The organism is Mucilaginibacter sp. P5_A6 (genome assembly GCF_056400585.1).
Window position 1 is genome coordinate 115,344 of sequence record NZ_JBFUKZ010000006.1, and the last position, 57,671, is coordinate 173,014.

General features: G+C 41.5%; 55 protein-coding genes (2 of these 55 cut by a window edge). 12 read left to right on the top strand and 43 right to left on the bottom strand.

Annotated elements, in window-relative coordinates:
• Nucleotides 1-331: the end of a tetratricopeptide repeat protein gene (locus AC1DO4_RS08270; protein ID WP_477414715.1), read on the top strand. 1,475 nt of this gene lie to the left of the window's left edge; only the last 331 of its 1,806 coding nucleotides appear in the window; the start codon falls outside the window, past its left edge; it ends in the stop codon at nt 329-331.
• A 163-nt stretch (nt 332-494) separates the two neighbouring features.
• Nucleotides 495-797 carry a DUF4286 family protein gene (locus tag AC1DO4_RS08275; RefSeq protein ID WP_477414717.1) on the top strand — a complete coding sequence of 101 codons (303 nt, stop codon included), beginning with the start codon at nt 495-497 and terminating at the stop codon, nt 795-797.
• Nucleotides 798-866: 69 nt separating this feature from the next.
• Here AC1DO4_RS08275 and AC1DO4_RS08280 read toward each other — a convergent pair whose 3' ends face one another.
• The 20 genes from AC1DO4_RS08280 to AC1DO4_RS08375 all read right to left on the bottom strand — a co-directional run bounded on the left by AC1DO4_RS08280 (nt 867) and on the right by AC1DO4_RS08375 (nt 20,924).
• Nucleotides 867-1,673: an OmpA/MotB family protein gene (locus AC1DO4_RS08280; protein ID WP_477414719.1), complete on the bottom strand. Its 807-nt coding sequence runs from the start codon at nt 1,671-1,673 to the stop codon at nt 867-869.
• Between the two features lie 22 nt (nt 1,674-1,695).
• Nucleotides 1,696-2,358 carry a DUF2461 domain-containing protein gene (locus AC1DO4_RS08285; RefSeq protein ID WP_477414721.1) on the bottom strand — a complete coding sequence of 221 codons (663 nt, stop codon included), beginning with the start codon at nt 2,356-2,358 and terminating at the stop codon, nt 1,696-1,698.
• Nucleotides 2,336-2,611 carry a hypothetical protein gene (locus AC1DO4_RS08290; RefSeq protein ID WP_477405471.1) on the bottom strand — a complete coding sequence of 92 codons (276 nt, stop codon included), beginning with the start codon at nt 2,609-2,611 and terminating at the stop codon, nt 2,336-2,338. The genes AC1DO4_RS08285 and AC1DO4_RS08290 overlap by 23 nt, the downstream gene beginning before the upstream one ends.
• A gap of 159 nt (nt 2,612-2,770) precedes the next feature.
• Entirely contained in the window at nt 2,771-3,049 is a 279-nt protein-coding gene (locus tag AC1DO4_RS08295; RefSeq protein WP_477414723.1) for a hypothetical protein, read from the bottom strand.
• A 221-nt stretch (nt 3,050-3,270) separates the two neighbouring features.
• Nucleotides 3,271-3,846 (bottom strand): DUF420 domain-containing protein, encoded by a 576-nt coding sequence (locus AC1DO4_RS08300; protein WP_477414725.1) that lies wholly within the window; start codon nt 3,844-3,846, stop codon nt 3,271-3,273.
• Nucleotides 3,847-3,851: 5 nt separating this feature from the next.
• Nucleotides 3,852-4,550: an SCO family protein gene (locus tag AC1DO4_RS08305; protein WP_477414727.1), complete on the bottom strand. Its 699-nt coding sequence runs from the start codon at nt 4,548-4,550 to the stop codon at nt 3,852-3,854.
• On the bottom strand, nt 4,550-4,894 hold the full coding sequence (locus tag AC1DO4_RS08310; RefSeq protein ID WP_477405463.1) for a cytochrome C oxidase subunit IV family protein: 345 nt from the start codon (nt 4,892-4,894) through the stop codon (nt 4,550-4,552). Before AC1DO4_RS08310 ends, AC1DO4_RS08305 begins: the two co-directional genes overlap by 1 nt.
• 11 nt (nt 4,895-4,905) lie before the next feature.
• A complete protein-coding gene (locus AC1DO4_RS08315) occupies nt 4,906-5,628 on the bottom strand; it encodes a cytochrome c oxidase subunit 3 (protein ID WP_477414729.1) in 723 nt (240 codons plus the stop codon).
• Between the two features lie 21 nt (nt 5,629-5,649).
• Nucleotides 5,650-6,234: a cytochrome c oxidase subunit 3 gene (locus AC1DO4_RS08320; RefSeq protein WP_477414731.1), complete on the bottom strand. Its 585-nt coding sequence runs from the start codon at nt 6,232-6,234 to the stop codon at nt 5,650-5,652.
• 5 nt (nt 6,235-6,239) lie between these two features.
• The gene (cyoE, locus tag AC1DO4_RS08325; protein ID WP_477414733.1) at nt 6,240-7,103 is read right to left on the bottom strand and encodes a heme o synthase; all 864 of its coding nucleotides are present in this window, start codon (nt 7,101-7,103) and stop codon (nt 6,240-6,242) included.
• Complete coding sequence (locus tag AC1DO4_RS08330; protein ID WP_477414735.1) at nt 7,100-8,161, bottom strand: COX15/CtaA family protein; 1,062 nt, start codon at nt 8,159-8,161, stop codon at nt 7,100-7,102. Before AC1DO4_RS08330 ends, cyoE begins: the two co-directional genes overlap by 4 nt.
• 138 nt (nt 8,162-8,299) lie before the next feature.
• A complete protein-coding gene (locus AC1DO4_RS08335) occupies nt 8,300-10,189 on the bottom strand; it encodes a cytochrome c oxidase subunit I (RefSeq protein WP_477414737.1) in 1,890 nt (629 codons plus the stop codon).
• Nucleotides 10,190-10,208: 19 nt separating this feature from the next.
• Complete coding sequence (locus AC1DO4_RS08340; protein ID WP_477414739.1) at nt 10,209-11,402, bottom strand: cytochrome c oxidase subunit II; 1,194 nt, start codon at nt 11,400-11,402, stop codon at nt 10,209-10,211.
• Nucleotides 11,403-11,449: 47 nt separating this feature from the next.
• Nucleotides 11,450-12,715, bottom strand: coding sequence for a quinol:cytochrome C oxidoreductase (locus tag AC1DO4_RS08345; protein WP_477414741.1), 1,266 nt, complete (start codon nt 12,713-12,715; stop codon nt 11,450-11,452).
• 12 nt (nt 12,716-12,727) lie between these two features.
• Entirely contained in the window at nt 12,728-13,312 is a 585-nt protein-coding gene (locus AC1DO4_RS08350) for a c-type cytochrome (protein ID WP_477402667.1), read from the bottom strand.
• Nucleotides 13,296-13,832 carry a DUF3341 domain-containing protein gene (locus tag AC1DO4_RS08355; RefSeq protein ID WP_477402666.1) on the bottom strand — a complete coding sequence of 179 codons (537 nt, stop codon included), beginning with the start codon at nt 13,830-13,832 and terminating at the stop codon, nt 13,296-13,298. Before AC1DO4_RS08355 ends, AC1DO4_RS08350 begins: the two co-directional genes overlap by 17 nt.
• A gap of 2 nt (nt 13,833-13,834) precedes the next feature.
• Nucleotides 13,835-15,307 carry an NrfD/PsrC family molybdoenzyme membrane anchor subunit gene (gene nrfD, locus AC1DO4_RS08360; protein ID WP_477414743.1) on the bottom strand — a complete coding sequence of 491 codons (1,473 nt, stop codon included), beginning with the start codon at nt 15,305-15,307 and terminating at the stop codon, nt 13,835-13,837.
• A gap of 27 nt (nt 15,308-15,334) precedes the next feature.
• Complete coding sequence (locus tag AC1DO4_RS08365) at nt 15,335-18,391, bottom strand: TAT-variant-translocated molybdopterin oxidoreductase (protein WP_477414745.1); 3,057 nt, start codon at nt 18,389-18,391, stop codon at nt 15,335-15,337.
• A gap of 37 nt (nt 18,392-18,428) precedes the next feature.
• Complete coding sequence (locus AC1DO4_RS08370; protein ID WP_477414747.1) at nt 18,429-19,691, bottom strand: c-type cytochrome; 1,263 nt, start codon at nt 19,689-19,691, stop codon at nt 18,429-18,431.
• Nucleotides 19,692-19,943: 252 nt separating this feature from the next.
• Nucleotides 19,944-20,924: a deoxyhypusine synthase family protein gene (locus AC1DO4_RS08375; protein WP_477414749.1), complete on the bottom strand. Its 981-nt coding sequence runs from the start codon at nt 20,922-20,924 to the stop codon at nt 19,944-19,946.
• Nucleotides 20,925-21,047: 123 nt separating this feature from the next.
• On the opposite strand from AC1DO4_RS08375, the gene AC1DO4_RS08380 reads away from it, so the two are divergent.
• Entirely contained in the window at nt 21,048-22,184 is a 1,137-nt protein-coding gene (locus tag AC1DO4_RS08380; protein WP_477414751.1) for a BamA/TamA family outer membrane protein, read from the top strand.
• Nucleotides 22,185-22,289: 105 nt separating this feature from the next.
• On the opposite strand, the gene AC1DO4_RS08385 is transcribed toward AC1DO4_RS08380, so the two are convergent.
• Nucleotides 22,290-22,904 carry a hypothetical protein gene (locus tag AC1DO4_RS08385; protein WP_477414753.1) on the bottom strand — a complete coding sequence of 205 codons (615 nt, stop codon included), beginning with the start codon at nt 22,902-22,904 and terminating at the stop codon, nt 22,290-22,292.
• A 43-nt stretch (nt 22,905-22,947) separates the two neighbouring features.
• On the opposite strand from AC1DO4_RS08385, the gene AC1DO4_RS08390 reads away from it, so the two are divergent.
• Nucleotides 22,948-23,805 (top strand): transglutaminase family protein, encoded by an 858-nt coding sequence (locus AC1DO4_RS08390; RefSeq protein ID WP_477414755.1) that lies wholly within the window; start codon nt 22,948-22,950, stop codon nt 23,803-23,805.
• A 378-nt stretch (nt 23,806-24,183) separates the two neighbouring features.
• Here the strand turns inward: AC1DO4_RS08390 and AC1DO4_RS08395 are convergent, their stop codons facing one another.
• The 5 genes from AC1DO4_RS08395 to AC1DO4_RS08415 form a co-directional block, all read right to left on the bottom strand.
• Entirely contained in the window at nt 24,184-25,095 is a 912-nt protein-coding gene (locus AC1DO4_RS08395) for an alpha/beta hydrolase (protein WP_477414757.1), read from the bottom strand.
• Between the two features lie 31 nt (nt 25,096-25,126).
• The gene (locus AC1DO4_RS08400; RefSeq protein WP_477414759.1) at nt 25,127-25,885 is read right to left on the bottom strand and encodes a LytR/AlgR family response regulator transcription factor; all 759 of its coding nucleotides are present in this window, start codon (nt 25,883-25,885) and stop codon (nt 25,127-25,129) included.
• Nucleotides 25,886-25,895: 10 nt separating this feature from the next.
• Complete coding sequence (locus tag AC1DO4_RS08405; RefSeq protein ID WP_477414761.1) at nt 25,896-27,584, bottom strand: sensor histidine kinase; 1,689 nt, start codon at nt 27,582-27,584, stop codon at nt 25,896-25,898.
• 179 nt (nt 27,585-27,763) lie between these two features.
• Nucleotides 27,764-28,856 (bottom strand): peptide chain release factor 2 gene (prfB, locus tag AC1DO4_RS08410; RefSeq protein WP_477408383.1). Its coding sequence is split into 2 segments (ribosomal slippage): nt 27,764-28,795 and nt 28,797-28,856, totalling 1,092 coding nucleotides; the frame shifts between segments, so codons are not numbered across the junction.
• A 99-nt stretch (nt 28,857-28,955) separates the two neighbouring features.
• On the bottom strand, nt 28,956-29,393 hold the full coding sequence (locus tag AC1DO4_RS08415; protein WP_477408385.1) for a hypothetical protein: 438 nt from the start codon (nt 29,391-29,393) through the stop codon (nt 28,956-28,958).
• Nucleotides 29,394-29,646: 253 nt separating this feature from the next.
• On the opposite strand from AC1DO4_RS08415, the gene pgi reads away from it, so the two are divergent.
• Nucleotides 29,647-31,293, top strand: a complete 1,647-nt coding sequence (pgi, locus tag AC1DO4_RS08420) for a glucose-6-phosphate isomerase (RefSeq protein ID WP_477414763.1) — start codon at nt 29,647-29,649, stop codon at nt 31,291-31,293.
• Nucleotides 31,294-31,421: 128 nt separating this feature from the next.
• On the opposite strand, the gene AC1DO4_RS08425 is transcribed toward pgi, so the two are convergent.
• A complete protein-coding gene (locus AC1DO4_RS08425) occupies nt 31,422-31,817 on the bottom strand; it encodes a DUF805 domain-containing protein (RefSeq protein WP_477414765.1) in 396 nt (131 codons plus the stop codon).
• 678 nt (nt 31,818-32,495) lie between these two features.
• Between AC1DO4_RS08425 and tnpA the strand changes: the two genes are divergently transcribed.
• Nucleotides 32,496-33,068, top strand: a complete 573-nt coding sequence (gene tnpA, locus AC1DO4_RS08430) for an IS200/IS605 family transposase (RefSeq protein WP_477414767.1) — start codon at nt 32,496-32,498, stop codon at nt 33,066-33,068.
• 284 nt (nt 33,069-33,352) lie between these two features.
• Here tnpA and AC1DO4_RS08435 read toward each other — a convergent pair whose 3' ends face one another.
• Genes AC1DO4_RS08435 through AC1DO4_RS08450 form a run of 4 tightly spaced genes read right to left on the bottom strand, consistent with a single transcriptional unit; the run spans nt 33,353 to nt 37,672 of the window.
• Complete coding sequence (locus AC1DO4_RS08435) at nt 33,353-34,444, bottom strand: glutaminyl-peptide cyclotransferase (protein ID WP_477414769.1); 1,092 nt, start codon at nt 34,442-34,444, stop codon at nt 33,353-33,355.
• Between the two features lie 4 nt (nt 34,445-34,448).
• Nucleotides 34,449-34,817 (bottom strand): YraN family protein, encoded by a 369-nt coding sequence (locus AC1DO4_RS08440; RefSeq protein WP_477414771.1) that lies wholly within the window; start codon nt 34,815-34,817, stop codon nt 34,449-34,451.
• Nucleotides 34,818-36,752, bottom strand: coding sequence for a DNA primase (gene dnaG, locus AC1DO4_RS08445; protein WP_477404102.1), 1,935 nt, complete (start codon nt 36,750-36,752; stop codon nt 34,818-34,820).
• A gap of 50 nt (nt 36,753-36,802) precedes the next feature.
• Nucleotides 36,803-37,672, bottom strand: coding sequence for a DMT family transporter (locus tag AC1DO4_RS08450; protein ID WP_477414773.1), 870 nt, complete (start codon nt 37,670-37,672; stop codon nt 36,803-36,805).
• 137 nt (nt 37,673-37,809) lie between these two features.
• Here AC1DO4_RS08450 and AC1DO4_RS08455 point away from each other — a divergent pair, with 137 nt between their 5' ends.
• The 5 genes from AC1DO4_RS08455 (at nt 37,810) to AC1DO4_RS08475 (ending at nt 41,964) form a co-directional block, all read left to right on the top strand.
• A complete protein-coding gene (locus AC1DO4_RS08455; protein WP_477414775.1) occupies nt 37,810-38,289 on the top strand; it encodes a DUF6252 domain-containing protein in 480 nt (159 codons plus the stop codon).
• Nucleotides 38,290-38,400: 111 nt separating this feature from the next.
• The gene (locus AC1DO4_RS08460) at nt 38,401-38,892 is read left to right on the top strand and encodes a hypothetical protein (protein WP_477414777.1); all 492 of its coding nucleotides are present in this window, start codon (nt 38,401-38,403) and stop codon (nt 38,890-38,892) included.
• Nucleotides 38,893-38,925: 33 nt separating this feature from the next.
• On the top strand, nt 38,926-40,374 hold the full coding sequence (gene asnS, locus AC1DO4_RS08465; protein WP_477414779.1) for an asparagine--tRNA ligase: 1,449 nt from the start codon (nt 38,926-38,928) through the stop codon (nt 40,372-40,374).
• A 489-nt stretch (nt 40,375-40,863) separates the two neighbouring features.
• The gene (locus tag AC1DO4_RS08470; protein ID WP_477414781.1) at nt 40,864-41,322 is read left to right on the top strand and encodes an SRPBCC family protein; all 459 of its coding nucleotides are present in this window, start codon (nt 40,864-40,866) and stop codon (nt 41,320-41,322) included.
• Between the two features lie 102 nt (nt 41,323-41,424).
• Entirely contained in the window at nt 41,425-41,964 is a 540-nt protein-coding gene (locus AC1DO4_RS08475) for an RBBP9/YdeN family alpha/beta hydrolase (protein WP_477414783.1), read from the top strand.
• A gap of 60 nt (nt 41,965-42,024) precedes the next feature.
• Here the strand turns inward: AC1DO4_RS08475 and lepB (AC1DO4_RS08480) are convergent, their stop codons facing one another.
• The 7 genes from lepB (AC1DO4_RS08480) to AC1DO4_RS08510 form a co-directional block, all read right to left on the bottom strand.
• On the bottom strand, nt 42,025-43,497 hold the full coding sequence (gene lepB / locus AC1DO4_RS08480; protein ID WP_477414979.1) for a signal peptidase I: 1,473 nt from the start codon (nt 43,495-43,497) through the stop codon (nt 42,025-42,027).
• Nucleotides 43,498-43,515: 18 nt separating this feature from the next.
• Nucleotides 43,516-44,655: a signal peptidase I gene (gene lepB / locus AC1DO4_RS08485; protein WP_477414785.1), complete on the bottom strand. Its 1,140-nt coding sequence runs from the start codon at nt 44,653-44,655 to the stop codon at nt 43,516-43,518.
• A gap of 318 nt (nt 44,656-44,973) precedes the next feature.
• Nucleotides 44,974-46,425, bottom strand: a complete 1,452-nt coding sequence (gene lepB / locus AC1DO4_RS08490; protein ID WP_477414787.1) for a signal peptidase I — start codon at nt 46,423-46,425, stop codon at nt 44,974-44,976.
• A 17-nt stretch (nt 46,426-46,442) separates the two neighbouring features.
• Nucleotides 46,443-47,192, bottom strand: coding sequence for a 4-hydroxy-tetrahydrodipicolinate reductase (dapB, locus tag AC1DO4_RS08495; RefSeq protein WP_477414789.1), 750 nt, complete (start codon nt 47,190-47,192; stop codon nt 46,443-46,445).
• Between the two features lie 43 nt (nt 47,193-47,235).
• Nucleotides 47,236-47,913: a DUF5683 domain-containing protein gene (locus tag AC1DO4_RS08500; RefSeq protein WP_477414791.1), complete on the bottom strand. Its 678-nt coding sequence runs from the start codon at nt 47,911-47,913 to the stop codon at nt 47,236-47,238.
• A gap of 262 nt (nt 47,914-48,175) precedes the next feature.
• Nucleotides 48,176-49,096: a ParB/RepB/Spo0J family partition protein gene (locus tag AC1DO4_RS08505; RefSeq protein ID WP_477406579.1), complete on the bottom strand. Its 921-nt coding sequence runs from the start codon at nt 49,094-49,096 to the stop codon at nt 48,176-48,178.
• A gap of 4 nt (nt 49,097-49,100) precedes the next feature.
• Nucleotides 49,101-49,904, bottom strand: a complete 804-nt coding sequence (locus AC1DO4_RS08510; RefSeq protein ID WP_477414793.1) for a ParA family protein — start codon at nt 49,902-49,904, stop codon at nt 49,101-49,103.
• Between the two features lie 311 nt (nt 49,905-50,215).
• Between AC1DO4_RS08510 and AC1DO4_RS08515 the strand changes: the two genes are divergently transcribed.
• On the top strand, nt 50,216-50,737 hold the full coding sequence (locus tag AC1DO4_RS08515) for an NADPH-dependent FMN reductase (RefSeq protein ID WP_477414795.1): 522 nt from the start codon (nt 50,216-50,218) through the stop codon (nt 50,735-50,737).
• Between the two features lie 70 nt (nt 50,738-50,807).
• On the opposite strand, the gene AC1DO4_RS08520 is transcribed toward AC1DO4_RS08515, so the two are convergent.
• The 5 genes from AC1DO4_RS08520 to secA form a co-directional block, all read right to left on the bottom strand.
• Entirely contained in the window at nt 50,808-52,784 is a 1,977-nt protein-coding gene (locus tag AC1DO4_RS08520; protein WP_477414797.1) for a gliding motility-associated C-terminal domain-containing protein, read from the bottom strand.
• Nucleotides 52,785-53,052: 268 nt separating this feature from the next.
• Nucleotides 53,053-53,979, bottom strand: coding sequence for a hypothetical protein (locus AC1DO4_RS08525; RefSeq protein WP_477414799.1), 927 nt, complete (start codon nt 53,977-53,979; stop codon nt 53,053-53,055).
• A gap of 179 nt (nt 53,980-54,158) precedes the next feature.
• Nucleotides 54,159-55,343 (bottom strand): M20 metallopeptidase family protein, encoded by a 1,185-nt coding sequence (locus tag AC1DO4_RS08530; RefSeq protein ID WP_477414801.1) that lies wholly within the window; start codon nt 55,341-55,343, stop codon nt 54,159-54,161.
• Nucleotides 55,336-55,800 (bottom strand): SPOR domain-containing protein, encoded by a 465-nt coding sequence (locus tag AC1DO4_RS08535; protein WP_477414803.1) that lies wholly within the window; start codon nt 55,798-55,800, stop codon nt 55,336-55,338. Before AC1DO4_RS08535 ends, AC1DO4_RS08530 begins: the two co-directional genes overlap by 8 nt.
• A 157-nt stretch (nt 55,801-55,957) precedes the next feature.
• On the bottom strand, nt 55,958-57,671 hold the 3' portion of the coding sequence (secA, locus tag AC1DO4_RS08540) for a preprotein translocase subunit SecA (protein WP_477414805.1). It continues 1,595 nt past the right edge of the window; the window shows 1,714 of its 3,309 coding nt (coding positions 1,596-3,309); its start codon lies beyond the right edge, outside the window; the stop codon is at nt 55,958-55,960.

The following is a 57,671-nucleotide window of genomic DNA, read 5'->3' on the forward strand; positions in this document are numbered from 1 at the left end:
CCTGGTGGCACTTGACAGTATCGACAAAAAATTCCCAGGCAACAGCCTCAATGATGATATCCTGATGGCAAAATCGCGCATTTTTATACAGCAGAAAAATTACGTTGATGCCGTTGCCCTGCTTAAGAAGATCTTCGATGATCATCCAACGGAGCTGTGGGCCGATGATGCTGTTTTTATGCTGGGCGATATTTACGAGAACCACCTTGATGATAAAACCAACGCCAAAACCTGGTATCAAAAAATCATCACCGATTATCCCGGCAGTTTATGGATCAATGAAGCACGAAAGCGATTCAGGCTACTGAGGGGAGATAAAACGGATTCATAAGTTGGTGAGTGGTTGATTAGGTGAGTGGTCAGATGGTTTTAAATTCATGATCAATCGACCATGCATTTGTTGAGCCCCCTCAACCATTCACTTAATCAACTACTCACCTAATCAACCAATCACCATTCACCTAATCAACTTAAATACCTATTTTTGCACCACCATGATTGTATACAACGACACTATAATATTGGATGAAACCATCCAGGAAGAATGGCTTCATTACATGAAAACCATTCACATACCGGCCGTAATGGCTACCGGGCTTTTTACCTCATACCGGATATTAACTGTAATTGATTCTCCAAACGAGGGGGTTACCTACTGCGTTCAATACCATGCAGATAGCATTGAGCATTTTCAGCAGTATTATATGAATCACCTTCACAAGCTCCAGGCCAGCCATCAGCAAAAGTTTGATGAAAAGTTTGTAATCTTTAATACTTTGATGGAAGAGGTGGAATAAAGCCTCTCCCGAAAGTTTCACCACATTTATAATGAAAAAGCTCCCGGAAACATTTCGGGAGCTTTTTCATTATTTAGTTATCAGGTTATATAGTTCATCAAGTTTAGGGGTAAGCACTATCTCTATCCTCCTGTTCCTGGTTCGGGCTTCGTCAGTGCCGGCAGCATCAATTGGCTGAAACTCGCCTTTCCCGGTAGCCGTTAACCTGTGCGGATCAACCATTTCTACTTCGGTAAGGTATCGGGTTACGGATGTTGCACGCAATACACTCAGATCCCAGTTATCTTTGATCTGGCCCAGGTTCTTTACTTTTTTATCGTCGGTATGGCCTTCTACTGCCATGTTGATGTCTGGTTCTTTATTCAATACTTCTGCCAGTTGTTTCAGGGCCTGTTTACCTTTATCATCAATTGTTATACTGCCCGATGGAAACAGCAATTTATCGGTAAGCGAAACATATACTTTACCGTTACGGATATCAACCGTTAACCCGCTTGCCTGGAAACCCAACAGGGCCTTTTGTAATTTATTCTTGAGCGCATTTGTGGCTTCATCACGCTTTTTCAAAATATCTTCCACCTCCTTTAAACGGGCTTCGCGTTTTTGCAGATCAGCAGCCAGCTGATTGGCTTTGGTTGATGTAACATCGAGATTATTGGTAAGGGAACTGTTGTTGCTTAGCAAATCGCTTATTTGCCGGTGCAGGCGCATGGTATCGCTCTGCAATTGTGCAAGCTGCGATTCCAAAGTTCCGGTACGGGTATTTAATGAATCGCGTTGAGCCAATAATGATCTGTACTCCTTGGGCGATAATATTTTGCATGAGCTAATGGCTATGCAAAAAGCAGCGGCTAATAATAGATATTTAGTTTTCATGTGGTTAATTTTCAAGTTGTTGTTATGCGAGTGCATTCTTTAGGAAAACGTTCAGCGGATATATTTTGCTGCACATATCAGCTACCAGCTGTACTGCACCATCTTTTGTGATATCCTCATCGGATATTTTATGCCAGGCTACAAAGCTTTTCAACTTTAGCAGGTCGATATTTTCATTTTCAGCGCTATACTCTCTGGGAACAGACTTTAACTGCTCTTGTTTTCTGAAATCGCCAAATAATTCGATAAAGGCTTTATCATCAATAATCTGCTTCAATGCAGATGCGTTATAATCTATCTCCTGGCGTATGGCTTTCAAGTGCGCAGCCTCGGGCATCCAGTAACCACCGGCAATAAATGAGTTTCCCGGCGAAATCTGCAAATAGAACTCCGCACTGCTGCCTTTTAAGCCCGCAGAAGGGATACTTACGCCGAAATTATCTTTATAAGGAGTTTTATTTTTGCTGAAACGGATATCGCGATAAATTCGCATTACCCGTTTTTTAGGATCCATAGTTTCATCAATCGCCGGATCTATCTTTTGCAGTTTGGCGAGCAACTGCCCTGTGAAGTCAATTACATTTTCACGGGCAGTATCGTAACGTTCTTTATTGGCCAAAAACCATTCGCGGTTATTATTTTGAGCCAGATCTTTTAAAAATTCAAGACTTTCCTGGTATATCATCAGTATCTAAATAGGCCTGGTAATGTATTTTGGGCGATAGCCAATATAACAAAAGCACACGCGAATATCTGAAATTTATAGGCGCCAGTACAAGGCAGCCTAAAATAATTACACTAAGATATAACCAGGGCGAATCGGAATTGTGCGTAATTAAATATGTAAGCCAGGCCAGGCCTAATGCTTCGCCCACATTTAGCGCATAGCTTACGTACATAGCTGCGTAAAAATATCCAGGTTCTATCTCAAAATGCATATTGCAATGCGGGCAATTGAGGTTTATTTTATTTGAAAAGCTATACGCACCTCCCTGAAACATATCTCCACGACGGCATCGCGGGCATTTACAATGAAGCATCGCCCATGATTTTGGTGTTTCCGGCATGTTAATAAATTAGGGGAGTATATAAATTACTTAATTAAGGTTCAGTTTTTCGTCGCGCATGTTAAGGTTAACATTTTTACGGCGATATTTTTTGTACCAAATATACCCGCCGGCAGCAACTGCAAAGTAAGGCGCACCTAAAAGAAACAGAATGCCTTTATTTAAGCCTTTAGCTGCGTTACCGCCGCTTTTAGTATTTGTTTCAACAGTGGCAGCACATTGCGCGCATTGTGCTTTTACAGGCTGCCTTGCGCATACCATAAGCCCAAAGGCCATTACGAAAAGAATGATTTTTGAAACTCGTTTCATACTACAAATTTAACTAATTATTATTAGAAATAGAATCGCATACTTACGAAGATAGTTGAGGGCAAAGATGTCGTCTAATTCCATAAATTCCGGTTCAGACAATGCGATAGGGATGGAAATGGATACCGGCCAGTGAGCGTAATGCCTGCAGGCGTATGAATGCACAGCCCGGGCCAAAGGCATCGCTAAAATAAAGCCTGCCAGACTATATTGTCTGCCTGTTAAAAATGATAGTACGGCCTTATCATTAAATAAACCACTACACCGCTTACCGTTACAAATAACCATATCGGGAATGCCCAGCGTACCAGTTTACGGTGCTTTTCTACCTGCATTTGCAGGCCACGGTAAAAGCTTAGTAATATCAGCGGTAAAACACCGGCTGCCAATACAATATGCGGAATCAAAATGCTGAGATATATGGTACGCAGTACACCAATAGATTCACGCTCGTCAATTGAAAGTATTCCGTCAAAATTGGCATCACCGTAGAATGTATCATTACGCATCAGGTAATGAAACAGGATGTACGATACCAGGAATGTAGATGATAAACAAAATGTAACAATATTAAGCCTTTTATGAACCTTTATGTTGCCTTCCTTAATAAAGTAAAGTGATGTAAGTAAAAGCACAGCACAGGTGCCATTCAATACGGCATTCAGCATAGGCAGGTATGGCGTAAACGCCGGGGCTACTGCCGGACCGGGGATAAGGTGGCGGTTTAAAACAACAACTACCAGTACCACAAATATGGTGACCGATGCCACAAAACGGAAAATAAATTTATCGGTCATATCACTTAGTATAAGGCTTTATCAACTTTACGCAACTCTTCTGCAATCAGTACTTTTATTTCGTCGTTAAGTCGGTTAACATCGGTGGTATTGGCACCCGAATAATATCCCCTGATGTGTTTATCCTGGTCAATAAGGATCAGCTTATCGCTGTATATAAAATCATCCTTGCCTGTTTGTACCGCATCAACTAAAAAGCCTTTACGGGCCAGGGAATAGATAGATGTAGTGTCGCCAGTTAAAAATACCCAGCGGTTTGATTCGGGCTTATAGCTTTGCAGGTATTTTTTTAAAACATCCGGGGTATCGCGCTCAGGATCAACGGTAATGGAGGTAAAATATACCATCTTGTTTTTCCAGTAAGTTCCCACCAGGTAGCTTAAATTTTTATTGATGGTAGTACATACGGTTGGGCAGTGGGTATAAAAAAAACTGGCTACAAATATTTTGCCTTTCAAGTCGCCTTCTGTAAACTGTTTACCATCCTGATCGGTAAGCTTAAAAGCTGGGACCTTGTAATAGTTGGTATCAGGGATATCTTTGCCGTGAAACCTGTGTGTGGTTTTGGCTACTTCCTTTGGGCCGAAAAAGCTGAGTGGCTTGTAACGGTTTTTACCTTTTGCGGTTAGTAAATAATACAAAAATCCTGGTACTGCTAATATGAGCACCAGGACTGTAATTTTTTTCCAGATGGCAGCTTTCATTACCCCCTCAGGTCAATCCAGTGGTGGCTCTCGTTAGTAAGTACCAGGATTAAACCGATTATAAATATAATTGGAACTATAATAGCTAATGCCAAACCCAATTTTTCGAACTTTAAGTGCATAAAGTAAGCTACAATGTAAAATGCTTTAAGCAGTGTTAAAACTATATACACAGGATTTGCAACTCTTAGATACTCTGGATGACCAGGCACAACAACCAATGCTATAATGAATTCAACACAGGTAATGGCCAATAATATAAAAAACACCTTCCAGATTTTTTTCCGGGTCATTGTTTCATGCTCACCGCCTTCGTGATGAACTTCGTGTGATTCTGACGACATATATAATTTTATTAAACTAAGTAAAAGAATGTAAACACAAATACCCAAACCAGATCTACAAAGTGCCAGTAAAGACCTACTTTTTCAACCATTAAATAGCTGCCGCGTTTTTCATAGGTACCTCTTAACACATTAACGGTGATAATAATATTGATTATAACCCCTGTAAATACGTGAAAACCGTGGAAACCTGTGATGGTAAAGAATAAGTTGGCAAACTCCTGGGCTGTTAAATGCCTTGCAGCATCGGTGCCACCAGCGTTAAAAAACTTACCTAATTCTTCAATAGCTGGTGTACTTCCCCACCAGAAACCTTCATGATGCAGGTGGCTCCACTCTAATGCCTGGCAACCCAGGAACATAAAACCGCCAATAATTGTAGCTACCATCCACCATAAAACTTCTTTCTTGGCATTACGATGGCCAGCCTCAACAGCTAATACCATGGTAACCGAGCTCATGATCAGGATAAAGGTCATCAAGCCCACAAAAACTAACGGCGCTCCGCTATCTAACAAGCCGGGTACCGATTRGAAAACTTTATCTGCTGCGGGCCATACACTTGCGCTAAAACGCAGTGAGCCGTAAGAAATTAGTAATGACGAAAAGGTAAATGCATCCGAAAGGAGAAAAAACCACATCATAATTTTTCCGTACTCAACATTGAAGGGAGATCTCCCTCCTGACCACGGAGTTGTTTTTACTTCATCAATTTGTGATACTGTTGTACTCATTTGTACTTAAATAATGGTGTGTTAATTTTGGTTCAAAAGTAAAAAAACATACAGATAAATCCATATAATTCCGAGAAAATGCCAAAAAATAGAAGTCATTTCCATTTTAAACATATTTCGTACCTGTGGAATGTTCCTGTATGTGCCCCAAAGGGTATTTAATAATAATAAGATAGCTGCAATAATGTGTATTAAATGCGTACCCGTAAAGGCATAAATAAACGAACGTGATGCATTGGGATCGGTAAAATAGATGCCCATTTTATACGTTAACACGTACCATGCGTAAATCTGTATGGCAAAAAATGCCAAACCCAGCATAAATGTTAACCATAAATACAGTTTCTGTTCGCCAAACTGTAATCTCTTAGCCGCCCTCTGGGCTAATAGCAACGTACCACTGCTTAATATAATAGCAGCCGTACTATAAATAAAAGCGCTGGGCATAATTACATTAAGGCCGTGCCCCTTGCCCCCACTATAAACAATAAACCCGCTGGTTAAAGCCGCAAAAAACATAAACGATGTGAAGATAAAAATCCACATGTTGAATTTTTTTGGCGCCAGATCAAGCCTGTCATTATTTTTCTGAATCGAAGCCATCATTACTTTCACTTTCCTATAAAATCAAATAAAAACATTAGCTGCACAACAGGCAAATACATAAACGATCCAAACATCAGTTTGCGGGCCGCCTCTATTTGCCGGGTACGCAACAGGCCATAAGCCTGGTATAAAAATATTATACTACATACCAATGATACCCCAGCCAACCAGTAACCACCATGGTGATAAAAATATGGCAGTAAACTTACGGGCAACAGTATCAATGTAAATATAAAGGTAATTATCGCACTTCCTAAATTTCGGTTTCCCGTTGGTAATAGCCTAAACCCGGCCAGCTTGTAATCATCATCCAAAACCCAGGCAATAGCCCAAAAATGCGGAAACTGCCATACAAACTGGATTGCAAATAATATTAAAGCTATTTCATCAATACGGCCATGCTGCTGGGCGGCCACATAACCAATAAGCGGCGGCAATGCACCTGGTATAGCACCCACAAACACTGCTATGGGCGATTTACGCTTTAATGGCGTGTAAGCAAAAGCATATAACAATATCGAAAATACCGATAATAACCCGGTTAGCAGGTTAAGGCTGCCTAACAGGTAGGTTCCGGCCATTCCCATAGCTAAACTTAAAACCAATGCCTGCCCGGTAGTCATTTTCCCCGAAGGAATTGGGCGGTCCATGGTACGCTTCATCAACTTATCCAAATCTTTTTCAATGATCTCGTTAAAACCATTAGCTGCCGATGTTACCAGGAAACCACCAATAATCAGTTTTACCCAGTTTATCCAATCAATATGACCGTTTGCCCTGCTGCCTATCAAAAATGAAATAGAGGCCGAAAACACTACCAAAAAGGTAAGCCTTAATTTTATCAGTTTTGAAAAATCAGTCCACTTCATTTACTTCCCCCTCTAACATTAACCGACTGATGCAAATTCAACAGCAAATAAAATTGTGCTCCAAATACCAAACTCGCCAATAAAATATGTGCTGCCTGTGCAACTGGCGGCAGCGCCCAATATGATAATAATATCCCTGTAACTATCTGCAGCATAATCATCAAAAAGTTAAAGCTCATTAACTGCTGATGGATAGAATGCCTGTTAAAACGCTTACGTACCAATGCATATAATACCACGTTTATTATAAATATCAAAATGGCCATGTCCCTGTGATGCGCAAAGATCTCGCCTGCGTTAACAACCCAACTGTTGCGGTAACCACCCTGAAAGTGGGTTGCAACCGCATCTATCTTTTCCCTTACCTCGGTGCCAAAAGTGATCTGCAGGATACTTAATAACAAGGCTACCAAAGTGATAATATAAATAAGCGGGTTGGTATTCAACTTACCAATGCCGTAAACCTTTGCCAAATGATAGGTATAGATGCACAATCCCAATATAGCCAGCGCCAGCAGCATGTGTACCGTAACTATCCACGCCACTAAGTTTGTTGATACCACTATAGATCCTAACCATGCCTGAAAACCTACCAGTATAACGTTTAGTATACTTAATACTGTTATTTTTTTATCCTTACTCCAATAGCTAAATGAATATATGGCCGAAAGAAGCAGGAAAATACCAGATATAGCTCCTATTAAACGATTAATATATTCTGTCCAGGTTTTGCCCGCGTTGAATTCTTCCGGGATTAAAATGGATCTGTCTTCGCGAATGCGTTTCGCCAAATCACTATAACCAAATATATCCAGCGTTTTGGCGAACCGCTGATTTTTAGCTAAACGCCGATCAGCATATTTCTGCTTATAATCTTTAGGTAAATCGGCACTGCTTGTTGGCGGTATAAACCTGCCAAAACATTTTGGCCAGTCGGGGCATCCCATTCCCGACCCTGTACTACGCACAACACCACCGGCAAGTATCAAAACAAAAAGAAGAACGATTGTTATGAGGTTGATTTTTTGAAATCGTTTATTACGTGCGGCTATGCTCATTTAAATATTTCTAAAAATTTAGGGTACCTTATTAAGTCGGAAGTTCTTAAGTCTTAAGTTCTGAGTTGTAACTGAGAACTTAAGACTTCCGACTTAAGACTTAACACGGTACCCTAAAAGATCAGATCAGTATTAAAATTATTTTACTTTCTCTTCAGCTTTCAGCGTACTGTTAAACTTGTTTAGCTCCGCTAAACCCGCCGGGTTATCTTCAAAATCATGAGGAAGATTTGAGCTCATGGTTTGTGAAAAAGGAACAGTTTGCGGGATAAAATCCTCTTCGGCACCTGGCTTGCTGTAATCATAAGGCCAACGATAAACAGTTGGTATTTCACCCGGCCAGTTACCATGAATATGCTCCACAGGGGCTGTCCACTCCAGGGTATTTGACTCCCATGGATTCTGCGTTGTTTTTTTACCGGCAAATATCGATACGACAAAGTTATATAAGAAAGCCACCTGTGCTAACGCTGCCATGATAGCAGCCCAGGTAATAAATGTATTGATAGTTAACCATTTTTGCATTGATGCAAATTCAGTAAATGCATAGTAACGACGTGGTACACCATCCAATCCCATAAAGTGCATCGGGAAGAATACCAGGTAAGCACCGATGAAAGTTAACCAAAAGTGAAGGTACCCTAACTTCTCGTCCATCAGTTTACCAAACATTTTAGGGAACCAGTGATAAACACCGGCAAGCATACCAAATATAGCTGCAGAGCCCATTACCAGGTGGAAGTGAGCTACAACAAAATAAGTATCATGTAAGTTGATATCCAGTGCAGCATTACCCAGGAAAATCCCGGTTAAACCACCTGATATAAAGAATGACACCATACCAATAGCAAACAACATTGCAGGTGTAAACCTGATGTTACCGCGCCATAGCGTTGCCAGCCAGTTAAATGTTTTTACCGCCGATGGAACCGCAATGATCAGCGTAGTGATCATAAACACCCCACCAAGGAACGGATTCATACCGGTTACAAACATATGGTGCCCCCATACGATGAATGATAATACGGTAATACCTATCAGTGAGTAAACCATCGCGTGGTAACCAAAAATTGGTTTACGTGAGTTTACCGACATTACCTCAGACGAAATACCCATCGCCGGCATAATTACGATATATACCTCGGGGTGACCCAGGAACCAGAATAAATGCTGGAACAGGATTGGGCTACCTCCTTCATAAGGCTGCTGTACACCATTTAATACGATATCAGAAAGATAGAAGCTTGTACCAAAGCTACGGTCAAATATCAACAATACAACACCGGCAACCAATACCGGGAATGCAAGGATACCCAATATAGCGGTAAGGAATAAAGCCCAGATGGTTAAAGGCATTTTCCAAAGATCCATACCTTTTGTACGCATATTTAATACGGTACTAACATAGTTGATACCCCCCATTAAGGATGAAGCAACAAACATTACCATACTAATAAGCCACAAGGTCATGCCCTCACCAGAACCAGGCATAGCTTTCGGCAATGCCGATAACGGCGGATAAATTGTCCAGCCACCACTGGCAGGGCCTTTTTGAACCAGGAATGATGATAACATTACCACACTTGCCATAAAGAAGAACCAGTATGATAACATATTCATGAATGGCGAAGCCATATCACGGGCGCCTATCTGCAAGGGAATCAATAAGTTGGCAAAAGTACCGCTCAAACCGGCAGTTAATACAAAGAATACCATAATGGTACCGTGAATAGTAACCAGTGACAGGTAAAACTCGGTACTGATACGCCCGTTTGGAGCAAAATGACCCAATAATGTAGTCAACAACGGGAATGTTTTATCTGGATAAGCCAGCTGGATCCTGAAAAGTATTGATAATATCATTGCGATAACCGCCATAGTAATACCTGTGATAAGGAATTGCTTGGCAATCATTTTATGATCCATGCTAAATATGTATTTAGACACGAAAGTTTCGTTATGGTGATGTTCGTGACCGTGTTCGTCGTGATGTGCTACTCCGTGATCGTGAACTGCTAATGTTGACATATCGCTCTTTTATCTTATATTAATTATTTAACGCTAACCTATTTTGAGACACTGTTTGTTGCGGTTCCGCGGCTGCGAAATGCAATTCCTTCCTTAACCCATCGGTTAAGTACGGTTTTTGGTGTGATAACCATGTCTGGTATTCGGCTTCAGAAACTACACGCACTATTTTTTGCATGTTATAGTGACCGCCACCGCATATTTTATTACAGTACACTAAGTACTCAAATTTAGGGTCGTCCAATCGGGTGCGCATTTGCGCAGTAGTAATAGTTGGGGTAAATTTAAAATAGGTTGGCAATCCCGGTACGGCGTTAAGCTGAACCCTGAAGTGTGGCATGTAAACACTATGGATAACATCCTGGGCTTGTATATTTAACCTTACAGATCTGTTTACCGGCAGGTACATGGTATCGGCAGATAAATCGTCAAAGCTGCTTTTCCTCTTGAAATTAACACCCAGTTTGTTTGATGCAGTAGTTAGTTTAAAGTCTTTAGGGCCTAATTTGCCGTCCTTACCGGGATAACGTAGTTCCCAGGCAAACTGGTGACCGGTTATATCAACATCAATGGCTGCAACTTCGCCCTTAGCATCAGTGTTATCCATAATTGTTTGCCAGGTAAAAAATCCGAAGACAACCAATATAGTTAATACTATAGCAGGTACTATGGTCCATACTTTTTCGATGGTATTATTATGCGGTAAAAAGTGTGCCCTGCGTTTATCAGAGTGACGGTATTGAAATAAAAACCCAAACAATAATATTTGCGTAATAAAAAACACGATCATCGTTAACACCGTTGTAACGGTGAACATCTCATCAATTTTAATACCGTGAATAGAGGCTGCTTCCGGTAAGGTCATGCTTCCCTGAACTGTAAATGACCAATAGGCACCATATATACCTGCAAGCAGGAACGCAAGGCAAATAAAGCCCATTACGTTGTTCCATTTAAGCCCTTTTTTACCCTGGATTTTAAGGGTAAGATCGTAGATCTTTAAAATTTTACCTACTACAGCCACACCAACACATATCAGTAAAAACAAAAGCAAATAATAGGCAACGCCGGTCCAATCAACTTGGGGGGCCTCTTCGGTAGTACCCGCTGCTGCAGCTTGTGTTTGCGCAATCACCAGGTTAGTGCCCATAAGCATAAACGCAGCGAAAAACGATAGTAAGAATTTAGAATTTATTAATTTTTTGAATGCCATTTTAATGTTTGTTTGGTATTCTGTACTTGTTGCAAAAATAACAATTATTATATGTGATGATGAAGGCTCTCCTGCAGGAAAGGGTGTTTTTTAGGAATTATTGATTTGAACTTGCTTAGTGCATTCATCGTCAAAAATACAAACAACCCAACAAACCCTATTGCCACACCAACTTCAATCCAAAGTATTTCGGTATACCATTGCGATGTTGGACCTACCGTGCCTGGCATTACCATTTGAAAATAATCAAGCCAGTGGCCAATAATTAAAACATAACAGGTAACCTTTAATACTTTTGTAGTACGCTTTGAATCACGAGACATGATTATCAATAACGGCGCTAAAAAGTTGATAACAATATTTAACCAGAACCACGGTTTAAATTCGGGTTCCCATCTGCGTAAAAAATAAACTGTTTCTTCAGGGATGTTGGCGTAGTAGATCAACAGGAACTGTGCAAACCAAACATATGTCCAAAAGATAGAAAAACCAAACATTAGCTGGCCAAGGTTATGCAGGTGATCCTGTGAAATCCACTGCATGTAACCGTTTTCTCTTAATTTAATAATAGTTAAAGTAATAATAGCTAAACAGCTAACCCACATAGCGGCAAAGTTATACCAGCCAAACATTGTTGAAAACCAGTGAGCTTCTAATGACATGATGGTATCAAAAGCAAATATTGGTGAGGTAAACCCAAATATTACCAAAAATAAACATGATATGGTAAAGCTTTTACGATAGTAAAACATCCCCCCCAACTCATCTTCACCTTCTGAGTATTTAACAAGCAGCCAACCCAAAATAACGTAACTACCCAAAAATACAACCATACGTACCAAAAAGAAAGGTTGATTTAAAAATACCGATTTACCTGCTATAATGGGATCATAATTAGCATTACCCTTAACTGCAACACCAGCTATGTTCCACAATTTATATAAATAAGGTGCAACAACCTGCTTGCCTTCAATTTCGGTACTGTGTGTAATATTTAAGCCGGCTATTACTACTACCAATAATATAATAGCGGCTATTGGCAGTGTTTTAGCAAATGCCTGTGGAATACGGATCAATGAAGCCGACCAACCTGCCTGCGCAACATATTGTAATGCGCAGAAAAATACACCTGCCATGCAAACACAGGCGAAGTAATAACTCATCAGCAATAAATTTGCAAATGTGCGTTCGCCAAATCCGGTCAAAAACCCGGCAAGTATGGTTATAACCCCCACTGCTATGGCAGCCAGGCTATATGTTTTTACCTTGCCGGTAAATTCAAATTGCTCGTCAAAACTATTATGAGTGCTCATTCAATTTTATTCTTATAAAGTTTGTAAATGGTGAACATACATGATCACTTTCCAGCGCTCTTCAGGGTTAAGCTGTGAGGCATATGAACCCATGGCGTTTACACCGTATGTAATGGTATGATAAATTTTACCGTCTGTTAAATCTTTCATTGCGCCGCCACGTGATGACTGTCCGCTTGAATACGATGGCGGAGGTGGATAACCGTGTTTTACCACTTCTCCATCACCAAGCCCCTTTTCGCCATGGCATGGCGAGCAAAAGTGCTCAAACAAAATCTTGCCATCTTTATAATTGGCCTGAGTTTGTGCCAAAACAGTTTTAACCTCAACACTTGCCAGTTCATAACCATCCTTTGTGTTGGGATAATCAAACTTGGTAAAGCCTACCGGAATAGTTCCGGCCGGTGGTACCTGGGCGGTTTTACCATCTTTAAAGTTAGGGTTCTTTTGATCGGGATCGTAAGCGGTGTGCTCATACATGTTAGGGGCATACTCCCAGCCAGTACTTCTTTTATCTTTGCACGATGTTACAACTATCGAAGCAGCGATAATGATAACTATTGTTCCTAATATTCTAAATTTATTCATAGCTAACATATTTTCTGTCGTTATGCTTAACTTCTACAGCTCCTGCTTCTTTTAATAAATTGGTGATATCTGCATGCGGTGTATTACCTTTTGCATCAATGGCGATAACAAATTTGTCGTTAGTGGCACGCAGGTCCATTACCCTTGGCGCACGGCCCGGGAAAAGGTGCGTTGCAAAAAAGAAAGTAAACGTCATCCCAAAAGCAGTCCATAACACAGTCCACTCAAAGGTTACCGGTACAAAATCTGGTATGGCAAAAGCATTCTTTCCACCTATGTTGGTAGGCCAGTCATGTACCAGCATGTAGTAAACCATGCTAAACATAATGGTACCACCTAAACAGCCGAACATGAACGCTGCATAACCCAAACGCGAATCCTTGATACCTAATTTAGCATCAATACCATGAATTGGACAAGGTGAATAAACGTCATAAATAGGTACGCTACTCTTTTGTAATTTATCGATCCCGTGCATCAGATCATCCGGATCATCGAAAATGCCTAATATATATTTGGTGCTACTCATTTTTATACTTTTTCGTATGAAGACTGTTCAACACTATCAAACTTACCTAATGAGCTAACATAAAACTCAGCCTCGGCTGGTTCAACATGGCCATTTGCAAGTATTTTTCTTTTAGCTTGCTCACTTGAGCTTTTAAGTATCAGCTTCACCTCGGCCATAGCCACTGAAGGCAGCACCCTTATAAATAAAAGGAACATGGTGAAGAATAAACCTATTGAACCGATAAAGACACTTACATCAACCCAGGTTGGATAAAACATGGCCCAGCTTGACGGGATATAATCGCGGTGTAGTGATGTTACGATAATTACGAAACGCTCAAACCACATACCGATGTTTACAACGATTGATAGTGTCCAGGCCAATGGAATATTGGTACGGATTTTCTTGAACCAAAATAACTGTGGTGTAATCACGTTACAGGTCATCATGCTCCAGTATGCCCACCAGTATGGTCCCGAGATACGGTTCATGAACGCGTATTGCTCATACTCGGCCTGTGAGTAAAATGCGATGAAAAGCTCTGTTAAATAAGCCACACCTACGATAGAACCTGTTAAAAGGATGATCTTATTCATCGATTCGATATGGAACATGGTGATGTAGTTTTCTAAGCCTAATACTTTACGTGCTACTAACAATAGTGTTTGCACCATGGCAAAGCCAGAGAAGATAGCGCCCGCAACGAAGTATGGAGGGAAGATGGTTGTGTGCCATCCTGGTTCCAGTGATGTTGCAAAGTCCATTGATACAATGGTGTGTACAGATAGTACCAGTGGTGTTGAGATACCTGCCAGGATTAATGACACGGTCTCGAAACGCTGCCAGGTTTTAACCGAACCTGTCCATCCAAATGACAACACTGAGTAAATACGGCGGCGTAAGCCTGTTGCACGGTCGCGGATGGTAGCGATATCAGGCAATAAACCTGTATACCAGAATACCAAAGAAACCGAGAAGTAAGTTGATATCGCGAATACGTCCCAGATAAGCGGCGAGTTCCAGTTAACCCATAATGAGCCGTACTGATTTGGTAAAGGCAATGAGTAAACTGCCATCCACGGGCGGCCCATGTGAGCACCGATATAGGTAGCAGCACAAATTACCGCAAAGATTGTCATGGCCTCGGCCGAGCGGTTGATGGAGTTACGCCAGTTTTGACGGAACAACAGCAATACCGCCGAGATAAGCGTACCAGCGTGACCGATACCTACCCACCACACGAAACCGGTAATATCCCAGGCCCATCCAACTGTTTTATTTAGTCCCCATGAGCCTATTCCAAACCAAAATGTGTAGCTGATGGCAAAAACCCAAAGCAGGGAGCCCAATGAAGCTACACTAAAACCGATCCACCAGGCTTTACCCGGCATATTTTCTACGGGGCGTAATACATCGTCAGTAATCTGACCGTAGGTGATGTTTTTACCCGTAATTAACGGTTCCCTTATTATTGATTCACTATGAGATGCCATATATTTTAATCTCTGTATATAAAAATTTTAAGCCTCTAATTCTGATAAATTCCTCACCTTAACCTGGTAACCAATACCTGGCTGAACGTTTAACTCTTCAAGCACGTAGTAAGTTCTTTCGCTCTGTAATGCTTTATAAACTTCTGAGTTTTTATCATTCCTGTTACCAAATACGATAGCATTAGCCGAACATGTTTGCTGGCAGGCAACCTTGATCTCACCATCCTTAAGCGGACGTTTTTCAATTTTGGCTTTTAACTTACCTGCCTGGATCCGCTGAACACACATCGAGCATTTTTCCATTACCCCACGGAAACGTGTGGTAACATCAGGGTTCAATACCAGTTGGGTATGCTCATTGTTCAGGTAGTTATCAAAACGAGAGTCGTTCCAATAGTTAAACCAGTTAAAACGGCGTACTTTATAAGGGCAGTTATTTGCGCAATAACGTGTACCGATACAACGGTTGTAAGCCATTTGGTTCAATCCTTCTGATGAGTGAACAGTTGCTAATACCGGGCATACTGTTTCGCATGGTGCGTGATCACAGTGCTGGCAAAGCATCGGCTGGTGAACTACCGACACATTATCAAAATTGGTAAGCTTAGCAATTTCCTTCTCTTCGGTTACCGCCTCTTCACTGTCGCCATGGTCGTTAAAGCTGTAGTAACGGTCAATACGGATCCAGTGCATTTCACGGCGACGTTTAACCTCATCTTTACCTACAACAGGAATATTGTTTTCGGCGCTACAAGCTACCACGCAGGCACCGCAGCCAGTACATGCATTAAGGTCAATGGCCATAACCCAGTCGTAAACAGGGCGGTCGTGATCATCCCAAAGGCTGGTTTTATTATAGTCCTTATGTTCGCCCTCGTTACCGCTACCGGCAGCAGGGTTCTTTTTGTATGCTGTAAATGAAGCTTCGCGGATAACACTCCTGCCCTCGTATGAGTGGTGAGTTTGTGTTTGCGCAAGCGGCGATATGATACCTGTTTTACCAAATGATGTAATAACAGCAGTAGTTTGCAATGTTCCGTTACGGAAGCTATAGAAAGGGAATGCGTTTTTACCTACATTATTACCTACCGTACCAGCACTTACCCGACCATAACCAACAGCAACCGATATAGTGCCTTGCGCCTGACCTGGCTGAGCCAATACAGGTACTTCAACAGTATAGCCATTAGCTTCAATTTTGATCACATCACCTTCTTCGTAACCAAGCTTCTTAATATCTGCCATTGACATAGCAGCAAAGTTATCCCATGTAACTTTAGATACCGGGTCTGGCAGCTCCTGCAACCATGGGTTATTGGCACGTTTACCATCGCCCATTGCTACTGATTGATAAACCTGCAATTCAAATTTATCACCGGATACCAGGCTGTTGCTATGATCTGATATAGTTTGAGCCACAGCGTTAAGATCATGGCTAAAAGTATAGACACCGGCTGCTAAAGGAGCAGTTTTGATCATACCTTTTTGCAGTAACTCTTCCCATCCTTTTTGACCGGATAAGCCGCCTTTTGCCAATAATCCGTTGTCCCAGGTGTTACGTACATAAGTATAGTAATCCTTAACAGGGCTCTCACTCCATACCAGTAAGCTATGCTCAGCCTGGCGGGTGTTATACACCGGGTTAATTGTTGGCTGTATTACGGTATAATAACCTTCTACAGCGTTGGCATCACCCCATGACTCTAAATAGTGATGATTTGGCGCTATTACGTTTGATAGTAAAGCAGTTTCATCATTATGATCTGAGAATGATATTTTTAAACGTACTTTTTTAAGTGCGTCGGTAAATTCTTTTGCTTTAAAGTAATCGTAAGCAGGGTTAGCGTTAAGGAATAATACCGCGCCAACCTGGCCAGCGGTTAATTCTTTTACAAACGCTACAAAATCCTGATCGTTACCGGCATATTGTTTTGATGCATTATCAAGGTCGATAGTACTACCATAGCTACCCAATATTGAGTTAATAGCATTTACTAAAGTTTGCGTAGCTACATCATTTGAACTTGCAACAACTAATGCTTTACCTTTTGCAGCAACCAATTCTTTAGCGGCAAGGGTGATGGCATTATCAATAGCTTTATTGCTTAATTTCTTTGACCCGGCTAAGCTTGTGCCTGCAACAGCATTGTATAAACTTAATAAGGCAACACCTTCTTCAGATGGTTTGATAGGATAGCGGTTATCGGCATTGGTACCAGTTAAGCTCATTCCTGCTTCAAACTGGATGTGGCGCGACATTTTTTTGCTTTCCAACGATTTGCTGTTACGGTTTGATACGTACTGGCGGGTAAACTCTTCGGGCGAGATCCAGGTACCCAGGAAATCAGCGCCAAAGCTTACAATCACTTCTGCTTTATCAAAATTGTAATGTGGTAATACGGCTTTGCCAAAGCTATTTTGATTAGCCTGGATAATACCTGTATAGGATACCGCATCATAATTGATATGCTTAGCGGTTGGATATTTTGCAACAAAATCAGCAATAACTGCTAAAGTAGACGGGCTGTGGATAGTTGAAGTAACTATTCGGATGCCTTTACCTGCAGCCGCAATAGCAGCAAGCTCACGTAAAACAAAAGCATCAACTTCGGGCCATGCCGCATCGTTGCCATCAATTTTAGGATCCTGTGTACGGTTTACATCATACAGGTCCAATACCGAGGCCTGTCCCTGTGCGCTTAACCCACCCTTTGCAAACACATCATGTGGGTTACCCTCAACTTTAATAGGGCGGCCTTCACGTGTTTTTACCAAAATAGCCTGTCCTTCATAAGTTGAAGAATAGTAGTTAGCTACACCAGGTGTAACTTCCTCAGGTTTTATAAGGTAAGGAATTGATTTATGCACAGGTACTTTTTGACAAGCGGCCAGTGTAACAGCACCAACACCAAAGCCAAGCGCCTTTAAAAAGTCGCGGCGGGGAGTTTTAGCCGATAAACCAGATCCGCTCAGCACTTCCTCAATAGGAATAGGCTCTGCAAACTCGTTTTTATTTTTCTCAACAAATTCTGGTGTTTTGTTTAGTTCTTCTAAACCTTTCCAGTATTTTTTATTGCTGTCCATTTAAGCTATATAAACTGTAATGCTAAATTCTTATTTATTAATAGTGACATTTACCGCACTCGATACCACCTAAAACTGCGGCAGTAACTTTCTCGCCTTTTTTAATCTTGTCGTGAGCTGCAAGTATACTGTCGTAATAAGCGTTTCCTTTACCGTTAACCTCGGTACGTTTGTGGCACTGTATACACCATTTCATGGTAAGCGGCGAGTATTGGTAAACCTCTTTCATGGTTTGAACAGGACCATGACAGGTTTGGCATTTGATACCGCCAACTTTTACGTGCTGCGAGTGATTAAAGTAAGCCAGATCCGGCAGGTTGTGTATCCTTACCCATTGAATAGGCTTGGCTGCTGTACTGTCATACTTCTGAGTTTTTGGATCATAACCCAAAGCATCATATATCTTATGTATTTCCGGCGATTCGGTTTTAACAACCTTGTGGCAGTTCATACATACGTTTAATGATGGGATAGAAGCATTTTTTGATTTATATGCACCTGAGTGACAGTACTGGCAATCTATTTTCATAGTACCGGCATGTAACTCGTGCGAGTATTTGATTGGCTGTACCGGCTGGTAACCTGTGTGTACGTTGGTGTTCCAAAGGGAAACCCATCCCCAGCTGCCCATTGCTATGGTACCGCATACAAGGATAAAGAATACCAGCTTTTTGTTTTTAAGGATCTTTTTAAGTAAAGCGTTCTTATCAACCGCAACCGGCTCCTCTTCAATTACAAGATCTTTGTTTTTTAACAGCAGGCGCTCTAATGTTCCAACAACTTTATTAAGTACTAATATTACAATGAAAGCGATTACAACAACGCCAACTAATCCCCAGATAACAAGACCGCTTGGACCTTCGTCAACTTTAGCTGCACCAGCATTATTAGCCGGGTTGGCTTTTGCATCCTGCATGGTTTTCCACTCAGCACGCACATAGGTAATAACATTACTTACATCCGCATCAGAAAGATCGGTAAAGGTAGTCATCGCCTTCTGCTCAAACTTATTGTAAATAAGCAGCGCTTTAGGATTTTTAGCGGCAATTAAAGCCTGGTTGTTCTGAATCCATTTGATAAGGTATTTATCATCTGTTTCTTCGGTAAGCTGTGGGCCAAGCGCCGGACCGGTCATTATCTGGTCGATCTTGTGACACGCCGTACATTTGGATTTAAAAATGGTTTCGCCTTTAGCAGCGTCCGTTTGTGCGTAAGCAGCAGAAAGACTTAAAAAAGCAAACCCAACAATCAGTAAAACTGATCTTGAGAATTGTTTAAAAATGAATGAGAAACTTCTCATAGAGTGTATTTATGCTAAATAATTTTTATATTAATGTTTATTCCGCTGTATTGATGTATGCGCCATCTGAATATTACAGGCACAAAAGTAAAATTTATTACAGTATCGCTGACACATAAATGACAGTAACCTATAATTTATAATCGTTCTAAATAAATGCAAAAAATGCCATTTAAATACCCTTTAGCATATATTTATATCATTTTGAAAATCTTTTAATGGTTTTATCACCAATATCGATTTTAAATTCTGTTATTGTTTTAGTATCCAGGCAAATATTAGGGGCGCTACAATAGTAGCATCGCTCTCCACTATAAACTTAGGGGTGTGTATATCCAATTTGCCCCATGTTATCTTCTCGTTTGGCACTGCACCCGAGTATGAACCATACGATGTGGTTGAATCCGAGATCTGGCAAAAGTAACTCCAGAAAGGTACATCATGCATCTCCATATCCTGGTAAAGCATGGGTACAACGCATATCGGGAAATCGCCCGCAATGCCGCCACCTATCTGGAAAAAGCCTATACCCTTGCCCGATGAATTTTTGGTATACCAATCTGCAAGCCAGGCCATATATTCGATACCACTTTTCATGGTTGATGCCTTCAGCTCACCTTTAATAAGGTAGGATGCAAATATGTTACCCATGGTGCTATCTTCCCATCCGGGCACAACTATAGGCAGGTTTTTTTCGGCCGCAGCAAGCATCCATGAGTTTTTAGGATCAATTTCATAATACTGCTCCAGCTCGCCGCTTAGCAATATTTTATACATGTATTCGTGCGGGAAATAACGCTCGCCGCTGTCGTCAGCATCTTTCCATATTTTGTGAATATGCTTTTGCAGCCTGCGGAAAGCTTCTTCTTCGGGAATACAGGTATCGGTAACACGGTTATAGTGATTCTCCAACAAATCCCACTCTTCCTGCGGACTAAGATCGCGGTAGTTGGGCACCCTTTTGTAGTGCGAGTGCGCTACCAGGTTCATGATATCTTCTTCAAGATTGGCCCCGGTACAGGAGATTATGGCAATTTTATCCTGGCGGATCATCTCGGCCAGCGAAATGCCCAGCTCGGCAGTGCTCATGGCACCGGCCAGGGTAACCATCATTTTACCTCCTTCATCAAGGTGGGTCTCATATCCTTTGGCGGCATCCATTAATGCTGCTGAGTTAAAATGCAGGTAGTTTTTTTCAATAAACTGCGAAATAGGTCCTCTTGTGATGCTCATAGTGTATCAATAAAATTCAGGTGCAAAAGTAGGCATTTTAGTTAATTATGATTTTTAAATTCAAAATACTCTAAAATTCAACTATCATAAAGGCAAATGAGGCTATATTAGCAAAAATTGCCTATGAAGACATTTGTAACAACCCTGCTGTTTATTTTTTGCCTGCAACCTGCGTTTTCGCAAACAAACCTTCTCCCTAAATTTATCCGTAAAATGTATTTTGATAAGGATAGCAGTAAAAAAAGCAGCTTTGTTATTTTACCGGTTCTCAGTTCGGCACCCGAAACCGGGCTTGAAGTGGGCGGGGCCGGTTTGTATTCATTTTATACCGATAGCCTTAAAAGCGACACGCGTGTATCAAACATTTTTACTTACGCTACCATTACAACCAAAGGTCAAAACCGCCTTAGTTTAAGTACCAGCTACTGGACACCACACAACAAATATCATTATACAGCAGGCATCAGCTATATAAACTTCCCTTTTGATTTTTATGGAATTGGCAATAACACATTGAAAGCCAACACCGATCGTGTTGGGCAAAAAAGGGTTAAATTATATATAGGAGCCGAAAAAAAAATTACCGATAACTTATATGCCGGTTTTGTGGCAGGTGCTTACAGGTACAGCTTTGGCGATGGACAAGCAAACAGCATTTTTTATACCGACCCAAGAGTTGAAAACCGTGAAGGCGGCACCAGCGCCTACATTGGCCCAAGCCTTATTTTTGATAGCCGCAACAATAATACCTACACTACTAAAGGCGCCATTATAAACACATCATTTGAAATTACGCATGGCTTATTTGGCAATAATGATTACAAAGGCGGCTTATTTAATATAGAATACTCCCAGTTTTTTTCGCTTAGTAAAAAGCTGGTTTTGGGGGTTGACATACAGGAGCAAAGCCTTACAGGCAAACAGTCACCATTTTTTTTAATGCCCGCTTTGGGCAATGACGAGCTGATGCGGGGGTATTACAACGGTCGTTACCGCGACCGCAATATGCTTGCCGGCCAAACCGAACTACGTTACCGCTTAAGTCCGCGTATTGGTCTTGCAGGCTTTATAGGTACCGGAGAGGTTTTTAACAAAAGCTTTAGCTGGGGGCAATTGAAACCAAACTACGGCGGCGGTGTCCGTTATTTTTTTGATATTGAGAAAGGCCTAAGCATCAGGGCTGATTACGGTATAGGTCAAAAGGTTACGGGAGAAGCCCGGCAGAGCGGATTTTATGCAGCGCTGGGCCAATCGTTTTAATTTCCGAACCTGAATTTATAGAATTATTTGAACGTTGAATATTCAGCTTCAAGATAAAATTCAAATAATTCATAAATTCGATAAATTTCGGTTCAGACAAAATCGCTAATACTTCACCTTAAAGTGTTCCTTAACACTCCTCCCCTGTTTAAAAAATACAAGACCTATCCAAAACAGATCAATTGTTAGCGTAACTTTTGGATGTGCTTTGATTTGAGTCCAGGCTTGTTTCGTTTCCCTGCTTTGATAAATACCGGTGAAAACAAGTACGGTCTCTTTATGCGTTTTGGGGAGGAATAGTTCAAAGTAGTTCAGCATTTCATTCTTACACTGATTGCTGTTAAAAAGAATCATATCAACTGTTGCTTCGCCTATGCCGGCAATTTTACCACCATTTTCGATAATGTAAACCCTGGCATCAGTTGCGGCCTTTTGCAGGTAAAAAGTAGTTATGCTATCCCCCTTGCCAATTTCAACAATAGTGGCCGGATTAAAATAAGCGGTTAACCTGTAAAGCAGCTGGTTTACTTTAGGCTTTAATCCCCCGGTTTCCCGACCGGATATATGCAGAGCTTCAGCCTCATGGTACACTTTTTGGTCTTTATAATTGTATATTACTGTATCTATCAGCTTATATACAAACGGAGAATGTACGCCATGCCTGTTGTTTGCCCTAAGGCGATGCCGCACATAATCTTGCACTAATCTGAAACTTAACATCACTGCAAAAGTAAAAAAGTTTAGTATTTTAGCAGTATAGCGTATGATAAATCCGACGGAAGTAAACTCTTTGATCCGGTTACTGGACGACCCTGATAACGAGATCTATGAGCATGTTCACGAAAAACTGCTCGGCTATGGTATTGAAGTGATAGCATACCTGGAAACGGCTTTTGAGCAAGCCTTTGATGCGGTGCAGCAGGAACGTATTGCTAACCTGGTACATGAGATCCAATTCGGCACATTAAAAAACGACCTGAAGCTTTGGCACCAGGGTGGCGCTTTCGATCTGTTACAGGGCATCCTCATCATTAACCGCTACCAATATCCCGATCTGGACGAACAGAAAGTTATAAACCAGATAGAATCCATTAAGCGCGACATCTGGATCCAGATGATGAACGAGGCCAGCCCAAAGGAACAGATCAAGCTTATTAATCATGTGTTCTACAATATTTATGGTTTCAGCGGCAATACCTCCAACCACCTCGACCCGCAAAACAGCTTCCTGAGCCAGGTGCTCGAAACTAAGAAAGGTAACCAGATCTCGCTGGCTATCATCTATTCCATTATCGCCCAAAAACTGGATATCCCTGTGTATGGTGTAAACCTGCCACAGCATTTCATTTTAGCCTACCTTGATGAAAGTATGGAAAGTGAATTTGAAGGCAACATCCTGTTTTACATCAATGCCTTTAACAAGGGATTCATTTTTGGCCGCAGGGATGTGGATATGTTTTTGAAACAGCTTAACCTTAAGTTTGATAAACAGTTTTATGAACCCTGCTCAAATACCGATATCATTAAACGGGTGATCCGTAACCTTATCAGTGCCTATGAAAATCTTGGTTCGACGGAAAAGGTTGTGGAATTAAATGAATTGTTGGGAATATTGGAGTAGGCCTTACCTACAATTTTTCAGTATCGACCTCATAATAAAACACCGTACTTTTCATACACCGTTGGTGCACCTTTCATACACCTTACGCATCACCTTTCAAATACTCTTCACACCCATTTGAGCTCCTTTCGGCGCCCCTTAAATTAGATACAAATAGATAATAATGAGCATATTACATTATTTACTGATCTAAAAAGCTCTCTTTTTAAAAAAGCAGCGGGCGGTTATCTCAGCAAGATAACCGCCCACGTTTGTTTACATTCAAATTTACAAAAAATACCTTATAAACCGAAACGCCTTTGGCTAATTTACTGCCCCTTATTTAAACTTTTTTTATAATATAAATTCAGCCTATTTCTTTTGCCTTATTTCTTCAACTTACTTCCCGCTCAAAAAACCATTCTCCTCCAGCCAATTGGTGGCCCAGTCAAACCATTTGCCTTTGTTTTTGGAGTTATTCATACCAAAACCATGCCCACCTTCCTGGAACAGGTGCAACTCGGCTTTCACTTTATTTTTGAGCAAAGCATCATAAAACATCAGGCTGTTTTGCACAGGCACTACGTTATCGTCCTGGGCATGTACCAAAAATGTAGGCGGCGTATTAGCAGTAATTTGTTTTTCGTTGGAGTATAATTCAAGTTGTGCTGCCGATGGTGTTTTGCCCACCAGGTTTTCGCGCGAGCCAACATGGGCCTGTTCGCCAAAACTGATCACGGGGTATATCAGCATCATAAAATCAGGCCTGAGGCTAATGTTGTCTTTATTTTCAATTACCGGTTTATCAAAGTGTGTTCCTTCGGTAGAAGCCAGGTGCCCGCCGGCCGAAAAGCCAATGATCCCTATTTTTGCAGGGTTTATCCCCCACTCCTTAGCATTTTTACGAACAGTTAATATGGCCATTTGCGCATCCTGTAGCGGACCGATTGACCTATCTACCATTATATCATCACTTGGCAAGCGATACTTCAGTAAAAACGCTGTTACACCTATTTTATTAAATTCCTGGCAAATGGCTATCCCCTCATGTGCATTGGCTAAACCGCCATACCCGCCGCCCGGGCAAACTACAATAGCGGCTCCGTTGGCCTTACCTTTTGCCGGCAAATAAGGTGTGAGGGTTGGTTCGCTTACCCCTGTTATCCATGCACCATTTATTTTCTCTACATAAGTGGCAGGCGTAGGTTTTGAATTGGGCACCCCTTTTGGATATAAAGGGATTAGCTTTTCCTGGCTATGAGCTACGGTTGCTGCAATGGTCAAAATAAAGATTGATAAAATAATTTTCATAATTTGTTAGGTATATGCAATTATAGGTTTTTTATGCTAAACTTTTGCCTAAAGCATCTTTTACCATTTCGCGGTTTTGGCGCGAGATAGGCACTTTAGTGTGATCATTCAACAGCAACGTGCCGCCATCCTCTTTCAAATAACTTTTTACAAATTGTGTGTTCACCAGGTGCGATTGATGGGTACGCACAAACTGGTGTGGTTTTAAAATATCGGCAAATTCCTTAAGGGTTTTACATACTAACACCTGTTCGCCGCTTTGCAGGTAAAATGTGGTATAATTGTTTGATGCCTCGCACCTGATGATGTCGGTAATTCTTACATACATAATCTCGGTAAGCGTGGGCAAAGTGATCTTGGGTGTTTCCTTTTGGCCAGCCTTGATGTACTCCAGCAGGTGTTCTATACTTTGATTTTGTTGCCTACCGCTTATCTTTTGCCCGGCCTTTTCAATGGCCAGTTTAAATTCGGTTATATCTATTGGTTTCAGCAGGTAGTCTAATGCCGAAAATTTAATAGCCTGGATACCGTATTTATCATAAGCAGTGATAAAAATCACCTCGAAATTAATTTTATCAAAAGCTCGCAATACATCAAACCCAGACTGCCCCGGCATCTGAATATCGAGAAACAGCAAGTGGGGCTGGTTGGCTTTTATAGCCGTTATAGCATCACCGGCATTTGATGCTGTTGCCACTACATCAATTTGGGGGCAATAGGTTTGGATGATCTGCTGCAAATTTTCGATATTGTTAAGCTCATCATCAACTATAATACTTCGGATACTCATGGGCGTAAAATTATATCCAGTTTGATAAACGGATACTAACTACAGTACCCGGCCCTTGTGTATCAATATTTAAACTCACAGGCTGATCTTTATATAACTGATTCAATAAAGCTACGCGTTCTTCGCTTAATTTTACGCCATAACCGTTTATTTCGCCGGGGCTATCCTGGTTAATCCATTTGCCATTATCTTTTATAGTGAAGATGATATCTTTCGCTTCGCGGATAATCGAGATCTTAATTATGCCTTCTTCTTTTAACACAGCAACACCGTGCTTAACCGCGTTCTCAACAAATGGTTGTAACAACATCGCAGGGATATCAGTGTTTGCTTTGTTCAATGCTTCATCAACCTTTATCTCATATTTAAAACCGAAACGCAATTGTTCCATTTGCAGGTAATCATCTAAAATGGTTATTTCCTGCTCCAGGCTTAATAGTTCATCGTTACCGGTATCCAGCACCTGCCGGGTTAAGCCCGCAAATTTGGAGAGGTAATGATTTGCGCCCTCTATATCATTTTTATTCACCAGGTTTTGAATGGATGTTAAAGCATTAAACATAAAATGCGGGTTAAGCTGCGCACGGATGGATTGCAATTTTAACCCCGCTGTTTGTTTTTCCTGTGCTGCCCGTAACAGCTTTACCTGATTGCGCCTATAATACCCCCCAAACAGCAAAACAACACCCGTGAGTGTTGCCATGATATAAGGTAAGGCTTGTTTTATAGAAACTTTTTTATCTGATACCGGGGGCGGCTCAACGTTAAATGGGATCCGCAACATTTGCTCTTCGGGCCACTTGCCAAGGTCATTTGCACGCTGGATAATTATTTCATATTTGCCGGGCCTGTTGTAAAATTTACTATCTATATCATAATAGTTTTCCCGGTTATAATACCCCATTTCAGTAGTGTCTTTTTTTCCACTTTCATTTTTAACCAGGTACACCACATAGGGTATAGTTTCATGATGCTTATAGTATAAGCGTATGCTGCCCACACTGTCAGCAGGAAAGCTAAAATCTAACGGCATTCCAGTGTGCTCATTAAACTTTTTAGCATACCCATGATTAAGCTTTAAATTATCCAGATCAAAATAGTCTTTTAACCGGTTAATTTCTATACGTGTTACAAAGGGTTTAAAGTTAGGTTTCCAGTCAAACACCACCCCTTGGCGGATATCGTAATTTTGGGTGTTAACCACTTCTATCAATAGTTGCTTACCCGGAGCTTTAAACTTGCCCAAAAAACCATACGGTTCACTTGCCCCATATTTTTGTTGGAGCATTGGTATTTTTGACCATGGAACTAATTCAACACTATCATTTTCAACTACGTGATAGCGATAATCATTAACATTAGTTTTAGTAATGCCGTACGCTATTAAAATTGCTGTTGAAGTATCTGAAATGATATAACTTGCATACTCTTTAGAGACCGATTTTATATTTGATGAAAAAAAATCGACAAGATTGGGGTTAAGCTTTACGCCCAGCCAAATGGGGTGTTTGTCGTTTATCATTCTAAAGGACTTTACCGTGGCCAAATCGGTATCTTTAACGCCATAATACGCCCCTCTGTACTCGAAGGTAAAATGATTACCAAAGGATAGGTCCTGCTTTGGTTGTGCAGATGAATGTAACGGAGCGATGAAACTAAGGATTAGCCCGGTTAACAATACTAAAATACTGTTTTTCATGATTGTGTTTAAGTTTACGACTATTGTTTACATCACAAAAATGCATTTTCGGGCTACAGTCACCAATGCATAACGAGCATGCGGTAGCAAGCGTTTAGAATTTGGCAATAAATGCTATCAAACAGAAAGCGGCACTATCATAATTGATAATACCGCCTTATTTTTTAACACTGGTTATTTTAACTCTTCGGTCCGCCAAATTCCATCAGGTAGGCTTTTAAAAACTCGTTAAGCTCACCATCTAATACGGCTGCCGCGTTTGATGTTTCGTAATCAGTACGCAGGTCTTTCACCAACTTATAAGGATGCAACACATAGTTCCTGATCTGCGATCCCCACTCTATTTTCTTCTTGTTGCCCTCAATAGCATTGCTGATCTCCATACGCTTACGCATTTCAATCTCGTATAACTGCGATTTTAATAAACGAATAGCATTATCCTTATTTTGCAACTGCGAGCGCGATTCCTGGTTTTTAATAATGATACCCGAAGGTTTGTGGTATAAACGTACCGCGGTTTCCACCTTGTTCACATTTTGCCCGCCTGCACCTCCCGAACGGAATGTTTCAAACTCGATATCTGCCGGGTTAATATCTATCTCGATGGTATCATCAACCAGCGGGTAAACGTATACCGATGCAAACGAGGTATGGCGCTTGGCATTTGCATCAAATGGCGAAACACGTACCAAACGGTGCACTCCATTTTCACCTTTTAAATAGCCATAGGCAAAATCGCCTTCCAGCTGCAGAGTTACAGTTTTTACGCCGGCCACATCACCAGGCTGATAATCCTGCTCGGTAACTTTATAGCCGTTCTTTTCGCCCCACATAATGTACATACGCATAAGCATACCTGCCCAGTCGCAACTTTCGGTACCACCTGCACCGGCTGTAATTTGGAGTACCGCGTGAAATTGATCTTCTTCGGCCGAGAGCATGTTTTTAAATTCAAGCTCCTCAACCGCTTTTATGGCCATGTTATATTGCTCCAGCATCTCGGCTTCTGTAGCATCGCCGGCCTGGTAAAATTCAAATAGTACGCCGGTATCTTCAATTACCGCCAATACTTTTTGAAATTCATCTGTCCATACCTTTTTAACTTTGATGGAGGCCAGCACTTTTTCGGCTTCTTTTGGATGATCCCAAAAATGCGGACCAACGGTTATTTCCTGTTCCTGATGCAGTAGCTCAAGTTTCTTGTCGATGTCAAAGATGCCTCCTCAGGGAAGCTGCTCTATCCCTTAAATCCAGAATCTGTTCTTTAGTCATGTGGCAAATATATGCAATTTGATATTTGGCATAAATAAAAAAGACCTGCAAATTGTTTTAGCAATCTGCAGGCCCGTTTCATAGGTAAATGATATTATCTTAAGCCACCATCAAATCATTAACCAGCAAACTTAAGTTGGCACGGTTACCATTTAGCTTGGTGAGCATATTGGTTAAGCCAAACTCTTTAATCTGCTCGCTTTTTGACGCTTTTACAAGATCACTCATCACATGCGGGATAAGTGACTTGGCTATGATCATGGCCTGTGCCGGATCGATGTGGTAAAATGTGTTAAGCCTGTTGGCAAATCTGCTTACCATGCTTGATACTAATGAATGGTTGTAAATGCCCGAAGACTGGAAATACTTAACTACATCTTTCAACTTACCATTTTCCATCTGCCCTTTTAATACCTCAATGATTGAACTCGAAGCCTCAATCATTACACTCTCGTGAAGCTTTACAGGGATTGCGGGATTGTTAATAACTGCCGTCCCGGCGTTATTTTTTACAAGCAAAAAAAGTTTTTCAAACATGGTCGTAAATATTTTATACTTAAATTTACAAAATGATGATAAATCAGCCATTTGATTACCAACAATACAAATATATCAAATTATTATTTGAAACTTCAAAGCAATTTGTAAATATTTTTAAAATTATTGTAATTTTTAAGTGTCAAGTAAACACTATCTAAATAGTGTTTAAATAACACAAAGACTGCTTAGTTTAACATTTGTTATCCACCTAACAATTAACTTATTACTTTTGTTAAAAAACACATCAACTATGTTGCCAAATACCAATTTCACAACCACACAGAGCTACAAATATTTAGCTGACCATTACATTGATATTGTATCAAAAGGCTTGAAAGAATTATTCGACACTGATGATCAGCGATTTAACAAATTCTCAATCCAGTTTGAAGATATCCTGCTCGACTATTCTAAAAACCGTATTGACGATGAAACTATAGCTTTATTGATCCAATTAGCTAAAGAATGTTCAGTAAATAAGGCAATTGAAGCCATGTTTGCAGGCGAAAAAATAAACGTTACCGAAGGACGCCAGGTGCTGCACATTGCATTACGTAACCGCAGCAACAAACCTATTTACGTTGATGGCAAAGATGTGATGCCCGATGTAAACAATGTGCTTGATCATATGAAGGATTTCAGCAATGCCATCATATCGGGCTCCTGGAAAGGTTATACCGGCAAACCTATCACTGATGTGGTTAATATCGGCATCGGCGGGTCTGATTTAGGCCCGGTTATGGTAACCGAAGCATTGAAAGCTTATAAAAACCACCTTAACCTTCACTTTGTATCCAATGTGGATGGTACACATATAGCCGAGACACTAAAAGCAGTTGATCCGGAAACAACATTGTTCCTTATTGCTTCAAAAACATTTACCACCCAGGAAACCATGGGTAATGCCCACAGCGCCCGCGACTGGTTTTTAGCTGCCGGTGCTACCGAAGCCGATGTGGCCAAACACTTCGCGGCCTTATCAACCAATGCAGCCGCGGTTGAAAAATTTGGTATCGATACTAAAAACATGTTCGAGTTTTGGGATTGGGTTGGCGGCAGGTACTCTTTATGGAGTGCTATCGGCTTATCAATCGCCCTCAGCATCGGCTTTGATAATTTTGCCGAACTGCTGGAAGGCGCCCATGCTGCCGATGAGCATTTCCGCACTGCAGAGTTTGAGCAAAACATCCCGGTTACCCTTGCCCTTTTGGGTATCTGGTACAATAACTTCTTTGAAGCTGAAACAAACGCTATTTTGCCTTATGACCAATATATGCACCGCTTTGCCGCCTATTTTCAACAAGGCGACATGGAAAGCAATGGCAAGCATGTTGACCGTAACGGCAAACATGTAGAATATTCAACCGGCCCGATCATTTGGGGAGAGCCTGGCACCAACGGTCAGCATGCATTTTACCAGTTGATTCATCAGGGTACAAAATTGATCCCCTGCGATTTTATAGCTCCCGCCCAATCACACAATCCACTTGGTGAGCATCACAATATGTTGCTGTCGAACTTTTTTGCGCAAACAGAAGCTTTGATGAATGGTAAAACCGAAGAAGTGGTTATTGAGGAATTAAAAGCCGCAGGAAAATCTGACGAGGAAATTGCAGCCATAGCGCCATTCAAAGTATTTGAAGGTAACCGCCCTACAAACTCCTTCCTGCTTAAAAAAATCACCCCTCGCAGCCTGGGTTCGTTGATAGCTATGTACGAGCACAAGATTTTTGTACAGGGCATTATCTGGAACATTTACAGCTTTGACCAATGGGGTGTTGAACTGGGCAAACAACTGGCCGGTAAAATCCTTCCTGAATTAAAAGACGATGCCGAGATCAGCAGCCATGATTCATCAACTAATGGGCTGATCAATTTGTATAAGGCATGGCGGTAAGCCCCCCGGCCCCCTGAAGGGGGAGCTTTTGATAGCTACATTAAATTATAAACAGAAAAGCCGCAAATTTGCGGCTTTTCTGTTTATAATTTTTGAGCAAATGCTCTTCCCTCTTTCGGAACCAGGGACTAATCCTTAAGCTCGTCACTATTTGAATAACTACCATTTATCGATGGTTTATCCGGAAAAGGGCTTTCATATTGCTCCGGGCCAAAAGATTCCCGTTCCTTAGGGCTATAACCATATTCATTCTCGCCGGGATTACCATCCTCAAACAGCAGCCAGAAAAAATAAAAAGGGATTATTTGCCACCATCCGCTTTTTCCAAGATCATGGCATCTTTTCGCTCCCTGCGACCAGGAAAACCATAGGAGTGGAATAAACACTAATAAAATTGCTTTAGGCCCATCGCCCGCTTCAGCTGATATCCTGATAGTTAAATAAGATATAACATAGATAATTAAACTGATGCCGTACTCAGTTCTTCTGATACGGCCGTTAAATGAAAAAAGATTTTTAAACATACATTATTTGATAAGGTTTCCCTAATGTATGTAAACGATTGATATGTTGAAAATTTATTTCTTCACAAACTTTACCCGGACTATCATAATGAATTTTGATTTGCATAGCTCTTTTATATCAGATCAAAATTCATTGTCGCCTCCATTTATGAGGCCGATCAGCAGCCATGATTCATCAACTAATGGGCTGATCAATTTGTATAAGGCATGGCGTTGATTTTGGCTAAAGCCGGATTTGCTTGCTGACTATCCGTTGGCTAAAGCCAACGGCAATGAATTTTGATTTGCAAGTTGTTTGCTTGTCCTGTTAATCGGAAAAGGTTTAAGTCAACCTTAATACTTGACATCCATTGACTGGAACCACGGCAATGAACTGGCAATTCAATTTCATTGCCGTCCCATTTATGGGACGGATTATAAAACGACAATGAATTTTGATTTGCAAGTTGTTTGCTTGTCCTATTAATCGGAAAAGGTTTAAGTCAACCTTAATACCTGAGATCCATTGACTGGAACCACGGCAATCAACTGGCAATTCAATTTCATTGCCGGCCCATTTATGGGACGGATTATAAAACGGCAATGAATTTTGATTTGCAAGTTGTTTGCTTGTCCTATTAATCGGAAAAGGTTTAAGTCAACCTTAATACTTGACATCCATTGACTGGAACCACGGCAATGAACTGGCAATTCAATTTCATTGCCGTCCCATTTATGGGACGGATTATAAAATGGCGTAATGTTGGCTTTAGCCAAATTAAACTATGCTTTAGAAATAGCCTTATTTTAGATAAATTTACCCAAACCATCACAAATATGTCTTTTGTAAAAATCTGGATCCATTTGGTATTCTCCACTAAGAACCGCAATCCCTGGCTCAAAAAAGAGTTCAGACACGATGTATACAAACACATTGCCGAAAATTGCAAAGAGAAAGAAATATTTCTACAAGCGATTAATGGATATACCGATCATGTCCATTGCCTTATCTCTTTGGGAAAAGACCAAAATATCGCCAAAATAACTCAGCTTATAAAAGGAGAATCATCATTCTGGATTAATAAGAATAATTTGGTTGATGAACAATTTAGCTGGCAGGATGACTACTTCGCCGTTTCGGTAAGTGAATCTCAGGTAGATACCGTTATTAAGTATATAAAAAATCAAGAGACCCATCATTCAAAAAAATCATTTGAAGATGAGATAAATGAGTTTATGACTAAATATGGATGGCAGGTTATAAAAGGATAACTATTGTTGGCTAAAGCCAACGGCAATGAATTTTTGATTTGCATAGCTCTTTTATATCAGATCAAAATTCATTGTCGCCCCAATTTATGAGACCGATTATTAAACATGATTCATCAACCAATGGGTTAATCAATTTGTATAAGGCATGGCGGTAAGCCCCCCGGCCCCCTGAAGGGGGAGTTTTTGATTAACATAAACAACAAAGGCCGGTTTCTTCGAAACCGGCCTTTGTTGTTTAAAATCTGCACATCTGGAATCTGCATATCTGCACATCAGTTCCCCCTTCAGGGGGTTAGGGGGCCAGGGCTAAACTTTACCTGGTATATTTTAGGCCACCTTTTACCGGTTACAAAAATGCGTTTGGTAGCGGCATCGTAGGCAATACCGTTAAGTACGTTATTGCTCCAATCGCGGCCGGCCGGGCGCTCCGATTCAGGGTACAGGTTTGTCATATCTATTTTTTGCTCTACAGCGCCTGTTTTGGGGTTAATAACCAGGATATCGTCCGTTTGGTAAACATTGGCATATAGCTTACCATCTATGTATTCCAATTCGTTAACAGAATCAATCTGGCCCTTGTCATCACATACATCAATAAATCCAATTTGCTGATACGTATCCTTATTTAAAAACCAAATACGGTTGGTGCTATCATCCATGTAAAGCTTTTTACCATCAAAGCACATACCCCAGCCCTCGGCGCCCACATTGTTGGGGAAGGTATTAAGCAGTTTAAGCGTATTTTTATCGTAAACCAAACCAACCTTGTTTTTCCAGGTAAGCTGGATAATTTTATCGCCGACAACAGACAGGCCCTCTCCAAAATAAGTACTGTCCTTCAACTTTACCTTTTTCAAAATTGTTCCGGTTTGTAAATCGACTTTAAGCAAGGCAGATCGTTGGTAATCACCTGTGCTTTCGTACATCACGCCATCAATATATTGTAATCCTTCGGTGTATAAGCTGGTATCATGCGGAAAAGTTTTTTCCACTTTATAAGTATAGCTTTCGGGGGCTTTGGCGGCTAATAACAGTATATTGGTGCTTACATCCTGGCTTTTGCCGTCATTGTAAACCCTGGCAGTAATTATCTTAATACCTAAAGGAATAGTATCTGTTTTTACGCTGATCCCGGACGTATCTTTAGCCAATCCCAGGCGGGTAGCTTCCATCATATATACTATCGAATCGGGTTTGGTATCTGCAGGTAAACCAACTTTTACTTTCACTTCGTCGCCTGCTTTGTAAGTAGTACCTGCTTCGGGACTTATGGTATAATCAGCGCCGTTATCTGCCGATTTTTCGCGACAGCCGTTACAACCAAATGCAAGCAATAAGCCCGCAGCAAAAATTACCTTTAATTTATTAATCTTCATAAGTTTAAGTTCCTGTCGGCCAAAACGCGTCTTCGATATGGTTTAGTATATAATTCTTATCCTTGTCGAACAAAATGGCGATAATATCAAACCGCACATCACCCTGGTGATTCATCAGGTAAATATATTCATCTGCAGCATCGGCCAGTAGTTTTTGTTTACGGGCATCTACAAAATCTTCGGGTAGGCCAAAACCTATTCCTGTACGGGTTTTAACCTCGGCAAATATAATAACCTTGTCTTTATATGCAATCAGGTCTATCTCGGCTTTACCATGGGTCCAGTTCTCGTCCAATATTTCGTAGCCAGAATTTTCCAGGTGTGTTTTGGCTAAAGTTTCGCCCGCGCGACCTAATTCAAGGTGTTGAGCCATTTATTTGATAATTACCGAACCTAAAAAGTCGGAGATACTTTTTTCAACTTTTTTCATCCGGATATATTGGTTTAGCAATATTTCCTGGTCTGCCTCAGTTTCGGCTGTTTTGAGTTCGGCACGCAGGCCATCAAGTATTTTCTCTACCTTATGCTTTTTAAGATGAAAAATAGCACCCAAAATGGTAGCCTTCATATTGGCCTGTTCATCGTTAATCATTATCCTGTGCATTTCGTACCAGTTCTCGCTCAGGGTGTATTTAGTAGTAAGCAGATCTATAGTAAGATCTACAATTCCTTTATCATGATGATGGATAAAATAATTATCCTCGGGCAGTACGCCATTTTCTACTTCCTGGCGGTATAACTCCACAAACAGTTTACAGGCTGTATGCTCAAAAGTAACATCCCCAAGTTCGGCAATCATAAACGGACCGATATAAGTATTAGCAATGCCATCCCAGTCAATCATTTTACTGCCATATAACAGCAGCAGCCGAATAATTTCCTTTTCTTGAAAATACTCCTGTTTAGTTTCCTTTATCTCGGGTTCATCAAAAAAGTTGGGCTCATCGGGTGGCGGCGATGAATACCTGGTGTTGTTTTGCTGTTGCTGCCCATCCTTTTTCGCCTTGGCCTGGCGCATTTTATTTAGTTCGGATAGCAGTGCCCGTTCATCTATCTGCAATATATAACTGCATTCTTTAATAAAGACTGATGCCTTGATAGAATCCGGGATCTTAGCAATACTCTCCACTATTTCGCGGATGATCTCGGCTTTCTTAATCGGGTCGTTACCCGCTTCTTTTAAAAGGATATTAGCTTTGTAAAGAATAAAATCCTTTTTATTTTCTTCAATGTGCTTTTTGAAAGCATTTGTGCCCACGCTACGCACATAGGAGTCTGGGTCATGCCCTTCGGGAAAAGAAACTACCTTTACGTTAAGGCCTTCTTCCAGGATCATATCCAGTCCACGTAAAGAGGCTTTGATCCCCGCCGCATCGCCATCATACAAAATGGTGATATTTTTGGTAAACCTGCTAATCAGCTTGATCTGTTCCACGGTTAACGACGTTCCCGACGAGGCCACCACGTTTTCAATACCGGCCTGCACTACCGAAAGCACATCGGCATAACCCTCTACCAAATAGCAGTTATCCTCCTCGCGAATGGCTTTCTTGGCAAAGTAAAGCCCATAAAGCACGTTTGACTTATGGTAGATCTCCGACTCGGGCGAGTTTACATACTTGGGTACGTTCTTATCTTTTTTAAGCGTACGGCCGCCAAAGGCAATCACCCGGCCGGTAAAGCTATGGATAGGAAACATTACCCGGCCACGGTAACGGTCATATAGCGTACCATTATCCCGCTTAACAGAAAGGCCGCTTTCTTCTAAAAACTGTGCCTGGTAACCTTCTTTTATGGCAGTACCGGTAAAAGCTTCCCATTGATCGGGAGAGTAACCAAGCTCAAATTTTTTTATGATATCGTTGCTAAAACCGCGCTCTTTAAAATAGCTCAGGCCAATACTTTTGCCTTCGTCTGTATCCAGCAGGCTTTCATGGAAGAATTTAGCTGCATAAGCCGTTACTATCATCAGGCTTTCGCGGCGTTGCTCTTCCTCGCGGTTCTCTGGCGCTTCAACAGTTTCTTCAACCTCGATGCTATATTTTTTTGCCAGCCACTTAAGGGCTTCGGGATAACTGAACTTTTCCAGTTCCATCAAAAATGTAACCGCAGAGCCGCCTTTGCCCGACGAGAAATCTTTAAAGATCCCTTTAGCCGGCGAAACTGTGAATGATGGTGTACGCTCGTTTACAAATGGCGACAGACCTACATAATTGGCTCCGCGCTTTTTTAACTGCACAAACTCCCCTATCACCTCCACAATGTCGGTGGCTTCCATAATACGGTCGATGGTGGATTTTATGATCATATGCTAAAATGCAAATGTAGGGCAAATCATCAATTGATATTTAACAAACGTTAAGATACAATTTTATTTAGTTGATTACGTGGCTTTAAAAATGTTACGGCAATCCCAGCAAGCACAATTGCACTGCCAATGATCTCGTTAAGCTCCAGTTTTTCGCTCAACAAAAACGATGCGAGTATCGCGGCGAAAACGGTTTGGCTGAGTAATGCAATGGAAACTTTGGTAGATTCCAGGTATCTTAACGAATAATTGATGGTGAGCCACCCCACAAGCTGGCATATCACCCCCATACCTACAAAGCACAGCCAAGCTTTAATTGAAAAATCAACAATGCTATTGCCCATAAAGCTATTGATGAGCCATAAAAAAACACTGGCACTCAGCATACTGTAAAACATAAAAGTAAACACATCTATACCCGCCATGATATTTTTTGAGATCATGATATACGCCGCATAAAACAAACTGGCCAATATGGCCAGCAAAATACCGGCGTTAAGTTCCAGGTGCAAAATATGCTCATAGCCAACCAATACCACCATCCCGGCGATAGCAATCACCGTGCCTATCCAGAATAATTTTCCCGAACTTTTTTTTAAAAGCAGGAAACTAAACAGCCCTACCCAAACCGGGGCAAGGTTGGCAATCAGCGTTGAAACCGTTGCACTGATCTTTAATAAAGAGAAATTCCAAACCGCCACATCGGCCGCGAATACTATACCGGCAGCTACTGCAATTAGCAGCTGCCGTTTTTCAATCTGTAGTTTCTTTTTAATAATACAAAAAGGCAGCAGGCAAAGCCAGGCTACAAATACCCTGTAAAATGCCGCCCCAATAGGCGATACCCCGGCAAGCTTTACAAATATCGGCGAAAACGAAATGCACAAAATGCCAATAACAAGGCTCAATTTGGGATTCATAAAAGCATTTAAATGAGGGGCAAACTTAAGCAAATAGGTTTTTAATATTTAGCTTGTTATACCTGTTACCTGCTTTTATTTTGATAAACTGTATCAAAGGTAATTGATGCTTCGTAAGTATAATAAAACCTTCTGACATGAAAAAATATATACTTATCACTGTTGTTATTATCCTGTTTTTTACTGCCTGCGGCAAAAAAGACTGCTGTGTTATACCAGGCCAACAGTTTATTACAGCTACAAAGAATAGCAGCCAATGGAGTGCCGACCCAGCAAGCAGCAATATGGTTCACGACACAGTTGCCATATTTGGTACCAATTTTAATACTACCATCGAAGAAACCCTGACCTTGCAATTTAAGGTTTCGGCACCGGGAAAATATGCTTTAAAAGGAGAACAGGCCCTGTATTACAATACAATAGGCCGGGATGTGATTACCAGCGAATATGAACTTGATGATACCTTTGCAAATACTGTTGAAGTTAAAAATTTTGACAAAGACAAAGGTATTATTGCCGGCACATTTAACTTAAAGTTTAAGCACACCTACCCCGCAGATAAACCAGCCAGCCTTCAATTTTTAAATGGCAAATTCAATGTAGCCTTGCATAAATAGGGAGCTATAAGTGGTATAAATAGGTAAATAATTTATAAATAAAGATGTAACGCCTACTTTTATATACATTTATAAAGCCACTTATCAATAACCTGCTGCCGTTTAGCTAACATGAAAAAAAACCTGCTTTTTTTACTTTTAGCAACCCCATTACTTTTTACATCATGTGCTAAAAAGAAATGCTGCGATTTTCCGGTAACTAAGGATTTTATTGTTGTGCAAAAAGCAGGTACGCAAGCGATGTTTAATCCTTTAAGTCTTACCATAGTGCAGGACACCTTCATCGTATCGGGCAGGAACAATGTGGCCGGGCAGGAAGAAACATTTGGCTTTAGAATAAGGTTAGACGGACTTGGTTATTATACCCTAAAAAGCAACGAGGGTTATTATCATGTAACCAAAGGCAATGAAATAGCAGGCAGGTATAAACTCAGCTCCACACATAGCAATACAGTAACTATTGTTTCGTATAACGCTAAAGACAAAATTCTACAGGGGCTTTTCGACTTTAAATATGTTAAAATTTATGACAACCCGGCAGGCAGCCAGCCGGATAGCATCAGCTTTTTAGACGGAAAATTCAAAGTATCATTACATAATTAATTGTATTTTTGCGGCTCTAAAAAATATACTTATATGAGTCAGCGCATAAAGATCAAAGCATTGCTGCAGAGCCAGCAAACCGATATTGATGTAACAGTTAAGGGATGGGTACGTGCCTTCCGCTCAAATCGTTTTATTGCTTTGAATGATGGCTCAACCAATAACAATATCCAGATCGTGGTTGATTTTGAAAACACCGATCCCGCCCTGTTAAAACGGATTACTGTTGGCGCCGCTATCAGCGTATCAGGAAAGCTTATCGCGTCTTTAGGTAAAGGCCAAACAGTTGAGGTTATTGCTGCTGATATTGAGATCCTGGGTGATAGCGATCCTGAAAAATATCCTATTCAGCCCAAAAAACACAGCCTGGAATTTTTAAGGGAAAACGCCCACCTGCGTTTTCGCACCAGTACTTTTGGGTCGATCTTCCGCCTGCGTAACAGCCTGGCATTCGCGGTGCACCAGTTTTTCCAGGATCGTGGCTTTGTTTACCTGCATACGCCAATCATTACCGCATCTGATGCGGAGGGCGCGGGCGAAACTTTCCATGTCACCAACTTCGACCTGGCCAATCCTCCAAAAACGGATACCGGCGAGGTTGATTTTAAACAAGACTTTTTTGGCCGCCCTACTAACCTTACCGTATCCGGTCAGCTGGAAGGCGAGCTGGGCGCTATGGCTTTGAGCGATATTTACACCTTCGGGCCAACTTTCCGTGCCGAAAACTCAAACACTACCCGTCACCTTGCCGAATTTTGGATGATAGAGCCCGAAATGGCTTTTTATGATTTGAATGACAACATGGACCTTGCCGAGGCCCTGCTGAAATATGTGATTAAATATGCTTTAGATAAAAATGCCGATGACCTGGAATTTTTAACCCAGCGACTGCAGGAAGAAGAAAAGCAGAAACCGCAGAATGAACGGTCGGAAATGACTTTGTTAGAGAAACTTCAGTTTTGTTTAGATAACGATTTTGAGCGCCTTACATATACCGAGGCTATTGAGATTTTAAAAGAATCGACCCCGAATAAAAAGAAAAAATTCCAGTACCCTATTGAAGGCTGGGGTACCGATCTGCAATCGGAGCATGAGCGTTACCTGGTAGAAAAACACTTCAAAAAACCGGTGATCCTTACCGATTATCCTAAGGCTATCAAAGCATTTTACATGCGCCAGAACGAGCCTGATGCCCAGGGCCGCGAAACCGTTCGCGCCATGGATATTCTTTTTCCGGGCATTGGTGAAATTGTAGGTGGCTCACAACGGGAAGAGCGTCTTGGTAAACTGGAGCAACGCATGGACGAAATGGATATCCCTAAAGATGAACTTTGGTGGTACCTGGATACCCGCCGCTTTGGTGCCTGCGAACATGCCGGTTTTGGTTTGGGCTTTGAGCGTTTGGTGCTGTTTGTTACCGGCATGGGCAACATCCGTGATGTGATCCCTTTCCCAAGGTTCCCGAAGAATGCGGAATTTTAATTGATTTTTGGGATTTTGCAGGATTAAAACGATTTTCCTTACAAAACACCATAAAAACTGTCATTGCGAGTATTCACCAGGATAATCCTGGAAAAAAAGGGGATGACGTGTAGGGTTTAACCCGAGCAATCGGCTTTGCATGCTGGCAACGACTCACCCCGGCTACGCTACGCTGGCCGACCCTCTCTTCAACTTCGTTGGAAAGAGGGTTTAAAACATTTTTATTTATTTTTCAAATCCCCTCTATGCGCGAAGCGGAGAGAGGGGTGACAAGCGCAGCGATGTCGGGGTGAGTCGGCTCGCCGCCATGCTGAGACAGCATTTCAGTTTATAGAATCATTAAAATATATACTGATAATCAGTAACTTACAACCATGTCATTGCGAAGAGGAACGACGTGGCAATCGCGAACTTAACAGGGCGGACTTGCGGAGCATGCGATTGCTTCGTTCCTCGCAAGGACATATTAATGTACAATCGCTTAAAGCCATGCCCATTATCGAACTCGACACCCATATCAATGCCCCTATTGCAAAGTGTTTCGACCTTGCGCGGAGCATTGATATGCATGTGGATTCGATGCAGCAAAGCGGAGAAACCGCCGTGGCCGGGCGCACCAGCGGCCTTATTGAGCTTGGCGAAACCGTTACCTGGCGGGCAAAGCATTTTGGAGTATGGCAAACCCTAACGTCCAAAGTTACCGAAATGGAATACCCCAACTACTTTACCGATGAAATGGTTGCGGGCGCTTTTAAAGCCTTCCGGCACGAACATTACTTTTATCCTGTTAATAACCAAACAATGATGAAAGACATTTTTATGTTCGACGCGCCCTTCGGATTTTTAGGAATTATAGCTAACTTCCTGTTTTTGGAACGGTATATGCGCAGGTTACTGGAGCAACGGAACGAGGTTATAAAACAAGTTGCAGAGACTTCCGCTCCCTGAAAGCAGAGTTGGAATGCTTTGATTTTATTGTGGTTCATAACCCCCAACCGTAATATCATTTTCAAATCGGTGTAATCATAAAATAATAGGTGTAATCATAAAATGACATTTAAATCAACCATTCTTATCATCCCTGGCCTCGGCAATTCGGGCCCCGAACATTGGCAATCAATCTGGGAACAGCAATTTGGCTTTATCCGTGTAGAACAGCAGGACTGGGAAACACCCGTTTGTGCCGATTGGATTAATACCCTTAACGACTATGTAAACCAATACAACCCTGCAGATATAATCCTGGTTGGCCATAGCCTGGCCTGTGCCACTATTGCTTATTGGGCTAAGGAATTTAACGTTGCCATAAAAGGTGCGCTCCTGGTTGCTCCCAGCGATACTGAAGCAGATACTTATCCCGAAGGCACTACCGGATTTTCACCTGTGCCATTAATAAAGCTACCGTTTAAAAGTATTACAGTGATGAGTACTAATGATTACTATGTACGCACAGAACGCGCACAATTATTTGCCGATAGCTGGGGCAGCAAGCTCATCAACATTGGTGATGCAGCGCATATCAACGCTTCATCGGGTTTAGGGAATTGGGAAAAGGGGCTGGAGTTTTTAAAGGAGTTGGATCAGCAATAATAAAAAAAGCCCTGCTGTTTATATATGACGGCAGGGCTTTTTTGTTATCCAGGTGTTTTTTTACCTGATTATATTAAACAACCTGCTCCACCTGATCTTGCCCAGGAATGATGCCTGGTCGTCGATACTCATCCAGATAAAGAGCGCCTTACCCACAATATGATCTTCGGGCACAAAGCCCCAGAAGCGTGAATCTTCGGAGTTGTGGCGGTTATCACCCATCATAAAATAATAGTTGAGCTTAAAGGTATAGCTATCGGCTTTTTTGCCGTTGATCAGGATATCTTTACCAACTACCTGCACCTTATTGCCTTCATAAATTTCAATAGCACGGCCATAAACCGGGAATGTTAAACTATCCAACTTAACCGTCCAGCCTTTTTTAGGCACTATGATTGGACCAAAGTTATCCGGGTTCCAAACAAAATTAGGGAAGTTTGGCGTAATTTTATAAGTCTGGTATTTTGCCGGATAAACAGCATAATTAGGATCAGGTGCCCCGGCTGGTGCAATTTCGGGGATAATCGATTTAATATTTGAATATCCTTTTAAAGCATTTGCAGAAGTTGCCGTTGTATTGGTTGTAAACTCATTAATCTTATCGCTACCTATATCCTGCAGGTGCAAATCGGCAATAAGCTGGGGGTTAATTGGTGTTCCATCATATTTAACCCTATAGGTCATTTCGCCGTTTACAGGCGTAGTTGCGGGTTTACTGTTTATAAAAACCGCTGCGTTAACAATACTTAATGTATCGCCGGGTATTCCCTGACAGCGTTTAATAAAATTTTCGCGTTTATCAACCGGCCTGTACAAAGGCGAATCGGCATCCATTGGGTAATTAAAAACCACAACATCGCCCTTTTTAATGTCGCTTAAGCCCGGTAAACGGTAATATGGCAGCTCAATCCCATCCCAATAGGCTTTGGTATTAATGAGCGGCATAGTATGGTGTGCAAAAGGAAATGCAAGCGGTGTCATGGGCAGGCGGGCCCCATAGTTTACCTTGCTCACAAACAGGTAATCGCCAATTAGCAATGAGCTTTCCATGGATGCGCTTGGAATAACGTAAGCCTCAATAAAAAGCGTACGAATCAGGGTAGCGGCTATCACCGCGAAAATAATAGCATCGGCCCATTCGCGTACGGGTGTTTTTTTTAGGGCTGTTTTATATTTCTCTCTGAATTCCGGGCTTGCCGACTTGCCCAGGTATTTTGTGTCCTTATCAAACCCCCACTTTGGTAAAAATATAAATGACAATGCCACGGCGCCTATATGATCAAGTAACGCAAACTTGCCGTACGATTTTACAAAATCAACAATAATCCCTATAAGTACCAGGATATTGATACCCGGCAGCAACATCAACGCCAGCCACCACAATGGCCTGCCGCTTAGTTTTAACATTACATAAATATTGTAGATGGGCACTATGCCTTCCCAGCCTGGCCGGCCGGCTTTTTCAAATAATTTGTATAGGCCTATATAAGGCAGTACTATCAATAATAAAACTCCGATTATAATATTCACTATATGCTATTTTTTATTTAATTAATGTATCCCTCTAAATAACCTGTTCCAGCGTATTTTACTTACAAATGACGCAGTACTATCAATACTCATCCAGGTAAATAAAGCCTTGCCTACCACATGATCTTCCGGTAAAAAGCCCCAGTATCTCGAATCGGTTGAATTATGGCGGTTATCACCCATCATCCAGTAGTAATTCATTTTAAAGGTGTAAGTATCGGCTTTTTTTCCATTTATAAAAACATCGTTACCTACTACTTTTACAGCATTATGCTCATAAATGGCAATTGCTCTGCCGTAAATGGGGAATGTAAGGCTATCGAGTTTAACCGTCCATCCTTTTTTAGGGATGATAACCGGACCAAAATTATCAACATTCCAGCCATACCGGGGTATGGGGCCTATTTTATAATCCGGATGCGATAGCGGGTATACAGGATTCAGATCATCAACCACACCTTTTATAGCAATATCCGGGGTAACCGATTTAATGTTCGAAAACGCTTTTAACTTATTGGCCGATGCTACAGTAGTATTGGTTTTAAAATCGGTATTGTTGATGAGCGCAATATCCGTTAAATGAAGCTCATTGATCAACTCGGGATTAATAGGATTGCCATCGGACCGAACCACGTAGGTCATTTCGCCGGTTGGAGAAGTTAGTTCGGGCTTGTTATTAATATACACCTGGGCATTGGCTAAACTCAATGTATCGCCTGGAGTACCCTGGCAGCGTTTAATAATATTTTCGCGCCTATCCACCGGGCGGTAATACGGCGAATCGGCCTCCATTGGCAGATTAAATACAACAACATCTCCTTTTTTAATATCACTAAAGCCAGGCAGGCGATAATATGGTAATTGTAAACCGCCCCAATATGATTTTATATCTGTATAAGGGATATTATGGGCAGTAAACGGTATGCCAATTGGTGTTATAGGCATACGTGCGCCATAATTCACCTTACTTACAAACAAATAATCGCCAATAAGCAGCGAGCTTTCCATCGATCCGCTGGGGATCACATAAGCCTCAATAAAAAGTGTACGGATAAGTGTTGCGGCTATAACGGCAAAAATAATAGCATCAGCCCATTCGCGAACAGGGCCCTTTTTCTTTTTTACCTTACTTGTATCTTTTTTGAAAATTTTCAAGGCCATTTCTTTGATGTACAAATTTCAAATGTGCAGGTATGCAAATGTGCAGATTTCAGATGTGCAGATATGCAGATTACAAATTTGTTTATTTTTTAAGTGAATATATTTATTAATTAACCCTAAGACTATCATGTAAACAATATGTTACCCGGTTAGATGTGCAAATGTGCAAATTTCAAATGTGCAGATTTCAGATGCTTTGTATAGTTCGCGATTGCGTCGTTCTCAACAATAACGACGGCCCCTTCATCTGCATATTTGCACATTTGAAATTTGCACATCTATCTTCTGCACATCTACTTTCTGCACATCTAAATTCTACTAATTAATCCAGCTCATCACCCGGTTCCATCTAATTTTATCGGCAAAAGGCGATGTTTTATCCCAGCTCATCCATACAAACAAGGCCTTGCCCACAATATGATCTTCGGGCACAAAACCCCAAAAACGTGAATCTAATGAATTATGACGGTTATCGCCCATCATCCAATAGTAATCCATTTTAAACGTATATGTATTTGTTTTTTTGCCGTTTATGCTGATAGTGTTCCCGTTAATCTGCAGTTTGTTGTTTTCATATACCTCGATGGCCCGGCGATAAATAGGCAACGTAAGGGTATCCAGTTTCATTGTCCAGCCCTTTTTGGGTATAATGATGGGGCCAAGGTTATCTACATTCCACCTGTGATTGGGATCATGCGGAAATACCTCAGGATCATAAACACCCCTAAATTGTATATCTGGCCTTACATACCTGATATGTGGGGCTTTCTTTAAAGCAAGTGCCGACTTCTTTGTCATATTTACCATGTAATCAACATCGGTAAACGCCTGGATATCCGACAAATGAAGATCATGTTGCAATTTAGGACTTATGGAGTTTCTATCAGCATTAACCATATACTGCATTTCGCCATGCGGCGGCGTAATGGCAGGTTTACCATTCACATATACCTGCGCACTAACCAGGCTTATTGTGTCGCCGGGAGTTGCCTGGCAGCGTTTGATATAGTTTTCCTGTTTATCAACCGGCCTGTAAAAGGGCGAATCGACTTCCATTGGATAATTAAAAACTACAACATCGCCCTTTTTAATATCATTTAAACCCGGCAGCCTAAAGTAGGGTAGTTTTAAACCATTCCAATAGGATTTTGTACCTACGTATGGCAGTTTATTATGTGCAAAAGGAAATGATACAGGAGTAATGGGCAGGCGGGGGCCGTAACTAAATTTACTTACAAACAGGTAATCGCCAATCATAAGCGAACTTTCCATTGAAGCCGACGGGATAGTATAGGCCTCGATAAAAAATATACGAATGATAGTTGCTGCCAATACTGCAAAAAAGATAGCCTCTGTCCATTCCCGTACCGATGATCTATGCAGGATGGATTGATATTTTTCATGAAAATCATTACTTGCAGACTGGCCCAGGTAAAGGGTATTTTTATCAAATCCCCACATTGGCAAAAAAACAAATGGCAAAATGATAGCCCCGGCTATATGGATCATTCTTGTTTTACCGAATGATTTAATGAAATCGATAGCTATACCAACCCCTATTATGATATATATACCCGGAATGAAGCACAGCAAAAGCCACCATAATGGCCGGCCACTTAGTTTCAGCATAATATACATACTGTAAATAGGTATGAGCGCCTCCCAGCCGGGCCGCCCTGCTTTTTGAAATAGTTTCCAAAGGCCGGCATGTACTAATATTAATAAAGGAGCTAATATTATATAAACCCCGATATAATCAGCTATCTCCATCTGCTATAAACCGGAAATTAGCATTTAAAATCAAACATGGCCTCAACCGAATAAAACCCTTTTTTATCATGAATCCATTCGGCGGCCAATACGGCGCCAAGGGCAAAACCATTACGATTATGGGCAGTATGCTTAAATTCAATGGTATCAACTTCCGAATCGTAAATTACGGTATGCGTACCCGGCACACTGTCTATCCGCATAGATTCTATCAGCAATTGGTCGGGCAGAACACTTTCATCGTCCTTATTATCATCGGTAGTTAAAACATTCACCCAGTCTGTTTTTGATTCCAGGTTATCAATAATGCCTTCGGCAATGGTTATGGCTGTTCCACTTGGGGCATCCAGCTTTTGAATGTGATGAATCTCCTCAACCTGCACATCATAATAAGGATAATTGTTCATCACCCGGGCCAGCATCCTGTTGATATGGAAAAATATATTAACCCCAACGCTAAAGTTGGTAGCATACATCAATGCGTTGTTACTGTCTTCGCATAATTGTTTTATCTCGTCCAATTTATCGTACCAGCCTGTGGTACCCACCACAACCGGTACACCCGCATTAAAGCAATGCTCAATATTGGCCAACACCGATGCCGGCATGGTAAACTCAATTACAGCATCGGCCTTTTGCAGATTTTCGGCAGTAAGCTCATGCTGATTTTCATGATCAATAGTTAAAACAATTTCATGTTTGCGGCTTAGGGCTATCTTTTCGATGATCTTGCCCATTTTTCCATAGCCCAGTAACGCTATCTTCATTTTTAATATTTATTGAATTAACAGCTAAGATATAAATGTGCTGTTAAAACGTAAAGGTAACTTTTATACCCGGAATATAGGAACCAAACGCACTTTGAGCATAAACAGGCTGATTAATAACGCTTGGCGCAATCCGCATAGAAAAATTATTATCAACCGAATAAGCATTTATAAATTTTGCGTCAATATAAGCATCAATAGTTTGTATTCCCCATGCCCCCAAAATACCCAATATACTTAAATCGCGGTTGCGGCGATAGCTATCAAGCGCATCAAATATATTTTGTTGGGGCACACCGGCGTTTTTATATGCTATATACTCTGCATAATACTTATCGGTTGCTTTGGGTGTTACCCCGTTTTCATAATAATGTGCCAGTACGTTAAATTGATTATAATACTTCTGGTTAAAGATCACGGCTGATGCCAATAAGCCAATACCTCCATAAACGATAGGAACTTTCCACCAGCGGTGATTGTAAAGCTGCCCCCAGCCCGGCACCATCAATGAATGCATTACTGCTTTATGCGGACTGTGGGTACTATCAGGATGGTATTCTTTCTCCTTTTTTATAGGCGGCGCAAATGAACCCGGGGCCGTGCCCGATGCTTTTTTAAAAGTATCCTTTTTAGTTACCGATGCCGTATCTGCCTTTTGCTGCGCTTTGGCAGTAAAGGTAAAAGCCGTTAACATCCCAATAATTAACAAATATTTATACATTTATTATCAAGTATTAAGTAAACAGCAAACGGCTAATATTACAATAACCGCCCAGCTTTTACCTTATTACAAAGGTAATTTTTATCCCCGGATTACGCACCACATATCAGCTTGTCTGTCAACTGAAGAATTACCATCTAACCTGGTACATCTTAACTTGTTTACAACAAAATTATTATGGCTTATGGATAGCTAATAAATACAAAAACCGCGCATAACTTACTATTCGCGGTTTTTAGTTAATAAATATGGTATTGGCATTTTACCAATCCAGCATCTCAAGAATACGACCGAGGTCATCTTCTGACAGGAAAGGAATTTCAATTACCCCATTACCTTTATTACCTACCTTAAGCGTTACCCTTGTACTAAACTTTGAAGCCAGGTCGTCCTGAATTTTTTGCAGTTGGTATGATACCGGCTCGGGTTGTTTGCCCTCTTTTTTTACCGGTGCCTTTTGCATATCCCGAACTAATTCCTCAACCTTACGAACTGATAAACCTTGCTGAATAATATGCTGATGTAAATATAATTGTTTGGCAGGGTCATCAATAGTAATAAGCGCCTTGGCGTGGCCCATGCTAAGTGCACCATCGCGGATGGATGCCTGGATACTTGGCGGTAATTTTAATAAACGTAGGTAGTTGGTAACTGTCGAACGGTTTTTACTCACCCTGTCGCCCAGTTCTTCCTGTTTCAGGTTACATTCTTCAATCATCCGCTGAAAGCTGAGGGCTACCTCAATGGCATTCAGGTTTTCGCGCTGAATGTTCTCTATCAAGGCCATTTCCAGCATCTGCTGATCGTTAGCTGTACGTACATAAGCCGGTATCTGGGTTAACCCAGCCAGTTTTGATGCACGAAAACGGCGCTCGCCGGATATCAGCTGGTATTTATGCGCATTGATACGCCTTACAGTTATTGGCTGTATAAGCCCTTGCAATTTAATTGAATCGGCAAGTTCATTAAGGGCCTGCTCATCAAAGTCGGTACGGGGCTGAAATGGATTAACTTCAATTTCACTCAGGCGGATCTCATTAACCGAACCCAGGCTGTTAACCTCGGCGGCAGATGTTGATGCTTCCTGTTGTTTGCTTTTATTTTGATATGGTTGTACGTTTACAGAATCATTCAACAGCGCACTTAATCCTTTGCCCAGGGCATTTCTTCTTTCACTACTCATTTACTTATACTGTTGCTGTTGCCGTTGCTGCTTCGCTTTTTACAAGACCATTCTTTTGAATAATTTCGCGGGCCAGGTTTAAATAATTAATTGCCCCTTTACAGGTGGCATCGTGCATAATAACCGATACGCCAAAGCTTGGCGCCTCGCTTAAACGGGTATTACGCTGTATAATGGTATCAAAAACCATATCTTCAAAATGCGTTTTCACCTCATCAACCACCTGGTTGCTCAGGCGCAGGCGCACATCGTACATGGTTAACAATATACCTTCAATCTCTAATTGCGGGTTAAGGCGCGATTGTACTATTTTAATAGTATTTAACAATTTACCCAAACCCTCCAGTGCAAAATACTCGCACTGTACAGGTATTATTACCGAATCTGCGGCAGTTAAGGCATTAATAGTTATTAAACCCAATGAAGGCGAACAATCAATAATAATAAAATCGTATTCATTGCGCACGGCTTCAAAAACCTGTTTCATTTTATACTCGCGGCCGCTCAGGTTAATCATCTCAATTTCGGCACCTACCAGGTCAATATGAGCTGGCAGCAGATCAAGATTCGGGGTTTCCGTTTTCTGGATCGCCTCATGAGGATCTACCTGGTTAATGATACACTCGTATATACTGTTCTTTATATTACGGGGGTCGAAACCTATTCCAGATGTTGAGTTAGCCTGGGGATCAGCGTCAACCAATAATGTTTTAAAATCTAGTACGGCCAAACTTGCAGCCAGATTTATAGATGATGTAGTTTTTCCTACGCCACCTTTCTGGTTGGCTAAAGCAATAATTTTACTCATTCTATACGTTCAAAATTTGATATTATAATGATTTACAATAACGCAAAGTAGGTTCAGAAATTTCTACTTTCGTAAAGTTTTAATCTGGTGATAAAGATACGAAATTAAACAATTAGGAAATCCACAGGTTTAGTCAATTTACAAACATAATTAGTTATTGATTTACTGAATTTATTGAATTATTGATTGATGAATTAGCGATGCAATGCTAAAAGTCTTATCATATTTAAATAACTCTCATATTCAATAGTTTAAGCATTAAACGATCTGTCGTTCAATAATTCAATAAATCTATAATTCAATAATTATACATGATTACTATAATAGCATCAACCAACCGACCAGGCAGTTCAACATTAAAGATGGCTAAATATTACCAGGAGCAACTGCGTGAAAAAGGTATTGAAGCAAATTTGCTATCGTTAGAAGAATTACCGCCAAACCTGTTGCAAACAGACCTTTATGGTAAAAGAAGCCCGGAATTTGCCGCCATTCAAAAGCTTGTAACTGATACCGATAAATTTATTTTTGTGATACCAGAATATAACGGCAGCTATCCGGGTGTGCTAAAGGTATTTATTGATGCCTGCGATTTTCCCGAAAGCTTTTATGATAAAAAGGCCGCGCTGGTAGGCATATCATCGGGCAAATATGGCAACATACGGGGGATAGATCATTTTACCGGTGTTTGTCATTATGTACATCTTAACGTAATGTCGCTAAAGCTGCATATAGCTGCCATCCATAAAGAATTTGACGGAAATAGCCAGCTGTTAACTGCCGATACATTAAAGTTCACCAACGAGCAGATAGATAAATTTATATTGTTTTAATAATTTTAACGATTGAAGGCGATTCCACCAATTGGAGTTTCCTTTATCATTGCTCCAAAAGTCCTTGTTCCTATTTCACAATTAATACCCATCCTGATAGTTTGGGCATGCCATTTTTAAGATCTATAACATAATAATAAGTACCTGCTGGTAATACCGCGCCATTGTAGGTGCCTTTCCATGGGGTTGCATAGCCTATACTTTTAAATACCTGTCGCCCATAGCGGTTAAATACTGTTAATATACTTTCGGGGAAAGTTTCAAGGGGCTCAATATCCCAAACATCATTATACCCATCGGCATTGGGTGAAAAGGCAGTTGGTATAATTATTTTATGATAAACTTTTATAAAAACACTACTGGTATCCTCCCCGCAATTTTGTAATGAGCTTGCTTTAAGGTGATAAGTTATATCGCTGCCAGGGGTGGCAACCGGGTTAAGCACATTCGGATCACTCAGCCCGGTTGTGGGAGTCCAGCTGAAAATATTGGTATTTTGAGCAGTCGCGTTCAACATTACCGACTGGCCCTCAAATATTTTTTTATTATCCCCCGCATTAGCTAACGCCTTTCCTAATACATTTACGGTTACCGTTTTGGTATCAAAACAATTGTTAGCATTGCCCACTGTAACCGTATAAATTGTAGTATCGACGGGGTTAGCAGTTGGGCTGGCCGATGTGGGATCTGATAAACCTGTTGCCGGGCTCCACCTGTAACTCGTAGCTCCTGGCGCCGAGGCGCTGATGACTGTCGAATTCCCTATGCAGATAGTAGCGGTGCTGCTAACTGTACTTACCGGCTTTAAATTGACAGTAACCGGGAATGTGTTTGAGGGAATAGTACAGCCTCCTGCCGAGGTTACATCAACAGAATAATTACCTCCGGCTGCCGCGGTAATATTTTCGAACAGCAGTGGGTTTTGGTTTTTGTTGACTGAGGTTATTCCCGGCCCATGCCATTCATAAGCTACACCTCCAACAGCCTGTATAGATAATGCGCTGCCTTCACATACACTTTGCGAACCGATATCGGGCACCTGGGGATAGGGGTTTACTGTTATAGTTAGCGGCTCAGAAAACACGCGGCAGTTTGGCGAGCTTATATTTGATCCCCCGGCAGCAGCCAGGCGATACTGATAAACATTTAAATTATTATCAGATAAGGTAAATGTATAATTATCGCCGGTTTCGCCTGCAATATCCACCCATCCATTACCATCGCTTTTATTTTGTTGCCACTGCCTTTTAGGGTTGGTATAACCATCTCCTATTTTTGATTTTATGGTATATGATTTGGTTTCGCCAACACATTGGTTCCGGGGTTGATTGGCATCTATAGTAGTAAAACCAGTTTGTATAATTGGCCCGCAAGCCCTAAAATTAATGTCGTCAAGCAGCAGATCATTACCTCCGCCACCGGGCGCTTCATTGGTCATTTTTAAAACTACCTGGCTGGTATTTGGCGGAGTTTTAAAAAAGAAACTTTTCCTGATCCAATCACCGGGGTTTTGCGAAGGTGGTATAATTCCGGTAACAAGAGAATCCAGTACCGTTCCGTCAACAGTTTCTATGGTGAATTTAATATTAGGTTGTATAGTGGCAACAGCACTACCGCTTACGCTTACCAGGTTAAATATATAAGCCGAAAACTCATAGGTTGTATTTTCGCACAATACGGCAGGAGTTGTTTTAGTAAAAAAAATGCTTGGCGTGTATGATGCGTTGATCATCATCATGTAACCATTGGGACCCCCGGTGTGGTCATGTGTTACGTTCTGCCATGCTTCAGGGTGGCAATTACCGGTAGCGCCGCCGTATATATTGGTAGCATTTACAATTGTGTACGAGCCATCATTAGGGCAGTAGCTGCTAAACGACATGTTGGTTATCCCCACCGGCAAGGCATTACCCGGATTTGGGCCCGATCCAAAAGTTTCACTTATAACGGGATCGCCCAAACTGCCCTCACAGATTTGAGCTTTAACCCTGGTAAAAAACAGGGGAATAATTAGCAGTAAAAATAATTTCAGGGTATGCGGCCGCATTAATCGATTTAACTCAAAAGTTACTTTCCAAAAATATATCTTTTTATTGATGAATGGGCATAATCGGCACATAAATACATCAAATCCAAATACTTAAAACCAGGCTGTTGTCAAAAATACACTATGAATTAAAAAAAGTTAATTAGTAGACGAAGCCGCTATATTAAAAATGCAAAGTTTAGAGATTGCCATTCCCGAAACAAGTTAAATTCTGTATCCCGATTTTGACAACTGTTATAACGGCTATATTAGGTTTTAGCGGGCCTTCTTACTCCCGCTTATAATCCTTATGCACTATCAAAAAGCTCGCACGCTCTTCTTTGTGGAAAGGAATATTCCAGTTGCCCTGGTATGTGATTTTAGTGGGTAGCAGCTGGTTGTTAAAGTTATTAAGCTCGATGTTCATTTGCACATTAAAATCGAAAAACATATTGCTGAATTTCATGTCGATGTAGCGGCCAAGGATTTCAAATGAGCGTTCATCAAAAATGGTGGTCATTTCCTTGATCATAGTATCGCCATCCGATGTACTTGGTTTACATCTTACCTTAAAACGATAAACAGGTATGGTATCTAGGTACTTGCCGCGGGCAAATTCATAGTAGTAAAACTCACGCATATCTTTGGAAAATATCTCTGTCTTGCTACCAATAAACGGGATCCCTTTTACCTTGCGGCCGGGCGTGAATATCAGTGTTTTCAGTTTATCTTTATAGCTCTCGTTCTTACCGCCAGAGCCCGGCAGCGCATCACCCTTAACAAAATCGGAGTTATAGGCATTCTGGAAAATAAAATCGAACATTTCTACCGTGTACAGCTGGTACTTGCCATTCTTTTTATAAACAGAACCGCTGTCCTGTTTGGCAAAATATTCTATTTTATGCTGACCGACAACGTTACTATGGCGTAACTTGCGGTAAACTTTCCCATCAACTTTGTTTTTTTTATCGTAAGTGTAAATGCGGTTCTCGGCAGTAAAGGCATAGGTTTTCATGTTTTGAAAAGCCTTATAAAAACTGGTATCGGCCATTACGGCATCTATAAAATCCTGCGCATTTAATTTATGTGAGCGAATATCAACCAACGAATCGATAACAATGGTGCGGATAGTATCGGGGTTAAAACGGTTAATTTGCTGGCCAAAGATTACGCTGCTGACAATTGTGAAAGCACACACTAATAATATTTTCTTCATCACGCTATTGACGTTCTACCAGTAGAACCCGTTATAATATTTAAAACGCAAAGTCATCCTGAACTTGTTTCAGGATCCCACAGGCCCCCCGGTCGACTTAATGCAACGCATCTTGCTCGCGGGATGCTGATCCTACCAGTTGGCGGATGGCATGACGCCTGTTAATTTAAAGTCCGATGTTAATTCCCAAGCTGCTTAATAGCCAGGTAGGCCATTAAGCCTGTACTTATTTTAAAAGCGTCTTCCTCTACATCAAAGGTAGGTGTGTGTACTGATGACGTGATACCGCGCGCCTCGTTACGGGTACCTAAGCGGTAAAAGCAACTATCTGCTGCCTGCGAGTAGTATGCAAAATCTTCTGCAGCCATCCAGATATCCAAATCGAGTACATTCTCTTTACCTAAGTAATCCTCGGCGTGGCCGCGGGTGGCATGGGTTAATACTTCTTCGTTGATCAGGAACGGATAACCGCGCATAATATTAAAATCGCAGCTGCCGCCCATGCTTTCGGCCATGCCTTCGGCCATTTTCTTCATACGTTTGTGGGCCTCTTCCCTCCATTTTTCGTCCATGGTGCGAAAAGTTCCTTCCAGGTAAACCTCATTAGGGATCACGTTGGTAGCGCCGTTGGCAATTACCTTACCAAATGACAATACCGAAGGGCTTTTAGGATCGGCAAAGCGGCTTACCACCTGTTGCAGGGCGGTTAGTATATGGGCAGTAATAATTACCGGGTCGATATTTTGTTGCGGCTGGGCGCCGTGACCACCTTTACCTTTAACGGTAACATACAACTCATCAGTTGAAGCCATGTATTTGCCGGCACGGAACCCCACTTTACCCGCCTCTATCAAAGGCATCACATGCTGGCCTAATACGGCCTGTGGTTTTGGATTTTCCAGTACGCCCTCTTTTATCATCAAACTGGCGCCGCCGGGAAGTTTCTCTTCGGCCGGTTGAAATATCAGCTTAATTGTTCCACCAAACTGGCTTTTTAGTTCGGTTAAAATACGGGCAGTACCTAACAATGATGAGGTATGCGCATCATGACCGCAGGCGTGCATTACCCCAACGTTTTTTGATTTGTAAGGCACATCATTAGCTTCGGTAATTGGCAAAGCATCCATATCGGCGCGCAGGGCCACTACTTTATCAGATGGCAGGTCGCCTTTTATCAGGGCGACTAACCCGGTATCTGCCATTTTTTGGTACTCCAAACCCAGCTCTTCCAGCTTATTGGCTACAAAAACAGAGGTTTGTAACTCATGGAACGATAATTCGGGGTTGGCATGCAGGTGGCGGCGGTTGGCTACCACATCATCAAATATTTTTTGGGACAGGTCCTGTATTTTTTCTTTAATCATCGTTGGCATCAGCTTTAGGTAGATTTATTTTTTCGGATATGATAAAAAGGCTCGGAAACAAGGCCCGGAGTTCCTGCATCAGTTTTTGGGCTTCCAGGCGTGTTCTGAAATCACCAGCGCGAACTTTAAAATTAGGTTCGCTGTAAAGGATATAGGTACGCAGTTCGGGGTATTCCCGTTGCAGTCTGGCCTGGGCACTGTAAGCTTCCTGCCGGCTCGATCCGCTGAAGAACTGCACCCGGTAACCATAGGATGATGATACACCGGGCGGTACACCGGTTTCTTTATTTAAAGTAAAGCGTCTGGCTATCAACGTATCAACGAGGGGGTCTTTTACCACTTCAACCTTACCACGGGTTTGCGCAAAAATTTGGCCGGAGGCAATTATCAGCATAAAAAAAAAGCAGAATTTGATGAAGGCTGGTTTAGCTTTTTGATCAAATACTGCTTTTTTCATGGTTACTATAATTAGAAACCGTCATTGCGAGGAACGAAGCAATCCCCGATTTACAGAGCGGATCTGCATAGTTAGGGATTGCTTCGTACCTCGCAATGACGTGGTGTTGTTATTCTTTTTTTACACCTCCCCTTCAGGGGAGGCCGGGTGGGGCTTCTTAATTCTGCCCTACTCCGTGGCAGTTTTTATATTTTTTACCGCTACCACAAGGGCAAGGGTCGTTACGGCCAATTTTTTGCTCAACCCTTACAGGTGTAGCTTTCTGCTGCTCACGAAAATCATCCATCGGGATGCCGTTAACTTCGTTTACCAGCTCGGCTTTGGTGGTTTTCATTTTACGCAGATCAAGCTTTGGCTGCGGTTTTGCTTCTTTCACCTCTTCTGCTTGTTGCTGAACCGGGATTCCTCCCCTGAACAGGAAGCTTACTATTTCCTTATTCACATTGGCTAACATGCCACGGAACAGTTCAAAAGCTTCAAACTTATAAACCAATAACGGATCCTTCTGCTCATAAACCGCGTTCTGTACAGATTGTTTTAACTCATCCATTTCACGCAAATGCTCTTTCCAGGCGTCATCAATCAGGTAAAGGGTAACGTTTTTCTCAAATGATTTAAACACTTCATGCCCTTTGTTATCAACCGCTTTTTTAAGCGGAACAGAAACCTGGATACCATGAATACCATCGCTAAACGGAACCACAATGTTTTCTACATACTGGCCGCGGGTATCATAAACGTCTTTTAATACAGGATAAGCCTGTGCAGAAACTGCATCGCCCTTACGTTTGTAAAAATCCATCACCGTTTGGAAGCTGTGATCAACCAGGGCGTTGATAGAGTTGGCGCCAAATTTATCAGCATCAATCTCCACATCAACAGAAAACAGGCGAATCATTTCTAAAGTAAAGCCTTCGTAATTGTTAGCCTCCTTATATTCGGTAGTGATATCCTCAACCACATCAAAAATGGTATTGCTCAAATCAACATCCAAACGTTCGCCAAATAAAGCATTTTTACGTTTGGTATAAACAACGGTACGCTGTGAGTTCATCACATCATCGTATTCCAGCAAACGTTTACGAATACCAAAGTTATTTTCTTCTACTTTTTTCTGTGCACGTTCAATGGATTTAGAGATCATGGAATGCTGAATAACTTCGCCTTCCTCGATTCCCATACGTACCATCAGGTTCGAGATTCGCTCCGAGCCGAATAAACGCATCAGGTTATCTTCCAACGATACAAAGAACTGTGAAGAACCCGGATCACCCTGCCTACCGGCACGACCACGTAACTGCCTGTCAACACGGCGGGATTCATGGCGTTCGGTACCTACAATGGCCAAACCGCCTGCTGCCTGTACACCTGCACCCAGCTTAATATCAGTACCACGACCGGCCATGTTGGTAGCAATGGTTACTGTACCCGCCTGGCCGGCTTCGGCCACAATATCGGCCTCTTTCTGGTGCATTTTGGCATTCAGTACGTTATGTTTAATACCGCGCAGCTTAAGCATACGACTTAATAGCTCAGAAATTTCTACCGATGTAGTACCCACCAGTACCGGGCGACCGGCTTGTGTTAGTTTCACAATCTCATCGGCAACGGCATTATATTTTTCCCGGATGGTACGGTATACCAAATCCTGCCTGTCCTCACGGCTAGCGGGGGTATTGGTTGGTATTTCTACCACATCCAGTTTGTATATTTCCCAGAATTCACCGGCTTCGGTAACGGCAGTACCCGTCATACCGCAAAGCTTGTGGTACATCCTGAAGTAGTTTTGCAGCGTAACTGTTGCAAATGTTTGCGTGGCATCCTCTACCTTCACATTTTCTTTAGCTTCAATTGCCTGGTGTAAACCATCA

Bases quoted from the DNA above. Each gene is read 5' to 3' on its own strand.
- AC1DO4_RS08275 (WP_477414717.1), top strand. From the start codon at position 495: ATGATTGTATACAACGACACTATAATATTGGATGAAACCATCCAGGAA.
- AC1DO4_RS08280 (WP_477414719.1), bottom strand. From the start codon at position 1,673: ATGAAAACTAAATATCTATTATTAGCCGCTGCTTTTTGCATAGCCATT.
- AC1DO4_RS08285 (WP_477414721.1), bottom strand. From the start codon at position 2,358: ATGATATACCAGGAAAGTCTTGAATTTTTAAAAGATCTGGCTCAAAAT.
- AC1DO4_RS08290 (WP_477405471.1), bottom strand. From the start codon at position 2,611: ATGCATTTTGAGATAGAACCTGGATATTTTTACGCAGCTATGTACGTA.
- AC1DO4_RS08295 (WP_477414723.1), bottom strand. From the start codon at position 3,049: ATGAAACGAGTTTCAAAAATCATTCTTTTCGTAATGGCCTTTGGGCTT.
- AC1DO4_RS08300 (WP_477414725.1), bottom strand. From the start codon at position 3,846: ATGACCGATAAATTTATTTTCCGTTTTGTGGCATCGGTCACCATATTT.
- AC1DO4_RS08305 (WP_477414727.1), bottom strand. From the start codon at position 4,550: ATGAAAGCTGCCATCTGGAAAAAAATTACAGTCCTGGTGCTCATATTA.
- AC1DO4_RS08310 (WP_477405463.1), bottom strand. From the start codon at position 4,894: ATGTCGTCAGAATCACACGAAGTTCATCACGAAGGCGGTGAGCATGAA.
- AC1DO4_RS08320 (WP_477414731.1), bottom strand. From the start codon at position 6,234: ATGATGGCTTCGATTCAGAAAAATAATGACAGGCTTGATCTGGCGCCA.
- cyoE (WP_477414733.1), bottom strand. From the start codon at position 7,103: ATGAAGTGGACTGATTTTTCAAAACTGATAAAATTAAGGCTTACCTTT.
- AC1DO4_RS08330 (WP_477414735.1), bottom strand. From the start codon at position 8,161: ATGAGCATAGCCGCACGTAATAAACGATTTCAAAAAATCAACCTCATA.
- AC1DO4_RS08335 (WP_477414737.1), bottom strand. From the start codon at position 10,189: ATGTCAACATTAGCAGTTCACGATCACGGAGTAGCACATCACGACGAA.
- AC1DO4_RS08340 (WP_477414739.1), bottom strand. From the start codon at position 11,402: ATGGCATTCAAAAAATTAATAAATTCTAAATTCTTACTATCGTTTTTC.
- AC1DO4_RS08345 (WP_477414741.1), bottom strand. From the start codon at position 12,715: ATGAGCACTCATAATAGTTTTGACGAGCAATTTGAATTTACCGGCAAG.
- AC1DO4_RS08350 (WP_477402667.1), bottom strand. From the start codon at position 13,312: ATGTTAGCTATGAATAAATTTAGAATATTAGGAACAATAGTTATCATT.
- AC1DO4_RS08355 (WP_477402666.1), bottom strand. From the start codon at position 13,832: ATGAGTAGCACCAAATATATATTAGGCATTTTCGATGATCCGGATGAT.
- nrfD (WP_477414743.1), bottom strand. From the start codon at position 15,307: ATGGCATCTCATAGTGAATCAATAATAAGGGAACCGTTAATTACGGGT.
- AC1DO4_RS08365 (WP_477414745.1), bottom strand. From the start codon at position 18,391: ATGGACAGCAATAAAAAATACTGGAAAGGTTTAGAAGAACTAAACAAA.
- AC1DO4_RS08370 (WP_477414747.1), bottom strand. From the start codon at position 19,691: ATGAGAAGTTTCTCATTCATTTTTAAACAATTCTCAAGATCAGTTTTA.
- AC1DO4_RS08375 (WP_477414749.1), bottom strand. From the start codon at position 20,924: ATGAGCATCACAAGAGGACCTATTTCGCAGTTTATTGAAAAAAACTAC.
- AC1DO4_RS08380 (WP_477414751.1), top strand. From the start codon at position 21,048: ATGAAGACATTTGTAACAACCCTGCTGTTTATTTTTTGCCTGCAACCT.
- AC1DO4_RS08385 (WP_477414753.1), bottom strand. From the start codon at position 22,904: ATGTTAAGTTTCAGATTAGTGCAAGATTATGTGCGGCATCGCCTTAGG.
- AC1DO4_RS08390 (WP_477414755.1), top strand. From the start codon at position 22,948: ATGATAAATCCGACGGAAGTAAACTCTTTGATCCGGTTACTGGACGAC.
- AC1DO4_RS08395 (WP_477414757.1), bottom strand. From the start codon at position 25,095: ATGAAAATTATTTTATCAATCTTTATTTTGACCATTGCAGCAACCGTA.
- AC1DO4_RS08400 (WP_477414759.1), bottom strand. From the start codon at position 25,885: ATGAGTATCCGAAGTATTATAGTTGATGATGAGCTTAACAATATCGAA.
- AC1DO4_RS08405 (WP_477414761.1), bottom strand. From the start codon at position 27,584: ATGAAAAACAGTATTTTAGTATTGTTAACCGGGCTAATCCTTAGTTTC.
- AC1DO4_RS08415 (WP_477408385.1), bottom strand. From the start codon at position 29,393: ATGTTTGAAAAACTTTTTTTGCTTGTAAAAAATAACGCCGGGACGGCA.
- pgi (WP_477414763.1), top strand. From the start codon at position 29,647: ATGTTGCCAAATACCAATTTCACAACCACACAGAGCTACAAATATTTA.
- AC1DO4_RS08425 (WP_477414765.1), bottom strand. From the start codon at position 31,817: ATGTTTAAAAATCTTTTTTCATTTAACGGCCGTATCAGAAGAACTGAG.
- tnpA (WP_477414767.1), top strand. From the start codon at position 32,496: ATGAACTGGCAATTCAATTTCATTGCCGTCCCATTTATGGGACGGATT.
- AC1DO4_RS08435 (WP_477414769.1), bottom strand. From the start codon at position 34,444: ATGAAGATTAATAAATTAAAGGTAATTTTTGCTGCGGGCTTATTGCTT.
- AC1DO4_RS08440 (WP_477414771.1), bottom strand. From the start codon at position 34,817: ATGGCTCAACACCTTGAATTAGGTCGCGCGGGCGAAACTTTAGCCAAA.
- dnaG (WP_477404102.1), bottom strand. From the start codon at position 36,752: ATGATCATAAAATCCACCATCGACCGTATTATGGAAGCCACCGACATT.
- AC1DO4_RS08450 (WP_477414773.1), bottom strand. From the start codon at position 37,672: ATGAATCCCAAATTGAGCCTTGTTATTGGCATTTTGTGCATTTCGTTT.
- AC1DO4_RS08455 (WP_477414775.1), top strand. From the start codon at position 37,810: ATGAAAAAATATATACTTATCACTGTTGTTATTATCCTGTTTTTTACT.
- AC1DO4_RS08460 (WP_477414777.1), top strand. From the start codon at position 38,401: ATGAAAAAAAACCTGCTTTTTTTACTTTTAGCAACCCCATTACTTTTT.
- asnS (WP_477414779.1), top strand. From the start codon at position 38,926: ATGAGTCAGCGCATAAAGATCAAAGCATTGCTGCAGAGCCAGCAAACC.
- AC1DO4_RS08470 (WP_477414781.1), top strand. From the start codon at position 40,864: ATGCCCATTATCGAACTCGACACCCATATCAATGCCCCTATTGCAAAG.
- AC1DO4_RS08475 (WP_477414783.1), top strand. From the start codon at position 41,425: ATGACATTTAAATCAACCATTCTTATCATCCCTGGCCTCGGCAATTCG.
- lepB (WP_477414785.1), bottom strand. From the start codon at position 44,655: ATGGCCTTGAAAATTTTCAAAAAAGATACAAGTAAGGTAAAAAAGAAA.
- lepB (WP_477414787.1), bottom strand. From the start codon at position 46,425: ATGGAGATAGCTGATTATATCGGGGTTTATATAATATTAGCTCCTTTA.
- dapB (WP_477414789.1), bottom strand. From the start codon at position 47,192: ATGAAGATAGCGTTACTGGGCTATGGAAAAATGGGCAAGATCATCGAA.
- AC1DO4_RS08500 (WP_477414791.1), bottom strand. From the start codon at position 47,913: ATGTATAAATATTTGTTAATTATTGGGATGTTAACGGCTTTTACCTTT.
- AC1DO4_RS08505 (WP_477406579.1), bottom strand. From the start codon at position 49,096: ATGAGTAGTGAAAGAAGAAATGCCCTGGGCAAAGGATTAAGTGCGCTG.
- AC1DO4_RS08510 (WP_477414793.1), bottom strand. From the start codon at position 49,904: ATGAGTAAAATTATTGCTTTAGCCAACCAGAAAGGTGGCGTAGGAAAA.
- AC1DO4_RS08515 (WP_477414795.1), top strand. From the start codon at position 50,216: ATGATTACTATAATAGCATCAACCAACCGACCAGGCAGTTCAACATTA.
- AC1DO4_RS08520 (WP_477414797.1), bottom strand. From the start codon at position 52,784: ATGCGGCCGCATACCCTGAAATTATTTTTACTGCTAATTATTCCCCTG.
- AC1DO4_RS08525 (WP_477414799.1), bottom strand. From the start codon at position 53,979: ATGAAGAAAATATTATTAGTGTGTGCTTTCACAATTGTCAGCAGCGTA.
- AC1DO4_RS08530 (WP_477414801.1), bottom strand. From the start codon at position 55,343: ATGATTAAAGAAAAAATACAGGACCTGTCCCAAAAAATATTTGATGAT.
- AC1DO4_RS08535 (WP_477414803.1), bottom strand. From the start codon at position 55,800: ATGAAAAAAGCAGTATTTGATCAAAAAGCTAAACCAGCCTTCATCAAA.